Annotated in this window: 54 protein-coding genes, 1 rRNA gene and 4 riboswitches (1 of these 59 running past the window's edge); of the genes, 3 read left to right on the forward strand and 52 right to left on the reverse strand. The window is 38.4% G+C overall.

Annotated features, from left to right (window positions below; all coding sequences use genetic code 11):
• The 3 genes from AC4G3N_RS17360 to AC4G3N_RS17370 form a co-directional block, all read right to left on the reverse strand.
• A 16S ribosomal RNA gene (locus tag AC4G3N_RS17360) occupies nt 1–328 on the reverse strand; the annotation flags it as partial.
• 1,003 nt (nt 329–1,331) lie between these two features.
• Nucleotides 1,332–3,398 (reverse strand): glucose-specific PTS transporter subunit IIBC, encoded by a 2,067-nt coding sequence (gene ptsG / locus AC4G3N_RS17365; RefSeq protein ID WP_491090817.1) that lies wholly within the window; start codon nt 3,396–3,398, stop codon nt 1,332–1,334.
• A 223-nt stretch (nt 3,399–3,621) separates the two neighbouring features.
• Nucleotides 3,622–4,959, reverse strand: a complete 1,338-nt coding sequence (locus AC4G3N_RS17370; RefSeq protein WP_066109795.1) for an NCS2 family permease — start codon at nt 4,957–4,959, stop codon at nt 3,622–3,624.
• Between the two features lie 111 nt (nt 4,960–5,070).
• Nucleotides 5,071–5,172: riboswitch (purine riboswitch) on the reverse strand.
• Between the two features lie 476 nt (nt 5,173–5,648).
• Here AC4G3N_RS17370 and AC4G3N_RS17375 point away from each other — a divergent pair.
• Nucleotides 5,649–5,942 carry a hypothetical protein gene (locus AC4G3N_RS17375; protein WP_066109798.1) on the forward strand — a complete coding sequence of 98 codons (294 nt, stop codon included), beginning with the start codon at nt 5,649–5,651 and terminating at the stop codon, nt 5,940–5,942.
• A gap of 177 nt (nt 5,943–6,119) precedes the next feature.
• Here the strand turns inward: AC4G3N_RS17375 and AC4G3N_RS17380 are convergent, their stop codons facing one another.
• From AC4G3N_RS17380 to AC4G3N_RS17540, 33 genes are all read right to left on the reverse strand, one after another.
• The gene (locus AC4G3N_RS17380; RefSeq protein ID WP_077248197.1) at nt 6,120–6,692 is read right to left on the reverse strand and encodes a DUF2812 domain-containing protein; all 573 of its coding nucleotides are present in this window, start codon (nt 6,690–6,692) and stop codon (nt 6,120–6,122) included.
• A complete protein-coding gene (locus AC4G3N_RS17385; RefSeq protein WP_066109805.1) occupies nt 6,679–7,005 on the reverse strand; it encodes a PadR family transcriptional regulator in 327 nt (108 codons plus the stop codon). The genes AC4G3N_RS17380 and AC4G3N_RS17385 overlap by 14 nt, the downstream gene beginning before the upstream one ends.
• Nucleotides 7,006–7,330: 325 nt before the next feature.
• Nucleotides 7,331–8,215 (reverse strand): proline iminopeptidase, encoded by an 885-nt coding sequence (gene pepI / locus AC4G3N_RS17390; RefSeq protein WP_066109808.1) that lies wholly within the window; start codon nt 8,213–8,215, stop codon nt 7,331–7,333.
• Between the two features lie 64 nt (nt 8,216–8,279).
• Nucleotides 8,280–8,951 (reverse strand): methyltransferase family protein, encoded by a 672-nt coding sequence (locus tag AC4G3N_RS17395; RefSeq protein WP_140462281.1) that lies wholly within the window; start codon nt 8,949–8,951, stop codon nt 8,280–8,282.
• A 505-nt stretch (nt 8,952–9,456) separates the two neighbouring features.
• Nucleotides 9,457–11,010 (reverse strand): glutamine-hydrolyzing GMP synthase, encoded by a 1,554-nt coding sequence (gene guaA, locus AC4G3N_RS17400; RefSeq protein ID WP_066109814.1) that lies wholly within the window; start codon nt 11,008–11,010, stop codon nt 9,457–9,459.
• Nucleotides 11,011–11,219: 209 nt separating this feature from the next.
• Nucleotides 11,220–11,322: riboswitch (purine riboswitch) on the reverse strand.
• A 35-nt stretch (nt 11,323–11,357) separates the two neighbouring features.
• Nucleotides 11,358–13,589 carry a DUF4129 domain-containing transglutaminase family protein gene (locus AC4G3N_RS17405; protein ID WP_491090821.1) on the reverse strand — a complete coding sequence of 744 codons (2,232 nt, stop codon included), beginning with the start codon at nt 13,587–13,589 and terminating at the stop codon, nt 11,358–11,360.
• On the reverse strand, nt 13,586–14,824 hold the full coding sequence (locus tag AC4G3N_RS17410; RefSeq protein ID WP_066109816.1) for a DUF58 domain-containing protein: 1,239 nt from the start codon (nt 14,822–14,824) through the stop codon (nt 13,586–13,588). The genes AC4G3N_RS17405 and AC4G3N_RS17410 overlap by 4 nt, the downstream gene beginning before the upstream one ends.
• A gap of 2 nt (nt 14,825–14,826) precedes the next feature.
• A complete protein-coding gene (locus tag AC4G3N_RS17415; RefSeq protein ID WP_066110019.1) occupies nt 14,827–15,759 on the reverse strand; it encodes an AAA family ATPase in 933 nt (310 codons plus the stop codon).
• 302 nt (nt 15,760–16,061) lie between these two features.
• Complete coding sequence (locus tag AC4G3N_RS17420; RefSeq protein WP_175354328.1) at nt 16,062–16,232, reverse strand: hypothetical protein; 171 nt, start codon at nt 16,230–16,232, stop codon at nt 16,062–16,064.
• 184 nt (nt 16,233–16,416) lie between these two features.
• Nucleotides 16,417–17,493, reverse strand: a complete 1,077-nt coding sequence (locus tag AC4G3N_RS17425; RefSeq protein ID WP_066109820.1) for a hypothetical protein — start codon at nt 17,491–17,493, stop codon at nt 16,417–16,419.
• Nucleotides 17,494–17,628: 135 nt separating this feature from the next.
• Entirely contained in the window at nt 17,629–17,823 is a 195-nt protein-coding gene (locus tag AC4G3N_RS17430; RefSeq protein WP_066109823.1) for a hypothetical protein, read from the reverse strand.
• Nucleotides 17,824–17,900: 77 nt separating this feature from the next.
• Entirely contained in the window at nt 17,901–18,728 is an 828-nt protein-coding gene (locus AC4G3N_RS17435; protein WP_066109826.1) for a hypothetical protein, read from the reverse strand.
• Nucleotides 18,729–18,783: 55 nt separating this feature from the next.
• A complete protein-coding gene (locus tag AC4G3N_RS17440; protein WP_490553737.1) occupies nt 18,784–20,169 on the reverse strand; it encodes a hypothetical protein in 1,386 nt (461 codons plus the stop codon).
• A gap of 181 nt (nt 20,170–20,350) precedes the next feature.
• Nucleotides 20,351–21,088 carry a Tad domain-containing protein gene (locus AC4G3N_RS17445; RefSeq protein WP_491090825.1) on the reverse strand — a complete coding sequence of 246 codons (738 nt, stop codon included), beginning with the start codon at nt 21,086–21,088 and terminating at the stop codon, nt 20,351–20,353.
• Nucleotides 21,085–21,483 (reverse strand): TadE family protein, encoded by a 399-nt coding sequence (locus AC4G3N_RS17450; RefSeq protein ID WP_140462279.1) that lies wholly within the window; start codon nt 21,481–21,483, stop codon nt 21,085–21,087. The genes AC4G3N_RS17445 and AC4G3N_RS17450 overlap by 4 nt, the downstream gene beginning before the upstream one ends.
• Nucleotides 21,483–22,205, reverse strand: a complete 723-nt coding sequence (locus AC4G3N_RS17455) for a hypothetical protein (protein ID WP_066109834.1) — start codon at nt 22,203–22,205, stop codon at nt 21,483–21,485. Before AC4G3N_RS17455 ends, AC4G3N_RS17450 begins: the two co-directional genes overlap by 1 nt.
• A gap of 76 nt (nt 22,206–22,281) precedes the next feature.
• On the reverse strand, nt 22,282–23,106 hold the full coding sequence (locus AC4G3N_RS17460) for a hypothetical protein (RefSeq protein WP_066109837.1): 825 nt from the start codon (nt 23,104–23,106) through the stop codon (nt 22,282–22,284).
• Nucleotides 23,107–23,196: 90 nt separating this feature from the next.
• Nucleotides 23,197–24,642, reverse strand: coding sequence for a hypothetical protein (locus AC4G3N_RS17465; RefSeq protein WP_066109840.1), 1,446 nt, complete (start codon nt 24,640–24,642; stop codon nt 23,197–23,199).
• A 59-nt stretch (nt 24,643–24,701) separates the two neighbouring features.
• The gene (locus AC4G3N_RS17470) at nt 24,702–26,105 is read right to left on the reverse strand and encodes a VWA domain-containing protein (protein ID WP_066109843.1); all 1,404 of its coding nucleotides are present in this window, start codon (nt 26,103–26,105) and stop codon (nt 24,702–24,704) included.
• A 34-nt stretch (nt 26,106–26,139) separates the two neighbouring features.
• Entirely contained in the window at nt 26,140–26,355 is a 216-nt protein-coding gene (locus tag AC4G3N_RS17475; protein ID WP_066109846.1) for a hypothetical protein, read from the reverse strand.
• A 59-nt stretch (nt 26,356–26,414) separates the two neighbouring features.
• Nucleotides 26,415–27,350 (reverse strand): type II secretion system F family protein, encoded by a 936-nt coding sequence (locus AC4G3N_RS17480; RefSeq protein WP_066109849.1) that lies wholly within the window; start codon nt 27,348–27,350, stop codon nt 26,415–26,417.
• A gap of 3 nt (nt 27,351–27,353) precedes the next feature.
• Nucleotides 27,354–28,289 (reverse strand): type II secretion system F family protein, encoded by a 936-nt coding sequence (locus AC4G3N_RS17485; RefSeq protein WP_077248199.1) that lies wholly within the window; start codon nt 28,287–28,289, stop codon nt 27,354–27,356.
• The gene (locus tag AC4G3N_RS17490) at nt 28,282–29,634 is read right to left on the reverse strand and encodes a TadA family conjugal transfer-associated ATPase (protein WP_066109852.1); all 1,353 of its coding nucleotides are present in this window, start codon (nt 29,632–29,634) and stop codon (nt 28,282–28,284) included. Before AC4G3N_RS17490 ends, AC4G3N_RS17485 begins: the two co-directional genes overlap by 8 nt.
• A gap of 30 nt (nt 29,635–29,664) precedes the next feature.
• Complete coding sequence (locus AC4G3N_RS17495; RefSeq protein ID WP_066109856.1) at nt 29,665–30,822, reverse strand: CpaE/TadZ family protein; 1,158 nt, start codon at nt 30,820–30,822, stop codon at nt 29,665–29,667.
• Between the two features lie 50 nt (nt 30,823–30,872).
• The gene (gene cpaB / locus AC4G3N_RS17500) at nt 30,873–31,661 is read right to left on the reverse strand and encodes a Flp pilus assembly protein CpaB (RefSeq protein WP_066109859.1); all 789 of its coding nucleotides are present in this window, start codon (nt 31,659–31,661) and stop codon (nt 30,873–30,875) included.
• 523 nt (nt 31,662–32,184) lie between these two features.
• Entirely contained in the window at nt 32,185–33,063 is an 879-nt protein-coding gene (locus AC4G3N_RS17505) for an ROK family protein (RefSeq protein ID WP_140462275.1), read from the reverse strand.
• 17 nt (nt 33,064–33,080) lie between these two features.
• Nucleotides 33,081–33,791: a GntR family transcriptional regulator gene (locus tag AC4G3N_RS17510; protein ID WP_066109866.1), complete on the reverse strand. Its 711-nt coding sequence runs from the start codon at nt 33,789–33,791 to the stop codon at nt 33,081–33,083.
• Between the two features lie 100 nt (nt 33,792–33,891).
• The gene (locus AC4G3N_RS17515; protein ID WP_491090880.1) at nt 33,892–35,277 is read right to left on the reverse strand and encodes a glycoside hydrolase family 1 protein; all 1,386 of its coding nucleotides are present in this window, start codon (nt 35,275–35,277) and stop codon (nt 33,892–33,894) included.
• Between the two features lie 134 nt (nt 35,278–35,411).
• Nucleotides 35,412–36,722: a PTS cellobiose transporter subunit IIC gene (celB, locus tag AC4G3N_RS17520; RefSeq protein WP_066109871.1), complete on the reverse strand. Its 1,311-nt coding sequence runs from the start codon at nt 36,720–36,722 to the stop codon at nt 35,412–35,414.
• 47 nt (nt 36,723–36,769) lie between these two features.
• Complete coding sequence (locus AC4G3N_RS17525; RefSeq protein WP_066109874.1) at nt 36,770–37,099, reverse strand: PTS sugar transporter subunit IIA; 330 nt, start codon at nt 37,097–37,099, stop codon at nt 36,770–36,772.
• A complete protein-coding gene (locus AC4G3N_RS17530) occupies nt 37,099–37,410 on the reverse strand; it encodes a PTS sugar transporter subunit IIB (protein WP_066109877.1) in 312 nt (103 codons plus the stop codon). Before AC4G3N_RS17530 ends, AC4G3N_RS17525 begins: the two co-directional genes overlap by 1 nt.
• Before the next feature lie 333 nt (nt 37,411–37,743).
• The gene (locus AC4G3N_RS17535; RefSeq protein ID WP_140462274.1) at nt 37,744–38,235 is read right to left on the reverse strand and encodes a pyridoxamine 5'-phosphate oxidase family protein; all 492 of its coding nucleotides are present in this window, start codon (nt 38,233–38,235) and stop codon (nt 37,744–37,746) included.
• Between the two features lie 218 nt (nt 38,236–38,453).
• Complete coding sequence (locus tag AC4G3N_RS17540) at nt 38,454–39,287, reverse strand: MBL fold metallo-hydrolase (RefSeq protein WP_491090832.1); 834 nt, start codon at nt 39,285–39,287, stop codon at nt 38,454–38,456.
• A gap of 303 nt (nt 39,288–39,590) precedes the next feature.
• On the opposite strand from AC4G3N_RS17540, the gene AC4G3N_RS17545 reads away from it, so the two are divergent.
• A complete protein-coding gene (locus AC4G3N_RS17545; RefSeq protein ID WP_491090835.1) occupies nt 39,591–40,628 on the forward strand; it encodes an NAD(P)/FAD-dependent oxidoreductase in 1,038 nt (345 codons plus the stop codon).
• Between the two features lie 515 nt (nt 40,629–41,143).
• Here AC4G3N_RS17545 and AC4G3N_RS17550 read toward each other — a convergent pair.
• The 12 genes from AC4G3N_RS17550 to AC4G3N_RS17605 form a co-directional block, all read right to left on the reverse strand.
• Nucleotides 41,144–42,151: a FecCD family ABC transporter permease gene (locus AC4G3N_RS17550; RefSeq protein ID WP_490553684.1), complete on the reverse strand. Its 1,008-nt coding sequence runs from the start codon at nt 42,149–42,151 to the stop codon at nt 41,144–41,146.
• Nucleotides 42,148–43,158 carry a FecCD family ABC transporter permease gene (locus tag AC4G3N_RS17555; protein WP_140462271.1) on the reverse strand — a complete coding sequence of 337 codons (1,011 nt, stop codon included), beginning with the start codon at nt 43,156–43,158 and terminating at the stop codon, nt 42,148–42,150. Before AC4G3N_RS17555 ends, AC4G3N_RS17550 begins: the two co-directional genes overlap by 4 nt.
• Nucleotides 43,159–43,228: 70 nt before the next feature.
• On the reverse strand, nt 43,229–44,152 hold the full coding sequence (locus AC4G3N_RS17560; protein WP_491090838.1) for an iron-hydroxamate ABC transporter substrate-binding protein: 924 nt from the start codon (nt 44,150–44,152) through the stop codon (nt 43,229–43,231).
• The gene (locus tag AC4G3N_RS17565) at nt 44,103–44,948 is read right to left on the reverse strand and encodes an ABC transporter ATP-binding protein (RefSeq protein WP_066109900.1); all 846 of its coding nucleotides are present in this window, start codon (nt 44,946–44,948) and stop codon (nt 44,103–44,105) included. The genes AC4G3N_RS17560 and AC4G3N_RS17565 overlap by 50 nt, the downstream gene beginning before the upstream one ends.
• A gap of 418 nt (nt 44,949–45,366) precedes the next feature.
• Entirely contained in the window at nt 45,367–45,780 is a 414-nt protein-coding gene (locus AC4G3N_RS17570) for a CBS domain-containing protein (RefSeq protein ID WP_491090840.1), read from the reverse strand.
• Nucleotides 45,781–45,873: 93 nt separating this feature from the next.
• Nucleotides 45,874–48,210 carry a universal stress protein gene (locus tag AC4G3N_RS17575; protein ID WP_490553682.1) on the reverse strand — a complete coding sequence of 779 codons (2,337 nt, stop codon included), beginning with the start codon at nt 48,208–48,210 and terminating at the stop codon, nt 45,874–45,876.
• Between the two features lie 73 nt (nt 48,211–48,283).
• On the reverse strand, nt 48,284–48,841 hold the full coding sequence (gene kdpC, locus AC4G3N_RS17580; RefSeq protein ID WP_491090843.1) for a potassium-transporting ATPase subunit KdpC: 558 nt from the start codon (nt 48,839–48,841) through the stop codon (nt 48,284–48,286).
• A 31-nt stretch (nt 48,842–48,872) separates the two neighbouring features.
• On the reverse strand, nt 48,873–50,912 hold the full coding sequence (gene kdpB, locus AC4G3N_RS17585) for a potassium-transporting ATPase subunit KdpB (protein WP_491090845.1): 2,040 nt from the start codon (nt 50,910–50,912) through the stop codon (nt 48,873–48,875).
• A 31-nt stretch (nt 50,913–50,943) separates the two neighbouring features.
• Complete coding sequence (gene kdpA, locus AC4G3N_RS17590; RefSeq protein WP_491090847.1) at nt 50,944–52,617, reverse strand: potassium-transporting ATPase subunit KdpA; 1,674 nt, start codon at nt 52,615–52,617, stop codon at nt 50,944–50,946.
• 29 nt (nt 52,618–52,646) lie between these two features.
• On the reverse strand, nt 52,647–52,724 hold the full coding sequence (locus AC4G3N_RS17595) for a potassium-transporting ATPase subunit F (protein WP_491090882.1): 78 nt from the start codon (nt 52,722–52,724) through the stop codon (nt 52,647–52,649).
• Nucleotides 52,725–52,873: 149 nt separating this feature from the next.
• A complete protein-coding gene (locus tag AC4G3N_RS17600; protein ID WP_491090850.1) occupies nt 52,874–53,260 on the reverse strand; it encodes a hypothetical protein in 387 nt (128 codons plus the stop codon).
• A 100-nt stretch (nt 53,261–53,360) separates the two neighbouring features.
• Nucleotides 53,361–53,510 carry a hypothetical protein gene (locus AC4G3N_RS17605; protein ID WP_490996820.1) on the reverse strand — a complete coding sequence of 50 codons (150 nt, stop codon included), beginning with the start codon at nt 53,508–53,510 and terminating at the stop codon, nt 53,361–53,363.
• Nucleotides 53,511–53,604: 94 nt separating this feature from the next.
• Nucleotides 53,605–53,746, reverse strand: a riboswitch (cyclic di-AMP (ydaO/yuaA leader).
• An 85-nt stretch (nt 53,747–53,831) separates the two neighbouring features.
• Nucleotides 53,832–53,974: riboswitch (cyclic di-AMP (ydaO/yuaA leader) on the reverse strand.
• A 364-nt stretch (nt 53,975–54,338) separates the two neighbouring features.
• Between AC4G3N_RS17605 and AC4G3N_RS17610 the strand changes: the two genes are divergently transcribed.
• Nucleotides 54,339–54,779: a general stress protein gene (locus AC4G3N_RS17610; protein WP_491090852.1), complete on the forward strand. Its 441-nt coding sequence runs from the start codon at nt 54,339–54,341 to the stop codon at nt 54,777–54,779.
• 157 nt (nt 54,780–54,936) lie between these two features.
• On the opposite strand, the gene AC4G3N_RS17615 is transcribed toward AC4G3N_RS17610, so the two are convergent.
• The 4 genes from AC4G3N_RS17615 to AC4G3N_RS17630 all read right to left on the reverse strand — a co-directional run.
• Nucleotides 54,937–55,314 carry an SLAP domain-containing protein gene (locus tag AC4G3N_RS17615; RefSeq protein ID WP_491090854.1) on the reverse strand — a complete coding sequence of 126 codons (378 nt, stop codon included), beginning with the start codon at nt 55,312–55,314 and terminating at the stop codon, nt 54,937–54,939.
• A gap of 263 nt (nt 55,315–55,577) precedes the next feature.
• A complete protein-coding gene (locus tag AC4G3N_RS17620) occupies nt 55,578–56,879 on the reverse strand; it encodes an FtsW/RodA/SpoVE family cell cycle protein (RefSeq protein ID WP_140462265.1) in 1,302 nt (433 codons plus the stop codon).
• A gap of 5 nt (nt 56,880–56,884) precedes the next feature.
• Nucleotides 56,885–57,292 (reverse strand): PadR family transcriptional regulator, encoded by a 408-nt coding sequence (locus tag AC4G3N_RS17625; protein WP_140462264.1) that lies wholly within the window; start codon nt 57,290–57,292, stop codon nt 56,885–56,887.
• Nucleotides 57,277–57,671 carry the 3' portion of a sigma-70 family RNA polymerase sigma factor gene (locus AC4G3N_RS17630; protein ID WP_148631264.1) on the reverse strand. Its footprint extends 160 nt past the window's final position, so 395 of the gene's 555 nt are visible here — the last part of the coding sequence; its start codon lies beyond the right edge, outside the window — the gene reads right to left on this strand; its stop codon occupies nt 57,277–57,279. The genes AC4G3N_RS17625 and AC4G3N_RS17630 overlap by 16 nt, the downstream gene beginning before the upstream one ends.

A 57,671-nucleotide genomic window follows, 5' to 3' on the forward strand; every position in this document is an offset into this window, starting at 1 on the left:
GTCCCAGTGTGGCCGATCACCCTCTCAGGTCGGCTACGCATCGTTGCCTTGGTGAGCCGTTACCTCACCAACTAGCTAATGCGCCGCGGGCCCATCCCTAAGTGTTAGCCGAAGCCAACTTTCCTTCCAACATCATGAGGTGTTAGAAACTATTCGGTATTAGCACCGGTTTCCCGGAGTTATCCCAATCTTAGGGGCAGGTTGCCCACGTGTTACTCACCCGTCCGCCGCTAATCGTTGGGAGCAAGCTCCCTCAGATTCGCTCGACTTGCATGTATTAGGCACGCCGCCAGCGTTCGTCCTGAGCCAGGATCAAACTCTCCGAAAGATGTTTGATCTAGCTAAATTTTAAAGCAAATTGACGAGATTTTAAAAATCTCTTGTTTTTAGACTTGCTTGGCGTTTCGTTTTGTTTAGTTTTCAAAGAACAATCTGTCGTGTTAGCGACTCTTACATTATATCAAGATAACTTGTTGTTGTCAAGCGTTTCTTTTAATGTATTTAACTAACAATCTTTCATTTGGTTCGCGTTGCAAAAGCAACTTTATTATCATAGCACCTACATTTTCGAAAGTCAACATTTTTTTGATATTGTTTCGTTCCTGTCTGGTGCTTACTTATAGTAGCACGCTATTAAAGCATACGTCAACCATTAAATTAAAATAAAAATACTCAGACATTCAATTTCATTGTGCTAGATTAACAACAAGACGATTTTGTTATTAATTTTTATAGTATATTAATACTATTGTCGAATACCATCAGTTCTCATCTATATTCAAAGATGACTCCTTCATATACGCTTTTCCTTCTATATAATAACTTCTAACCTTGATCGCTAAGTTTCAACTTAACGCTCCCTACGTGAATCAAGATTTATCCCATTGTCTAACAGCATACAATCGGGAATACCTTAATTATTTGCCATTCAACAGCGAAGCAAATACTTAATCTATAGAAGCTATTGCAAAAATAGGCTCCCGTTGTTCTTCCAGAGAAAGCTTGATCTGGTACGCAATAATTGAAACAAGTCACCCATATCGTCGTTTAACAATACCCCTTAATTCCTAAGGACTAATTCTCCAATTTGCTGCTGATTCTTTGCACCAATAACTACCGTCTTCGCCAAACCTAGAATATATTCATTTCAGGTTGAACGTTCTCATAATAAGCGTCGGAGATTGTTGAATTTCGTTACCAACTCCAAGATACTATGAGAAAATATTAAGAGTCCTCAAAAGAACATCTCTTATTAAACATTCTTTTCTTTCATATATATTAATGAAAAGCTCGCAACCCTTTCCAGTATAGATAGAGTTGCGAGTTATTATTTACATGATATCAACTATGTGTACTTCTCCTAATTTTACTTTGCCTTGTTTAACCAACTTAATTCCTTCTCCTGCCAGCAGGTTTGTAAAAACAATCGGTGTAATAATGGATGTCGCATTTGACTTAATGAAATTTAAATCAAATTCCATTAATATCTGGCCCTGCGTAATCTTATCGCCATCTTTAACCTTTGTTTCAAATCCTTTACCATTCAACTTTACCGTATCAATGCCAACATGAATTAATAGTTCATGACCACTGTCAGATTTTATAGCAAGAGCATGTTTAGTCGGGAAAATACTTATAATCTCTCCATCAACCGGAGAAGCAACGATTCCTTCACTTGGGATCATCGCAAATCCATCACCCATCATTTTCTCAGCGAACACTTGGTCAGGAACCTCCGAAATCGGAATCAGCTGACCCTCAAGTGGTGCAGCGAATTCTCCCTTTGAGAAATCTGTTTTTAACGCATCCGGATTTACCTCTTCTATTTGTTGTTGTATCTCAGCTTCAACATTATCCGAGGCTGCTTTGGTAGGACGCGGCTTATTCCCTGCCATTATATCCTTCATCTGAGATTTAATCGTTTCGGAACGCGGGCCAAAGATTGCCTGAATATTGTTCCCCACCTCTAGCACACCAGCAGCTCCGAGTGCTTTCAGTTTATCTTTATCAACTTTCGCAATATCGTTAACCTCAACACGCAAACGGGTAATACAAGCATCTAAATGTGCTATATTTTCTTTTTTCCCCATTGCCTCAAGAATATCATACGGAAGCTCATCGACTGAACCACCCTTACCCTGAGCACTTTCATCATCTTCATCTTCCCTTCCCGGCGTTCGAAGATTCCAAGTACGGATTGCAAATCTGAAACCGAAATAATAAATGACTGCGATTACCAAGCCGACCGGAATAACAAGCCACCAGGCTGTTCGATTTGGTACTATCCCAAATAAAATAAAATCTATAACTCCACCGGAAAAGGTCATCCCTATTTTGACGTTCAACAGTTGCATAGTCATAAAGGAGAGACCTGCAAAAATAGCATGGATTCCAAAAAGAACAGGCGCAACGAACAAAAACGAAAATTCCATTGGTTCTGTAATACCTGTTAAGAAGGAAGTTAGGGCTGCTGATCCCATGATCCCGGCTACCAATGTTTTTTTCTCAGGCTTCGCTTCTTGATAAATGGCCAAAGCAGCTGCAGGTAATCCAAACATCATAAACGGATATTTCCCTGTCATAAAAGTACCTGCTGTCAATTTAACCCCATCTTTAATCTGCGCAAAAAAGATTGCCTGATCACCACGAACAATTTCTCCAGCTTTATTTGTGTACTGTCCAAATTCATACCAAAATGGTGAATAGAATATGTGATGAAGACCAAATGGAATAAGCGATCGTTCAATCACCCCAAATATAAATGCCGCTAATGTTAAGTTTGTATCTATCATATTTTGAGATAATGTATTTAATCCGTGTTGAATTGGCGGCCATATCAGTGTCATTAATAGACCTAGAATCAATGCGGAAGCAGCTGTAATAATAGGGACAAATCGCTTACCCGCGAAAAAGCCTAAATAGGAGGGTAACTCAATTCGGAAAAACCGATTATACATATAAGCTGCCAGCAGTCCAACAATAATCCCCCCAAATACTCCGGTTTGCAAAGTGTTAATGCCTAAAACATTAGCATAGGATGGATCATTGGCAGCCATGTCAGCCGTCACATTCAAAACAACCCCCATGGTCACATTCATAATTAGATAACCAATGATAGCAGCCAGGCCGGCGACCCCTTCCCCTCCAGCAAGTCCAACTGCTACACCTACCGCAAATAATAATGAAAGATTGCTAAAGACAATTTGACCAGAATCCTCCATCACAGTTGCAACCTTTTGAATCCACCCAGCATCTAAAAATGGCATTAGGTCCAACAGATTCGGATTATGAATGGCATTTCCAAGAGCTAAAAGAATCCCAGCCGCAGGTAATATAGCGACGGGAAGCATTAAAGCTTTCCCAATTTTCTGCAGGACACCGAATACTTTCTTGAACATAGTACGTCCTCCTTAGACTTATTAACAAAATAAAAGCGACTGATTATTTTCTGCTATCCATAACCAATCTGAATAATTACTTGTTAATATGCCCAAAAGGCACTCAAATACCAAGAAAACATGAATATTATGGAGGCCCTATCCAAAGATGGGATTGCAAACATGTTTCCTATCCATAAAAAAATAGCTGCCGAACTCAGCCGGCAGCCTTTAGAGAACATATTTATGAAAGGAAAATAAAGTAACAAACAAATATAACAAACATTCCATACATGATTGGGTGGATCTCTTTAATACGTCCAGCCACAATCATCGTAATTGGATAGAAGATAAATCCACAGGCAATCCCAGCCGCAATGCTTCCGGATAATGGCATCATGATGATTGTAAGAAATGCAGGCACTGCAATTTCTAATTTTGACCAATTGATATCACCGAGTGAGGAGCACATTAACACCCCGACAATAATCAAGGCCGGTGCTGTAACCGGTGATGTAATAACAGATAAAAGCGGATATAAGAATAGTGATAATAGGAACAACAGTCCAGTTACAACTGCTGCGAATCCAGTTCTAGCCCCTGCTGCGACACCTGCTGTTGATTCAATGTATGATGTCGTTGTAGATGTCCCAAACAATGCCCCTGTCATCGTTGCCAGGGAGTCTGCAAATAAAGCCTTGCCTGCTCTTGGCAATTTATTATCTTTGGTTAATCCTGCCTGGTTGGCAACCGCCATTAGTGTACCGGCTGTATCGAAAAAATCGATAAATAAGAATGTCAGTACAACAACCAGAAATTGGATAGTGAATAAATCTGATTGAATTGGATTGAAATACGGTTCAATCGCAACACCAAAAGTAGGAGCCACACTTGGAATTGCACCGAATATACTGTCAGGAATCTCAATAAGGTTTGCTAACATCCCAATGATGGCAGTAATAATCATTCCATAGAAAATGCCACCTTTAACGCCTTTAACTAAAAAGATAACTGTAATTAATAAGCCTACGATTGCCAATAATGTATTTCCATCCGTGAAATCACCGATTCCAATAAGAGTAGCATCATTATTGACGATAATTCCTGCATTTTTCATACCAACAAAGGTAATAAACAACCCAATACCTGCACCAACAGCATATTTTAATTCTGCAGGAATCGCATTAATAATGGTCTCTCTTAATCCAGTCAACGTTAATATAGCAAAAATAAAACCGGAAGCTAAAACGCCTGCTAAAGCTGTTTGCCAAGGAATACCAAACGTTAGAATTACTGTATAAGCGAAGAAAGCATTCAGCCCCATACCCGGAGCAAGCGCAATCGGATACTTTGCAATTAGCCCCATAAAAATTGAACCAACTGCAGCAGCAAGTGCAGTAGCAACGAATACAGCACCATGATCCATTCTCATTGAATCCGGAAGGTCTGGTACATCTGCCAAAGATAATTGCAATGGATTAACAACTAAAATATACGCCATTGCCAGAAAAGTTGTAATCCCGCCAATAATCTCTCGTTTGTAATTGGTGCCAAGTTCGTCAAACTGAAAGTACTTTTTCAACCTACTTCCTCTCCTTCTTTTCATACGCTTTCGTATAAGTTCCGGATAACCAAAAAACCTCGAACGAATCCGTTCGAGGCTGACTCAAATACAAAGAATAACCTATAAATAGGCAGTATCATTCATATCCGTAGTCAAGCTATTAACGGTAGCTCGGTAGAAACTTATGGGCCATATTCCCATGATTATACGAATTTATATATTTATTAAATTATTAGGTCTTTTGTATTGTATCAAGAGAATGATACTTGGTCAATAATAAAGCGAACATTATCTAGAGGTTGAGAAGGATTTGTTCGTATTTTCTCCTGATGCTAGATTGGTGTAGTCAGTCCTAGAAACATTACCATACCTTTCAGGATTTATACTCATTTCCATTCATGATCTACACAAATAACATCCTTTCCATTTTATAGATTATGTTGTAAGTAACCATTAAAGCCTACACATTTGGTATATATTACAACCAGAAGCCTAAATATTGTTGTTGAATTCAGCAGATATTAAAGTATAATCATAATGGTATTTGAATATTCAGATTAGCATATTCACCAAGCTAGCCTTTCAACTCTATGATATTAATGCAGAAATACTGGTTTTATACTTTACTAAATGTGAATTAAGAAATGGACGCACTTTGAATACACTGACATATTCACCAAAGATTTTGATAAACTGAGGAAATAACTATGGATACCCAAAATTTTATAAATGTGAAAATAGATAAAGAACAATTAGAGTATGCAAAGAATCTACAAAATTTATTATGTAAAAGATTAGATACCAAACAGCCTGTAGAATATGAAATCCCTGATATTATTGCTGAACAGGCGTTGTTTCTGTATATAGATACAATGGAACGATATTATCGTTTAGAGGGTAAAGATTGGGAGGATTTTTACAACAACTTTAGCGGTGTCACAAACGTACCAAGAAAAATAGAAGATTTCAGAGAACAAAATATCAAACCATACAAAAAATAAGGGGATAACCAGTTGGCTATCCTCTTATTTTGGATTTATAACCTACTTCATAATGGAATAAGGACTTTTCGACCTTGGAAGAATTAACAAAAAGCCCTATATGCTCGGTCAATCAAAACAAGGACTTATACAAAATAGGAAAAATAAAGATAGGTCGCCTTCCACCTATACTACAGGCTACTCTACCCTATGTGAGTAATTCTTTCTCAGTTTATAAAATCCTCTTCCGCAATACACAAAAATCACCAAATATATTAAAAACAAAATAGACCAAAATATAATAAATCCCCTATTCCATGAACTCTCAATCCCGCCTAAAGCGATACTCATGGCCGAACAAACTATAAATAATAGAAAAATCCCCAGAAGAGGTACTAATTTTTTCATAAAAATCCGCTTTAGCATGTCCAGTTTTGATTGATCATCACTGAAAATATTTGTATCTCCTTCATCTGTGTTACCTGCTGATTTTCTAAAATAGCTGTATTCATTTATATCCTGCATATATTCCCAGCCATAATCTGCATACATCTGCAAATAACTTTGCTTGTCTTCTGATGTCTGCGGATTGAAATCCAATTTGTAGACTACATCTTCTGGCTCACATAATTCAAAATAATAAAACCCTGGCAGTTTAACTTTCACCAATTTATACCCTTTATTATGCATCTCACGCAAAAATGTCTCTTCTTTCTCGTAATCTGTTAACATAAACCAGCGAAATTCTCTTTTCATATCATTTTCCATCATATAACCCTCCTCTACTATTTTGATATAGTCTCTCAATACGCCTTATTTCAATATTAAGAATTTGCTTGCCTAGTTCAGTGATCATATAGAACTTCCTTTTATTTTCTTCACGAACAAACATAATTAACCCGTCTTTCTCCATTTTTGACAGGCTCCCATACATAGTTCCCGGACTGATTATTATCTCGCCGCCTGTCATTTCCTTCACCTTTTTAGCAATGTTGTAACCATGCATTTCTTCCTGCATGCAAAATAGTATATAAAACCCTGTTTCTGTCATAGGTATGTAAATTCTTTTAATCCGCTCTTCCATACTTCCTCCAATTTATAGCTCTATTTCACATCTACTATATCGTGGTTCGATACATAAAGTATATCGCACTACAATATATTCATCAACCATCTCTTACCAAAAGTGGTTGGTTTTAATTATCCCTTTAGACTTATTTTTGACATAAAAAAAGATCCCCTTTCCCACCCAAATCTCAGGTAAAAAAGAGAGTCACATTTTATTTTTATTCTTATATGCGGGCAAGCTGATGAAAATACAAATCAACTCTGCTCCATCCAACGTTGTGGCTATAACTACAGAACTAAAAATGAAAAATAGAATCTATCTCACTTATAACCTGAAAGTTTTATTCGTTTGCATTGAGCCATTCCTTTAAAAGAGCGATGTATTTTTCTGTGTCTTCTACGAAACATGAATGTCTGCAGTCGCGGAAGAGTTCCCAACGAGAGTTTGGAATATGGTCATACATATATTTTGCGATGTAAGGAGTGCAAAGATCACTACCTCCATTAATTACAAGTGCTGGCTCTTGAATGTCTTTTAGTTGCGCTGTAACATCATAATCTTTTAATGTGCCGAGTGGAGTAAATTCATTTGGTCCCCAACCGACTACATATGCTTCATTTCCTATTTTTCTAGGACGCTTCATACATTCTGGTGAATCTTCTGTGACAGGTCCTCCAGCGTGGCGAATCATGTATTCTTCTTCTGCCGCCAAATAGGCTGGGGCATCGTAGTTACCAGTGCTTGTTGCAATGGCAATGGCTTCTTGCATATCTTTTGGCATGAATTTAATCATACGTTGCTGTTCTTCTCCCCACATCCAAGAAGCTGGAAGAGTGCTAGAAAGGATGATGCTTTTGATTCCGTTTGGTTTGTAATTGCAAACATAATTCAAAAGAAGCATGCCTCCCCATGATTGACCCAGAAGATGGCATTCTTCTAAGCCAAGGTGCTTGCGAAGTGCAATGAGTTCTTCTGTCCAAACTTCTGCGTTCCAGAGGTTAGGGCGATTTTCTACATAAGATTCCCCACAACCGATTTGATCGTACATAATTAATTGGCGTCCATCTTCCTCAACAAATTGATCGAGTACTTCAAAATAGTTGTGAGTGGAGCCTGGTCCGCCATGAAGTAAAATGAGTGGTTTTTTATTACCGGTATTTTCTCCAACGATGCGGTAATACGTTTTAAAATCTAAATATGGCATAAATCCTTCAGTAATTTTCATAGATATCCTCCTAGTGTTATATATCCAATAATTGATCCTTCACAAAATGGAATTTGCTTTACTATTACCAAATAAACGGTATCAAGCGATATTTGACTTTTTGCTTATACTCACGATAACCATCGAGTTCTTTTTCAAGAAGTTTTTCTTCATTTTTAATCCTTTTGGCAATTATAAAGGGATATACAAGAAAAATAAAAAACGAATATATTGAACCTAACACAATCGGCATCGACAAAAACAAAAGTAATGTCACACTATACATTGGATGTCTGACAATACCGTATAGCCCCGTATCGATAACTTTCTGATTTTCCTGTACCTCAATAGTACGACTAAGATATGTATTCTCCCTGAGTACCTCTGCATAAAGAATATATGCTACAAGAAATACCACCGCAGCACAAATTACAACACTCTTTGGTAAGGTGTACCAATCAAAACGAAAACCTAATCCCGCAACAATAAAACCTGCTAAAAACATAAGTCCGCTAAGCTTTACCACAAGACATTGTTCATCTTGCTTCTCTTTTACATTGAGTCGCTTTTTTAACAGTTCTGGGTTTTTGAACATCATCACAATTCCTGCAAGGAACATTGGCACAAATAAAATCCCCATAAATAACCAACCATACGCAAATAATAAAGTACCCGCAGGTAAGAATATCAATAGACCAACTAAAACAACCCCCAATAAAAATTTAGTTAGTGCTTGAATGAATAATTTTGTTGTCATAATAACTCTCCCACAATTCTAATTTACCTCTTCAGTGGAAACTATTGCATACATTGTAACGACTATTCAAAGTTATTTTAATATAATCCCCACAATCTACCAACTCATTTCACTTTCCTGCTTTCTCTCAAAATCGCTCATAGCTTCATTATCTTTTTCTCGAACACTTATAATTGCTTTTTCTACCTGGAAACAGATGTGCAAATCGATAGGTAATTTTTTCTGCTTCGTGGTTCTACACGGGCTCCGGTTGCAAGAGCTAAAAGCTCATGTTTACGAGGAGCTCTGATAAGATCTCGTAATGGAAAGTGTATTCGGGCAACCTATTTTCATTGTTTTTGAATATCTTTTTAGAAACCACGAAAAAAAGGTCTACCTGAAATGATTTATTCAGATAGACCTTTTCGTCTCGTTTATATATCTGCTATCAATTTTCTATCAATCAGCCCAGCCTAAAACCACTTCAAAAACTCAGTGTTTTCAATGGTTCTATCGATTTCCAATTCTATTCCCACTCAATCGTCGCAGGTGGCTTGGACGTGATGTCATACACAACACGGTTAATATGATTTACTTCATTGACAATTCGCACAGATATTTTTTCAAGTACATCCCATGGGATTCTTGCCCAGTCAGATGTCATTCCATCAATAGATGTTACCGCACGGATTCCTATTGTGTAATCATATGTGCGGGCATCCCCCATCACACCTACACTGCGGATATCAGGAAGGACAGTGAAGTATTGCCAAATATCACGATCAAGACCGGCATTTTTAATTTCTTCACGAAGAATCGCGTCTGATTCCCTTACGATTTCCAGTTTGTCTTCCGTTATTTCTCCCAATACACGGATTCCTAAACCAGGTCCTGGGAAAGGCTGTCTCCAAACGATTTCATCCGGAATACCCAGCTCTGAACCAAGTGCACGCACTTCATCCTTGAAGAGTGTATTTAAAGGCTCGATAAGTTGGAATTGCATATCTTCCGGTAATCCACCTACATTATGGTGAGATTTAATGGTTTGCGCAGTAGCCGTTCCACTTTCAATGATATCAGTATAAAGCGTACCTTGAGCGAGATAATCAATTCCTTCAAGCTTGGTCGCTTCATCATCAAATACGTAAATAAATTCATTTCCAATGATCTTACGTTTTTGCTCTGGGTCACTAACTCCAGCTAACTTCTTCATGAATCGCTCTTTAGCATCGACTTTAATTACATTCATATTGAAGCCTTCACGGAATGTTTTCATGACACCTTCCGCTTCGCCTTTTCTAAGTAAACCGTGATCCACGAAGATACATGTCAATTGATCACCGATGGCTTTATGAATCAATACCGCTACAACAGAGGAGTCTACTCCGCCGCTCAATGCACATAGTACTTGTTTGTCTCCAACGGTTTTGCGGATTTTATCCATTTCCATTTCAATGAAATTAGCCATGGACCAATCGCCTTTACATTTACATGCTCCAAATACGAAGTTTTTCAACAGGTCGTTACCATATACAGAATGCCTTACTTCTGGATGGAATTGTACAGCATATAATTGACGGCTGTGATCACTCATTGCCGCGATTGGGCATGATGGATTCGTCGCATCAACTTGGAAGCCCTCAGGAGCTGTAACAACATGGTCACCATGACTCATCCATACCGTTTGTTCAGTAGGGAGCCCATTAAATAATAAACTTTCATGATTCAGCTTAATTTCGGCTTTTCCATATTCGCGTTTGCTTGCACGTTCCACTTTTCCGCCAAAATGCTGAGTCATTAGCTGCATACCATAGCAAATTCCCATAACTGGAATGCCCATATCAAAAATCCGCTCATCACATGTAAAAGCTGTAGCATCATACACGCTGTTTGGTCCGCCGGAGAAAATAATTCCCTTTGGATTTAGCTTCTGAATTTCTTCCACCGTAATTGTATGGGGATGAAGTTCACTATAAACTCCAAATTCACGAATTCTCCTTGTGATTAATTGATTATATTGACTTCCAAAATCAAGAACGACAATCATTTCTTGAATCGGGAGATCAGTTGTTTCTATCATCACTTTCACCTCGTCTGATATTTTCGGTTAATTGAGCAACTTCATCCAAAGAGATATTTATCTCTCTTCCCCATATGCTTATAAAGAAATACCAGGTATCAACCTATTAGAATCCTTATCCTTTATGTACTAGCTATTCCACAATTTAGGATTATTCATTCGAATAAAGAAAAACTAGAATCCCTATTTACCATTCAGAGTTCTAGTTAACATTTATATAATTCCTCCATAGTCAAATCATTTTTCGGTGATTTGGTAGGAACTTCCGAACCTTATTTTCGAAATTATATGAAGGGTAGATTGCTTTTTATTAACCGCCATAATTGTAACTTGAGAGAAAAGTGTGGTCAAGCAATAGTTCTTAAAATCATCTTCTCCCATTGTTCTTGAAAATTTCGCCAATCCATTTCAGTTTTTTCTCCAGAATAAATGTGTTTTTCATATGCATGCGTTAGCCTATTCATATCTGATGATCCGAAGAAACGATCCACGTAAATCGCATACTCTCTCAGGGTCTGTCCAGGCTTTCTTTTTATTCCATACCGATTTAATTCTCGAAGCAATTGCATATAGGCATTTGAATAATTCGGCTTTTTCATAAGCCTCTTATAATAAAACACCCAAATGTGCGGCATCCATTTTCCTCTGATTCTATATAATAAAGCAACAGCTCCACCTAATACCAAAATCACCACTAGAGCTTTCTTCCAATGTTCCGCTATTTTACCTTTGATTGTTCCGAACGTAAACTGGGAAGCTGTATCCTTTGTTTCGACCGGCTTTTCTGGCTCCTTATTTTCTGGTTGATTCGTTTCTGGCGTAACCTGCGTTTCCTCCTGGTCATTGCTGACCTCCTGAGAAGCTGTAAACCGTACTTCAGAACTAAAGCCCTTCGTTGGTTCAAAAGGAACCCATCCTACGCTGGGAAAATAAACTTCAGGCCATGAGTGCGCATTGTTATTTGTAATCACATACCGAGACTCACCCAGCTCCTGGTCATACACTAAATCACCTGCTGTATATCCCTTTACCCAACGCGCCGGGATTCCAAGAGAGCGGACCATTACAACCATGGCACTTGAAAAGTTATCACAATAGCCTATTTGTGTTTCAAATAAAAACTGGTCTACATAATCCTGGCTTTCCTCAGGGTATGGAACATCTTCTTTACTATAAGTAAATTTTTCACCTTTCAAATAATCCTCAATTGCTTTGACTTGGTCATACATACTGTTGGATCCCGTCTTTTCTGCAAGCTCTATTGCTAAGCTTGAGACACGCTCCGGAACATAATCAGGTATACCCATCGATTGTCTTAGTAGTAAATCCATTTCCATTTCATACAAATCATTTATTTCATCCTGTTGGAGTACATCCAGATAATAGGTGGGGCTTCTAAATTGCACGCCCACCTTTTTTAATTCGTTTTTATTCGTATCGTCCTCATATATCGGGGTAATCTCAGAGGAGTCACCTGAATACAATAAACTAGAAAAAACTGATTCATCCTCAGGATTCAGATTATAAATTTGCTCAATAGCCATAGGGCTTGGATAAGGAATATGGCCATGGTCTATCTCAAATTCCAGTTCAGCCGTTGACAATGTATTCGTAGTTTCCCCCCTGTAATCGTATAGCATAGCTGGTTCTGATTCTAATATCGTTTGACCCATGCCATAATCTGCACCAGTTTCCCATCCTTTACCCGTATAAACGTTTTTATTTTCAATTTTCCAATACGTACGGACAGATGAGGAAGCCCGAAACACTACCCCATCATCGCCAATAAAATCTCCGCCTAATTTGCTGTCATCCTTGTCATACCCTATCCTTTTTTGAGTAGATCCAAATTTCTCTGAGGTTGATTTAATGAAGGAAATAGGATCAGGCCATATCGCCTGTGGCTTTGGAGCAAAAAAACCAATGACTACCGCAAATGCAATCATGCTAGATAAAGGAATAAGCCAACGGATAGCAGTTCGATTCGTATAGTGGATGTTCTCCCCGATTAGCAAACGTACTAATGCGAGCATGCCAAGGATAGCAAATCCAATAACGACTACTCGTACAATTGCTTGATCACTATCATAGGTTGTAAAGGTATCTAGAACTGTTACATAGATAAATGTCATAAACAAAAACAGGAACAATCGCTGTTTCACTTGTACCCAATAATGAATTAAATAGGTAAACATCCATATTAAAATGAAGAAAAGAAACGTTCTGAATTCAGGACTTAACCCTTGCCAATCTGTTGAAAATACAGAGAACAATCCCTCTTTTATATCGATGAAGAAAGCGCGTATCCAACTGTCTTCTGTCAAATAGAATTCAGGACGATAAAAAATCAGATAAAGACTCATACCTATATAAACGGATAAAGCAGGAGTCATGATTTTCCAGGACACTCTGAATGCATACATCACCAATGAAACGGCTGCAAAAATAATAAAATACTTAATTTGGCTTGTGTTTGTCACTTCTCCAACTGGTCTCATCCACTCTATTAGCATAATAAAAGCAAACAGGAATAACAGAAGACGTATACCGGGATGCAGGTTATTCGTTTTCATTTTCATCTGCCGCCCCTCTCTTCAAAAACTCCCCAATCCTCTCGATTTCGAATAATAGACATTTTCGCTCCATGATTTATTCCAAAGGTATAGGCCTCTTGTTCAGCCTTATTGAGTACATGGGAAGATTCACAGAAAAATAGAATATACAAGGAATGGATTCCTCCAGCAAGGTTGGTATATGCTTTTACGAATGGTAAATGTAAAACAGAAGTAACAACAATAAGAGATGCATTTGGCGGTATAAATCTTGTCTGAGGTGTATAAAATCTTGGGGAACTTACATCAATTTTTGGCGAAGCTTTTATTTTAGCCATAAAATTCAAGGCTTTATGAACATATCCTTTTCCTTCCTTTACTTCTAATAGGTTATCCAGTCCACCTCCACCAGCCCAGAGACCCAATTTCATCCCCTTAGTCAAACCAATTTCAGCGATTGATGCACTAAAGGTCACCATTTCTTCAAAAACAGAGTGGTCACTCTCACAATTTATTAAAAGAAAGAAGTCACTGCTGTGTTTTTCTTCAAAGTTTTTAGTTTTGAGCCCGACGCCCCTTGCACTTGATTTCCAGTCAATGACGGTCATACGATCACCCGGAGCATAATCTCGAATACCAGAAACCATCGCTGTTTCATTTCTGATTTTATAGGAATTTGTGCGCTTGCCTTGTTCATAATCACCGAGAACCTGTCTTAATGGCAAAGGAACCGTTGCAGGAAGTACAAGGATTTTTTTATCGGAATCTATCATTCTACTCTTCTCAATTAACCCGAGAATATCTCCTGTTCTTATTTCAAGCTTATTAAAGGTATGCTCTCCTCTTGGCATACTCTTAATGTTATAGGACAATTCTATTCTTTTTCTGAATCCCGGAAAAACGATAGAACTGATTTTTTCCCTTCCGAGTAGGATTTCCAGCCTTTCCGGTAATAGTTCATGAATGAGCAGGTAGGCAATCGGCACCGGCATATTCCTTTTAATAATAATTTTCATAACTACTGGGTCACCGGCCGTTAATTCCTGATCACCTAAGACCCGCTCTACTGTAAAATCACTTAATGGATAGACAAAAATCATTAGAGCATACAAGGCGAACGGAAGAAAACTATAAAAAAGGAACCAGCTGACAAACCCTCCCTGGAACATGGCATATGTGAACGTCATAATTAGTAAAAGCAGGAGAATGACAAATTTCCACCACTTTTCCCATTTATTTAACGTCATTCTTATAAATTTCATTTTTAATTCACTTGCCTTTGTACCGGTACAGGCGTCCTTGCTAAAATTTCATCGAGAATAACTTGAGCATTGAATCCATCATAAACCGATTCAGCCTTCACGATCATACGATGATTAAATACATATGGAAGTAGAAATTGTACATCATCTGGTATACAGTAATCACGATTATGCATAAAAGCCCAAGCCTGCGAAGCCTTCATAAGAGCAACCGTTCCACGTGGGCTTACGCCTAAATAAACTCGATTATCGTTCCTCGTTTTCACAGCCAGTTCTACAATATACCGCGCAATCATATCATCCACATATACAGATTGGATTTCCTCCTGCAGCTTCACCATTTCATCAACAGTAATTACAGGATTTAAATCTTCAACAGAAGCAAGCATTTTTGCATTTGTCAAAATCGCCAATTCATCAGCCATCTCCGGATAACCCATTTTCATTTTAAGTAAAAATCGGTCCAGCTGCGCTTCTGGTAAAGAATAGGTACCTTCATATTCAATTGGGTTTTGGGTGGCCATAACAAAGAATGGATTGGCCAATTTGTGTGTCACGCCATCAACGGTAACTCTATGTTCCTCCATTGCTTCCAGCAAGGATGACTGTGTTTTGGGAGATGTTCGATTGATTTCATCAGCCAATATGATATTCCCCATAATAGGCCCGGGACGAAAGATAAATTCATGCTCTTTCGGATTATAGATGGAAATACCGGTTACATCAGATGGCAATAAATCCGGTGTAAACTGAATACGCTTATAATCAGCCTGAATTGATTTGGCAATAGACTTAACTAACATAGTCTTCCCAACACCGGGTACATCCTCAAGCAATACATGTCCTTTTGCCAAAAGGGCTGTAATGCTTAACTTAGCAACCTCTCTTTTACCGATAATCACTTTCTCTATATTTTGGATAATCTTATCTATCATAGGATTTAGTTTTTCATTCACGCCATATTCCCCCTCTACTTATAACCTTATTGTTATAATATTCTGTATTAACAGTCAATAACTTTATTGTAAATATTTTGTAGAAAAGGGGTTTAATCATTCAAGAAAGAGCGAAATAAGACCCAAAATAAAAAAAGGAGAGATTTTCCCCCCCTTTTAATAAAGATAAGCTTTAGTTTTACTACTGATGAGTTTCTACTCAAGTTATGTTTTATGAAGTCTCTTGAATGTAAACCTACCAAATAACATCTTGATTTTTAAACATAAAAACGATTAACAGACTAATTCCGCAACATTTCTTTAGCTTGCAGAACCAGTTCCCTATCCCGCTCATAGTAGAGCTCCAACAAATCTTGATATAGTTCTCTATTATGAACGCTGTTCAAATCTGCTTTAATTGAATCCCACTGGTCTCCGAATGTCGATTTTGAAGCGATCAAGTTTTGGTACATATTCTCCTTCGTATATATGGAGAGGATCTTTTTTATTTTCCTATATTTAAAGAACGATAGCTTATTACGAGATTTCTTCAATTTGTCTAATAGAACCTTATTATTATTAAATTCATCCAATTGGTTTTTGATTTGAAGAAATAGGAGTAAATCCATCATAGCTCCAATAGAGTACATACTTTCTTTATCGTCGATTCTGTCCCCCCGGTATGGCGGAGGCAAACAGTCCAGCATTAAAAACCGTTTCACCAATTTTGGAAAAGGTATCAGCTCCTGCTGAAACTTTCACACTTGTCTCTGCATTACTATTAAATGTATCAGCTGTCTCAATTAGAGAATCTACTGCATTAACCGCTGAAAAAGCTGTACTTATCCCGGCTGTCGCGATATTCAACTTTGATAATATCCCCAATGTTGATGCACCAGTACTGCCCGTATTAAGAACGGTTGGAATAATATCGGTAGCTGCATCAGCAGCTGAGGTTGCTCTGGTAGCTAATGTGTATGCCTCAGCAGTATCATAAATCCCAAATCCCATATCAACAGCAGTATTCATATCTTCAACATAATCAAACCAAGTGCCATCTCCAACTCCTAATTTAATTCCATTTACCAGGATGTTTGTTAGATAGTTTGGTCTCCCAAATACACTGCTTGGTTTAAATTGATCACCTTGCTGCAGTACATCTACTGTAAAACTGACTTGCCCATTTATTATAGTATTCCCTACAAAGTCAATGGTTTTCCACGTATCTGGTTCATTACCCTCTATTCCTTCACTCCCACCACTAGGAGCATTGCTGTTTATTGGACCAGGAGAAAGCGAAGAGCCTGGTAATAGTCCGCCCGGATGAGTTGAATTGGAGTCACCACCTATCTTACTGCCAGGTAATATTACGCCTGGATAGGTAGGATTGCCATTTCCATCTGTTCTATTATGATTATGGCCAGGTAAATAATCCGGTACTTTATAAGGCGGTTGGACAGGGCCTATTCCTGGCAGGCCGTTTTCCATATCTGGGATATTTCCCGATTGGCCATTAGGAGAGCCGGACTGCGGCTCTCCACCCGTTCCTATATCTCCCTGCCAACTATCTCCATGCCAAGATTTATTCTCCCAAGATTCCCCCTCCCATGGTTCCCCTTTCCATGGTGTTCCGGACCATGCTGCTGAACTGAATGGGATAATGAAAGATTGAAAGAGTATAAAAGCAATCGCCATCAATATGAATACCTTTTGAATAAATAATGACTTATTCAATGATAAACCTCCTAGTTATGAGGAAGCTGATAAGTCCTTGATGTATACACATTCCCATTATTTCAGTTATAAATAAAACCTCCACTTGATGCAAAAGCGGAGGTTACAAGTCTAGTTGAATATTTGATGTAAGGATTATCCACCCTTTGCTCTAATAATATTTAGGTGATTTGTCCTCATCGCTGGAAGAGCAAGTCCAACAATTAGGATCTCATAAGGGAAACCTCCACCAGCAAAGAAGTCAAAAATCGCAATAGGTACAAGAAGGACATAAAAGAAAATCATAAAATATTTATAAAATTTACTCCATCGTTTTTCCTTCTTACTCACCTATAATCATCTCCCATACTTTTATTTGATAAATCAGTAGTTCCCTAAGATATAGATAAAGATGGAATAGAAATTCATTAGCTCCTGATTAAAACTTTACGTTCCTCTAACTCTTTCATTTCATGGTTTTTGTACCTTTGAATGGAGGAATCAAGAAGATTGTAAAATGTTTCTTTAGTTGCTGGATATTGACTCCAATTTAATTCACCTTCATCAAAGATTGATTGAAAGTCTTTTTCAGCATCAGGCCCACAATATTTATAAAGTTTTTCTTTTATATATAAATAATCCTTTGATTTAAATCTTGATTTTGTTTGTTTAACCGTTTTTAATAAATGTCTGTTGGCTTCTAATTGTTCATACTGACGTTTTACTTGCAGATACATAATCAAATCCATTTTAGGCAACAGGTCTAATAGCTGAACTCGATCCTCTACTGTAAATGAACGTTCCTTATCAACTCTCTTACCAAGATCAGTAAATGTCTCATAAAAGTTGTTCTTCATCTCCTGGCACCACAGAATGTATTCAGAAAACCCCTTAAAACTGGTTAATAGTTTCTTTTCCTCTTCATTTTCTGCCCAAATTTCCAATACATTGTTCATTTGTTCCAATGTATTATGAATGGCGTCTGTCGCATTAATCCTCGGCCTAACAATATCTTGGATTTTTAAAACTCCTCCAATAAAGGACAGGTAATGATCAAGCACAAACACTTTCTCATCATAGGAACTTTCCACGCTTGATATAATGACGTAGCCACTTCTTTTTTTACCCGGGAATTTTTTGTATTCTGCAAGCCACCAATTTTTAGATTGATAATTAAAACAATAATTAATAACGGTACATTTCTCTAATAACTTTTTATGTTTTTTTGCGATCTCTTCAGCTTCTGATTTAATCATTTGGATCCCCCTAATTTGTATACAAAAAGCGATGAGTATATAGAGCAAATTCTATCTAAGAAAATGCACCTTTAATGGAATTAAACATTGATCCTATTTTTTCCCCGACCTTCTTAACTCCTTTTTTAATTGAGCCATCTGCTATACCTTTAACCAGCTTCGATGCTCCCCATAATACTGCACCACCTGCAACCATATATGCTCCTACTAACTGCCCCCCGGGGATAGCACCTGCCACGACGCCAGAGTTCATTAATACTTCTCCAATTGATGCCGTAGTATCTGCTCCAGCAGCCACCGTTTTAGCAGAACGCCAACCATTTTCCTTTACTGAATCATAGGTACTAATACCATTTTTAACGGTGTCTATCGTGGAAAAGACTGTACTTATTCCTGCAGCACCAACATTAAGTTTAGACAACATTCCAAAAGACGCGGATGGTGGTGGGTTAGTAGAAGAACCAAATATAGAATCAAATGTAGACAAATCTTGCCCGCTTTGAATTAAGTTCCTATATTTCCTTGCATCTGTAATACCATCTATGCCCGTATACACTTTATCAGCGATCTCATATCCACCATGTAAATAATTGTAACCCGATGAATCTCCAACCCCTAATTTTATGCCATTGAGCAAAATGCCAGCAAAACTATTGGGTTTCAATAAACTAAACTTACCGCTTTCTATTTCATATGCTCCTTTTACTTGACCACCAATAACATCATTCATTATAAATTTTGTCGCTTCATAGGGGTCTATGTCAATTTTATCCTGTCCATTCCCTTCAATCGCAGGTGAACTCCCTTGAATTCCTTCATTCGACCAAGGCTTGCCCGTTTCTGGGTTAATTCCATTGGTTTCACCATTAGTCCATGGCTTGCCTGTCGCCGGATTGATTCCACTAATATCATCACCAGTCCATGGCTTGCCCGTCGCTGGATTAATTCCACTAATATCGTCACCAGTCCATGGCTTACCTGTCGCAGGGTTGATTCCACTAATATCATCACCGGTCCATGGCTTTCCCGTTGCCGGATTAATTCCACTGATGTCGTCACCAGTCCACGGTTTGCCTGTGGCTGGATTTATTCCGTTTATCTTATCACCGGTCCACGGCTTGCCCGTCGCCGGGTCTATCGGACTGACACCATCACCTGTCCATCCATCCTGGTTCCAATTATCCTGATCCCAGCCCTCTTGAGTCCATCCATCACGCTCCCAGCCATCCTGCACCCAGCCTTTTTGCTTCCATGAATCTCCTTTCCAAGTTTCTCCTTCCCATTGCAAATCGTTGCCATTCCATGCGTCGCCTTTCCAAGCATCACCCTTCCATGCATCACCTGTCCAACTGGCTGCTGCTAACGGAATAGAAATTGATTGGAGCAGGACAAAAAATATAGCAAATACAACAAAGAGCTTTTTTACTAACTTATTCCGCATCACCTTATCCCCCTCATTCAATCAGGAAGTGTTGTTTGTTTACGCAAGGTGACTGTTCTTTTCCTATTACTGTGTATTTTGATTGTATTTTTCTAGTCTCTACTTCTTAAAAACCTCAAAAGTTTCCTTATTGCAAGCTGTTTCCCCCATCTGAAGGGAGTTAAGAACTGTACAACCACTGTCACTGACCCCATATCACTCCATTATCGACTTCATTCGATAGCTGGATCGTTTCATCATTTATCCCATCAAGGTAGGATAAAAAACCGATTTCCGGACCTGCTCCGGTTTGAAATAGCTTTTCTTTAAAGCCATCAAACAACTTCCCTTGTCCTTCAAATTCATTTGCCGCTCTGACATAAATACGATTATCTTTAAAAAGCCGTATTTGTGCCTTTTCCAATTTCCCATCATTAGCGAGAATAACTTCCTTAGCCTTTGCTACTGTACCGGCCTTTATGGAGTGTTCATAGTTATCAATTAGTATCTCTTTCAGCCTTTTTTTGCCCAAGCCACTACTAAGCTCTTCGCTCAGAACTTCATCAATCGCCATTATATGAACTTCATTTGTGCTTTTTTCTGGATAGCTGTTAGCCAGTTCAGCTTTTTTTCGTTCAACCATCTCTTTGATCTTTAGTTTAGTAATCGGATTTACCTCAAGAGCATCTTCCGAATCCGGGTCAGGCTGCGGAAGATTTTCTTCATCAGTTCCATCAAACTCTGCCACAAGATTCCACACTCTATCGTAAAACTCTGCTGTTGCCGCCAAACTTGCCTGTTGTGAACTTGTAAACGCTTGTTCTTTGACAGCATAAACTTTGGCATAGTTATACAGAACAATGAACATAATCATCATTACGCTTAACATACCGAGAATAAAAAGTGTCGTACTTCCATCCTCATTCAATCGTTTCCTCATTCAATCACCTTACCGCTCGCTTCACTGGAGAATGCCAGGGAAGGAGCGCCATTTGGAAATAATTTATCCGGGAAGAAGATTAGTTCTATATTTACTGAAACTTTAGCTGTAAATGTATCTGAACTTGTCACTGATGTTTGCGCACTATTAAAGGTAAGATATTTAGCCCCCGTCTGGACTGTTTTCTCCGCTGCAGCTCTTGCCTGATCCCATTCACCTGTTATGGAGTATACCTTAGCAGCCTCATTGACAGCTGACTGTGTGACAATGACTCCATGGACTCCGACAACGAATTGCCAAATAATCAGCATTAGCATAAAAACAAGAGGTACCATACCCAAAAATTCGAGAGTAGCAGAACCATTCTCACGCTGGATTAGAGCCTTCCATTTCATTAAGCCCACTCCTCCTTAGCTGATCGATTTGCCTCCAATGTATAGATTTCTTCTCTCCATTTGATAATAAAACCTGTGATGATAAGTGTGATGATTGGGAAGAAGACCAAATTTAATAGAATATGAGAAAGAATTTGTGCAGCAAAAGAAGTAGTTAATGAGAGAATTAATAGTGTAATTCCTCCAGAAATCATCAATTCAATTAAAGACATCCCTAGAATTAAGAGAAAAAGTTTAAAGAAATGCTTTTTACCTAGCCTAATTCCTGATTTCCAACTCTTCCATATACTTTTATTATCCATTGCAGCTACAAAAGGAATCGGATATAAAAGAGTTAAAATAATCAACCCCGGTAAAAGAAATAGAATAATTCCAACGGTCGTTAAAAAACTAGCAAGAATAGCAAAAACAAAAAATTGAAATCCATTAGCAAAAAAAACAAAATAAGCATTTTTCAAGCTTCCTTCATGTCCCTGGTATTCATTAAACATATATCTTATTAACGGAACTTGAGCGAAGAGCATTAAGAGAACAGTTAGAAATGTGTAGTAAATATCAGATATTATTGTCGTTCCCAACACAGTCGGTGTAACCGCATATATATAGTTTGATAACAAAGCGTGGCCTAGTAGCAGGGGAAGTATAATTGTTACTCCCAACAAGAGTATATGTTCAAATCTGCTGGTGAAAAGAGCAAATGCTTCACGAAAAGGCTTGTCCATTAATCTCCATCCCATCATATTCATTATTTATAATTCCATAATAGAAATTCTTATCTATTAAAATTTTCAATCATAACTAATTCCTTAATAAACGCACCATTTCTTGCAACTTACGCTTATCAATATTTTTATATTTTTGATGTGATGATTCCTTCAATCTTTCAAAACTGTCTATGGTAGCTATTACATCTTTCCAAATCAGCTCATCTTCATTAAACAAGGACTTTTCAAAGTCTTTTTGTGCATTTGAATCACAATATTTTTTTAAATTGGTAACAATATAATAGTAATCTTTTTTATCAAGATTATTTCTATGATTTTTCAAATGGCTCAACAATTCCCGATTCTTATGCAGTTGATCATATTGAGACTTAACTTGCAGATAAATAATTAAGTCCAGCTTACTTCCTATTAGAACTAATTGCTCCCTTTGTTCAACTGTAAACAGATGATTTTCATCAATTTTTTTTGCTATTTTGGAAAATTCATTGTTATATTCATTGGTCTTTTCTTGGCACCATAATATAAAATCAGTAAACTCATTAAACTGATCTTTCAACTTAATTTCTTCTTCACTCTTCACCCACAAATTTAAGATATCGTTCATTTTATTAAGCGTATTATTTATCTCCTCTGTCACTGCAATTCGAGGATGAACGATGGATTGTATTCCTATACAAGTACGGATAAAAGAACCGATATGATCAAGGGCAATTTCCTTTTCGTTGACACTTGAATCGCCTTCTGTAAACACTGCATATCCTTTAGGGGTATTATTAAAGCTATACTCCGCTAACCACCACTTTCTTTTATTATAAGAAAGAACAAAATGAATAATGGTAACTTTCTCAAGAAGCTTTTTATACTTTTTGGCGTATTTCTCCACTGTGGTTCTTTCCATACTTGGAACCTCTCTCTTAGCTATTTTCATATTATGTCTAAAAAAGAATGGGAGGAGGGGTAAAAGTTTTCCTCCCATTTTGAAGATGGTTTATGAAAACGCACCCCTTAATGATTTAAACCAACCTCCGACTTTCTTCTTAGCATTATTAACCCCGCTTTTTATAGAATTCCAATGCTTTGCAGCATATTTAACACCTTTTGAAACTCCCCAAATGCCTGCCCCAACAAGGACCATTGTTGCTCCAACTGCTTGTACACCTGGAAGAGCACTCGCCACAGCACCACTAGACATTAACAAAGAACCAAAGCTTTCTGTTGCACTGGCTACTGCAGTTGTTTTCTCTGTTCCTGATGCTGAACTTTTTAATACATTGATTGCTTTCGAAGTATTTTTAGCAGTATCAATCGTTGAAAAAACTGTTCCTACTACTCCTGCCGCTGCATTAAATTTTGCCAATGTACCAAATTTTGCAGCTGAATTCGCAAGAGAGGCATTCCTGTAGGCTGAGGTAAGTCCCCCCAACCCGGAATTAGCAGCATTCTGAATGGGAGAATAGGTTCTCAGCGTAGTAATTGCATCGTTAACGCTGTTTATATTATCAGCCCATAAATATGATTCATATGCCATATTAAAGGATGAGTTCGATTCACCAAGCCCCAGCCTGAATCCATTCATCATAAGTCCATATATACTATTTGGCTTAGTCAAACTAAACTTCCCATTTTCAATTACATTTACAAATTTGACTTGCCCCGCAATTACATCTTTAGCAATATATTTAGTAAGACCATAAAGGTCAATGTTACCTTCTGAATCTGTACCATTTACCTCATCAACTGAAATACGTCCTGGAGCGTATAAATAAGGAAATCCGGTCTGTGGATTTATAAAACCATTATTTCCACCTGTGATTGAGTTAGCGCCATTGGAAGCATCCGATGACCAAGGCTTTCCTGTTGCCGGATTGATTCCACTGATATCATCGCTACTCCATGGCTTTCCGGTAGCCGGATTAATTCCGTTAATCTCATCACCAGTCCATGGTTTTCCCGTAGCCGGAATAATTCCGTTAATCTCCTCGCCGGTCCACGGCTTTCCGGTAGCTGGATTAATTCCGTTGATCTCATCGCCAATCCACGGCTTTCCGGTAGCTGGATTGATTCCGTTGATCTCATCACCGGTCCATGGTTTTCCGGTGGCCGGATTAATTTCGCTGATTTTATCCCCCGTCCATGGTTCTCCTGTCGCAGGGTCTATCGGGCTGACGCCATCACCAGCCCAACCATCTTGACTCCACTTATCCTGATTCCATCCCTCTTGGGTCCAACCATCTCGCTCCCAGCCATCCTGCACCCAGCCTTTTTGCTTCCAAGAATCCCCTTTCCACTTCAAATCGGAGCCATTCCAAGCATCACCCTTCCAGGCATCCCCGGTCCAGCTGGCCGCCGCAAGAGGAATAGAGATGGAATGGAACAGGACAAATAATATGGCAAACATGACAAGGAGCTTTCTTACCAACCTATTTCGCTTCACCTTAACCTCCTTACTCATATCAGGAAGTAGTGTTTAATCAAGGTGTATGACTTTTCCTATTATTGCGTATTTTGATTGTATTTCTCTTCGATTTGTTTTTTGGTATCTTCGAGAGTTTTCGCATTTAAATTCTCGAGATCTTCTCTTATTGTCTTTCTGGCTTCATCCATTTCTTTTGCTAATTCGGATTTTCTTGAAGTTAAGTATTCTTTCTGTTCAGATGTTATAAGGTCTTTGTTTCTCAATCCATTAATAATAAAAACCATATTATTCTGTTGCTTTTGGATATTATTAGAATACTCATTATTCAAACTGTTAGTATCCAAATATCTTTTATTACGGTCTACCTTGGCATCATAATTAGCATTTTCCTTCCATTGTTTCCATTTCTCTAAAGCATTTTTAGCCTTATCAAATTCCGACTTTAGTTGATTACTGTTATGAACATTTGTATAAGTTCCATTCGATGCAGTTGCCATTTCTTTCAATTGTTTCTGTCCTTCTGAATCGACACCAAAACCAATAATATTAATGACAGGTTGCAAATCAGACTCTCCAAGTTTTTTAGCAGCTTCTACAGGGTTCCCATCACAGGTTTCAATTCCATCACTAACCACGTATATCATGTTCGTATTTTTATCACTCTTAAACTCTTTTAAATCATTCTGAGCATCCATCAACGACTGAGCCAAAGGAGTCCAACCAGCAGGTTCAAAGGAACTCAATGCTTGGTTAAACTCTTTTTCCTTGTAGGATCCAAACTTATAAACTAACTCACTGCTATCACAAGATAATTTTTTATCACTGTCCTTACTTGTTCCTTTATGACCATATACTCGAAGGGCAACATTGGCTTTTTCAGGCGCACTCATTAAGAATTGCTGAATCGCTTCCTTCGCTACAACCATTCTTGTTTTACCATTAGTTATATTAGCCATACTCCCACTAGAATCTAAGATAACCTCAATATTGTAATTTTCCTTAAATTGATATCGACTATCTTCTATTTCAGGATCACCAAAGGAACTCACCTTCCAACTATCTATAACCGTTTGTGGGTCTGTAACATCTACAGAAACCTGACTTACTATATAGTTAAACACTTTGTCTAATTCCTCTTCCGTAGCATTCTCTGGAATACCTTCCATCACCTTCAAAAATTCTTGATAGGATTCTGGATTCGAATCGTAGCTGATATCTGCATAAGGTCCTTGAGGTTGGTTAGCTAAATATTCCGGACTCATCTTTACTTCTGGAGCAGCTTCAAATTTTTCAATCCATGAAGTTTCTTCAACTGAGACATTTTCTTTTGGTATAGCATTCTCCGGATCTGTTTCTTCTACACTGTTCACTTCTTCAGTACTATTTTCTTTAGGCTTCTCATTTACTTCTGTTTCTTTTTCTTGATCAGTGCATCCTGATATAAACAAAGCAGCAACTGCTATTAGCACCCATTTTTTCAAGACCCCATACCTCCTAGTTTTTGTTGTATAATTATCAATCAGCAACCATTTTATCTAGAAGGCTAGTAAACTTAGTTTTAACAGTTTCACCAAGGTCTCCCCCAGCAAACGCTGTCGAAATAACCCCAACCAAAATAACAATAACCGCTGCAATCCCAATCCATTCCAAAGTCTGAGATCCTCTTTCGTTTTTCACCAATCCACCTAGCTTAGTTGTTGCCTTTACGTACATTCCTGTTAAATAATTCATTTCCATTCCTCCTATTATTCTTATAATTTTTATTATTTTAAACTCCCTTTGGGAGGGGGTTACTTAAATAAACTTCCAATGCTGTTTTCACCATAAATCATATTTAAGACCATTAATCCTGCAATGATCATAAGTGATACAGGTGCTACTACAAAGGTGGTTACCATTGTTACTTTTGGAGAAGCCTTGGCTGCGAGTTCTTTAATTTTCTCTTCGCGGAATTGCCTCATGTCCTCGGCTTGTACTTTAAATGTCGTTGCGATTGGCACTCCCAGCTTTAATCCTTGTATCAGAGATTTTATTAATCCCTGGAATTCCTTATTATCATTTCTCTCCAACAGACCTCTGTATGCCATCTCACGAGGAACACCTAAATCAATCTCATGGTTAAAACGGGAGAATTCCTCGTGTAGCGGTCCTTCAAAATAACGGATAACCTCACGTAAGGTTTGATCCAGACTGACACCAGCCTGCAAACTGGTACTCACTGTATCTAGGAAGTCAGGTAAATCATGTCTTAATGCTTCCTGACGTTTTCTAGCTGCCTGCTTCAACAGAATAATAGGAGCCATATACCCAATTAGCGGCATAAAGATCGGACCAAATTGAGCCAACGGAAATCCTAGAATTAAAAAGATCAAAGAACCAAAGAAAAGCGTAACAGCCAACCAAATTTTCAGACCCTGGAATCTGTCCAGTGTTAAATTATAGGGACGTCCTGATTTTCTGAGCAAGTCTTCAATATCTTTATTTTCACTAAAGAAGTTTATCCGTTTCCCTAGTTCAGCAAAATCATCCGAATAACTGAGAAGTTTATCAGTAAGTTTTGAGTTCTTTTTCTTCTTTTTAGGAACACCCAAATACCCTTCATGGACCGTTTCTGCAATATGGCCAATGAGTCCCCTTTTCTCATTTAAATAGCGGGAATAATGACGGATCGTTAATGTAAAAAACAACCAAAATAACAGCACACATAAAATAATTAGAGCATCCATAATTTACACCTTTATATTCGTGATTTTTCGAATCAAGAAAAACGAAAGTACAACACCCGCTGCAAACAAAACAAGTAATACAATTCCCGGTCCAGTCCATAGCGGATCTACAAAGCCATCCACTGAAGCGTTCATAATCAAGACGAGAAACACAGGCATTGCCGGAACAATAAATGAAATATATTTTTGCTCGGCTGTCATGGTTTTAATAGATTGATTAAGGATTTTGCGATCCTCAAGTGTGTTGGACATGGATTCTAGGATCGCTGCCAAGTTACCACCAGTTTTCTTCTGAATGAGCAACGTCGCTATAAACAGTTGGAAATCCCGTGATTTATTTTGTTTTTGAATAGAACGCAGGGCGTATTCCAATGGGACCCCCAATTTCAACTCCTGCGAAATTCTTTTAAATTCTTTTCCTGCCGGTGCGGGTGTTTCTTTCGCCACCAAATCGATTCCCTGAGTTAGTGTCATACCCGATCTGGCCGCATTTCCGAGCAAACGACAGATATCTGCCAGTTGGTCATTAAAGCGTTCTTCATATTTATTTTTCCGGACCATGAATAAACCGGAATGGGCACCTAGTAAAATCAATATAGGTATGATTACACTAAGAGGGAAGGGGATTTTAAACATATTTGTAAAGACCAAAACTAGTCCCAGGAATCCAAGCAGATGAAAGCCAAGATATTCAGATGGGGTTAATATAAGATTTGCATTATGTAATTTCTCTGCTAAAACTTTAGCCCGATCTGTTTTGTCGTATTTATCACCCAAACCGACAATAAAGCTTTTACGTTTTTCTTCTGGATACCAGGTTGCCAGCTTCTGTTTCCATTCACGTTTTTGGGCACGGTAGCCAAGATAAAAATAAATGCCAACTATAAAAGCCAACATAGCCACACCAGCAGTGAGAGGGATGTAAAGCATTTCATTCATACACCAATTCCTCCTCCTTTGGCCTAAAGATTACTTCATCCAAGTGAATACCGAATATACGAAGTCTCTCGAGTGCTTTAGGAACTAAGCCTGTTGCAGTATGGTATCCCAATACCTCTCCATTCGCTCCCATACCTGTACGTTTAAAATGAAAGATATCTCTGATTTGAACTTTATTTTGTTCATCAACGCTTACTTCAGATATATGGGTGATTTTCCTTTTCCCATCTGATAAACGCTCAGCTTGAATGATATAATCCAAAGCCCCTACAATATACTCCCTTACAATATGTGACGGTAAATCCATTCCCGCCATAATTACCATTCCTTCAACCCTGCTCAGTGCATCTGATGGGGAATTGGCATGCACAGTCGTCAACGATCCTTCATGACCGGTATTCATAGCCTGCAGCATATCAAATGCTTCCGATCCCCGTACCTCTCCGACAATAATCCTGTCAGGACGCATCCGTAGGGCATTTTTTACTAATTGTCGGATCGTAATTTCCCCACGTCCCTCAACATTTGCAGGTCTTGCCTCCAGTCCGACTACAGATCCCCGATTTAATCGTAGTTCAGCTGAATCTTCTATTGTAATAACTCGTTCATGAATCGGTATGGACTTTGCAACAGCATTCAGAAAAGTAGTTTTCCCACTTCCTGTTCCTCCAGAAATCAGCACATTCATTTTTGCTTCAACTATGGCCTGAAGGAAGGTCGCCATAGTTTCATCTAGAGAATCAAAATTCAATAAATCCTGCATCTCAAATGGTGTTTTACGAAATTTACGGATAGAAACCAATGTCCCGTTTAAACTGATTGGCGGGATAACAGCGTTTACACGGCTGCCATCCGGAAGACGAGCATCGACCATTGGAGAACTTTCATCTATCCTTCTCCCAAGAGGAGCAACCACTCGGTCAATAATATGTCTAACATGGGCTTCGTCTCTAAAATTGACATCTGATCGTTGCAATCTTCCCTGTTTTTCAATAAAAACTTCAGCGGGGCCATTAATGAGTATTTCTGTAATTGAATCATCATTGAGCAACGGCTCTAATGGACCAAAACCCACTGATTCGTCGATAAGCCTAGCTAACATCGTCTCTTTATCGTACCGCGGGATCACAACTTTTTCTTCAGACATAAATGCGCTGATTAAGCGTTCGATTGTGAGCCGCTTTTCGCCTTCAGATAATGCTGTTAGCGTATCTAAATTGGTTTCAGTTAGAAGTCTGGTTTTGTAATGTTCAACCAATTCATCGATATAGGGATTTGATTGCAAGGAATTATACGTAACCTCTTTTTCAATTGTTACGTCCCTTTTTTTATTAAAAAGTGCCATAATCTGCTCTCCTTCCAAATCGCCATTCGATTATTTCAATAAGCCGGCAACCCATTTTTGAACATCCTTCGCTACTGCAGGGAGCCGCTTTTCCTTAGCTTCTTTTCGAATAGGTTCACCTTTATTAATGGAATGAAGAACACCCTTTATATCCTTTTTAATTTCTGCGGCAATCGGATATTGAATGAATCTACTTAAATCTTTGCCATTTAATTCGCTATCTTTTCCTGTTTTATTGATAATGATTTCCATACGTTCATCTAAATGAATTCCCAGGCGTTTGAAGAGTTCCTCTACACTTTTAAACACACGTATGGAAGGAGTATCAGGTGTAATAACATAGAAGATTTTATCTGCTTCTTCAATTGCAGCAAATGAGGCAATATCAATGTAGCTAGGTATGTCAATAATGACAAAATCAAAACTTCTCTTGCAAGCTCTGATTAGACGTTGAACATAGTCTTCATCTATGGACTCTGCAACTTCTGTGTCTCTTGGACTCAATAAGACTTCAAGTCTCGAAAACTTCTCTTTCTCCGTCACGTTTCGAATATGGCTGTCATTAATCTCTTGTATGACAGGTTTCAAATCGGCAAGTGAACGGTTCGTTTCAATCCCAAGATAAGTTTCAATTCCTCCGTACTGCAAATTTAAATCCAGTAAGATTACTTCCGCAGTTGAATCGAGCTTCAAGGTTTGAGCGAAGGCGGAACTAATGAAGGTCGTACCGCTTCCCCCTTTTCCACTATAAAAAGCCAAAACTTCTCCTCGTCCCCTTGAAAAGATAGACGAATTTACAGCCCCGCTCGCTTTGTTAGTTTTGGTCATTTCTTTTAACGTTTGAAGCCTTTCTGATAATAAATTAATTTCATCGGGGATAACTAAATAATCCAATGCGCCCGCACGCAAAACTTCTCTCACTAATTGAAAATCCTGAATGGAATTCAAAAACATAACCAGCGTTTCAGGACTTGTCCTTTTAATCTTTTGTATGACCTCTATTACTGGCGCTTCCTGTCGATTGAGAACTAAAGCAATATCTATGTGCTCGCCATCTTCTAACTGCTGGATAACACGGCTGGTTGATACCAGTGTAAATTTGGGATACTCAGACAAAATATCCTTTATAGCTGTATAAATACTATTATCTTCATCTCCTATTACCAGCAATGATAATTCTTCATTCATAAAACCTTCCCCCGCCATCTCTAGAAAATAGGTACAAACTAATTTGTTTTTTATTCTTTCTCTTTATCCTTAGATGTATCTTTTCCAGGATCTGCTTCCTTATTTTTTTCATCTTCTTCAGTCTTTTTTACCTCTGGCTCCTTCTTTTCTACCGGTTTTTGCTCAACTACTGCCTCTTCTGTTACCACCGGTTCATTTTTCTTTGCGGCTTCAGGAGTCTCCGTAGCCTGACCTACATTTGATTTAATAATCCGGACACTGTCTGCGTAATTCTGCATATGTATTAATTCCGGAGCCTTGTCCAATGGAATCTCCAGTTGAACACCCTGAAACTTATTATCTTTTTTGGCTATACGGGCTACTTTTACGTCTTTCATAAATATTTTAGTTTGAGCCTTATTCCCTTCCAATTTATCTGAAACGATAATATCTACACGATCCAATGCTTCCAATGCCTCATCGAATAGGACTCTTTCATCCGACATCATCGAAATCAATCGATTATTTTCTTCTAATACTACAGAGGCTTGTTTAAGAATATTCTTAGAGATGACGTCCCCTTTACTTAGCGGAACGACTAATACCTTATTTTCTAAATCACTGACATTTGTAATATGGTATTCCTCCAAATACTTCTTTGGAATATCTTTTGTCGTAATCATAGTAGGCTTTAATTCCTGTCTTGAAGAAATATCTTCATTAGCTGCATAAACGGATACAACTGTCCCTAAATCATTGTTTAAAGCCTTTACCTTCTGCAATACAAAGAATCCGGCCAAAATAGCTAAAAATAAAGATAATAGCATGAATATAATAGCTTTCCTTTTTGACTCTAACATCGGTTCCCCTCAACCCCTCTTTCCTTTACATAAAATCACAAAATATTCACTTTAATAGAAATTATTATAACTTTTTACATAAATAGCAAATAATTTAATAGAATAAGATGTTAATTGGTAAAAAAGTAATATATGACCCCCTCTTTCATATTTTTAAACCTAAATTTGATAATTTTGTGACATTTTTCGTTAAGATATTTTTAAATACCCTTACATTAATTGGATAAACTAGTGCATTTTTACTATTTATTAAAAATAGCATTTGTTTTTTATAGTTATTAAAGTCTAAAAAATTAGGGATTGAATTGTAAATATATTGGGGATTTAATAGCAATCACTTGAAGAGGAGAGCAGAGATATAAAGGTCGTTTACTAATAAAAATAAACAATTTTACCCTTTAATTTTTATATTCGAAAAATAAAACTAGATATGTTGACTCAATAATTTTAACTCAAACTTATTTTCAGCCAGGACTATAGAAGAATCAAAAAAAAGACGTGTCCAACCTGGACACATCTTCCTTTATTTACCTTGAATAGCTTGATCAGCAAGAAGGAGTGAGCCAACTACGCCTGCATTGTCACCCAATCCGGGAGAAACGATATAAGAATCGATGGCTGTATCCAGTTCAGGTAATACAACATATTGATTAAGTAATTTTTTTAAATGGTTATAGATAATCGGGAATACATGCTTTTGCTTCATAACCCCGCCGCCTAAAATAATCTTCTTTGGAGATAGGATTAAAATATATTGCATAAGGGCTTGAGCGATATAAAACCCTTCCATCTCCCAAACTTCTTCCCGCCCTTCCAGGTTAACCGCTTTTTGGCCCCAGCGTGCTTCAATCGCGGGTCCCGCTGCTAATCCTTCAAGGCAGTCTTGATGGTATGGACATTTCCCTTCGTAGGTGTCCATTTCATGGCGTCGAACTAGGATATGCCCCATCTCCGGATGAGATAACCCCTGTAGTAACTTTCCGTGCACAACTGCTCCTGCACCAATTCCGGTACCCACCGTAATATACAAACAGCTGTCCAGTCCTTTGGCAGCACCTAAGGTGGCCTCCGCCAGTGCAGCAGCATTTACATCCGTATTAAAACCAATTGGAACAGATAACCGCTGCCTTAATTCCTTAACAATCGGATAATCTCTCCAGGCAAGTTTCGGTGTTGCGGTAATGGAGCCGTATGTAGGACTATCGATATTTACATCAATTGGACCAAAAGAACCTACACCAATTGCATTTAGCTCATACTTTTCAAAAAAAGCGAATACCCGAGGCATTGTTTCCTCAGGTGTAGTGGTAGGAATCGTTATACGTTCCAGAATAGTTCCTGCCGAGTCTCCTACAGCACAAACAAATTTTGTACCACCCGCTTCAATCCCACCTAATAACATGTGAGCACCTCCCATAATTATCTTACTGCTACTGATATGAATGTAAAACGGTCATAGCGATGCCTGGAAAACGAATACTCGAATGGAATACCAATATCTAGATGACCAATTTGTTCTACTTCTAGTATTGGATCATGTTCACCACAATGGAGATATTTTTGATCCAACTCATTAGATTTAGAGGCTCTTATCTTCCTGTGAGCTCCACCTATCTTTAAATTCAACTTATTTTCAATGTGATGATAAATAGAATCATGCAGTACTTCTTCATTGATATCAGGAATCAAGTTGGAGGGCATATACGTTTCTTCAAGCACATACGGCTCATCCTCCACTATTCGTAAACGGATAATATGATAAACAGGTGTATTCATGCTGACTGAAAGGTTTTTGGCGATTTCTTCAGAGGGGAACTGGATATTAAACTCAATTACTTTGCTGACTATTTTTCGATCCTTCATTAAATTGGATAACCCAACAGTCTCATCACTGAGGACATTTACATTGTGATTCTGCATAGAAGATTGGATGATAAATGTACCGTGGCCACGTTTCCGATAAATCATCCCTCCCTGTGCCAAGATATCTAATGCTCTTTTCATTGTCATTCTGCTGCAATTAAATTCGCGGCATAAACTATGCTCATCCGGCATCATTTTATCAACCGGATAATATCCACTTTTAATTCGCTCTCTAATTTCATCTGATATAGTAATATACTTGGACATGCTACACCCTTCTTTTTCTAAACTTGTCTTTTTATAACATTCTCTCTTTCATTATAAAAAGAAGAAGATAGCCAAACAAGACTATCTTCAACTATCTTACTTAAAAACCATTATTTTCAGCTACCTCTTTATACCAATATCCACTTTTCTTAATGGTTCTTTCACCATCTTTATCTAAGTTTACGGAAACAAAACCATAACGATTTTTATAGGCATTTGACCAGGACCAGTTATCCATGAACGTCCATAAATGATATCCTTTTACATTGGAGCCTTCCTGGATTGCAGCATGAACCCATTGAAGATGGCCCTTGATAAAATCAATTCGGTAATCATCCTCAATCATTCCGTCAGCATTACGGAATTTTTCTTCTCCCTCTACACCCATTCCATTTTCAGAAATGAAGCATTCGATATTACCGTAGTTATCTTTCAAATTAATTAGAATATCGTATATTCCTTTTTCATAGATTTCCCATCCACGATGAGGATTCATTTTACGTCCAGGCATAACATAATTATCAAAATAGTGATCCGGCATAAATGGACCATCAGGATTCGGCATATGTTCTTTTGCCTTCACACGGCGCGGCTGATAGTAATTGACTCCAAGCAAGGATACTGTATTATTCTTAATTAACTCCAAATCCCCTTCTTCAATGACTGGCATGAAATCTTTTTCCTTCAGAATTTCAACCAACTCTGCAGGGAATTCACCTTTAACTGTTGGATCAAGGAATGACCGGTTAAAGAATGCGTCACAAATAACAGAAGCTTTTACATCTGCTGGATGCTGACTTCTCGGATAGGATGGGGTCAAATTCAAAACGATCCCAACTTTTCCATCCAGACCAAGCTTCTTATAGGCTGCAATTGCTTTGGCATTTGAAAGAATGGTATGATATGCGACTTGTACAGCATTTCGAAAATTCACTTCATTAGGATAGTGGAAATCATACAGGTATCCGCCTTCTACAGGTACGATCGGCTCGTTATGCGTAAACCATTTCTTAACGCGATCACCAAATGTTTCGAAACAAGTAATTGCATATTGTTCATAAGCATCAACTACTTTCCGATTTGTCCATCCGCCAATCTCCTGCATAGCCATTGGCATATCAAAATGGAATAGCCCAACAAATGGCTCAATATCATTTGCAATCAGTTCATTAATAACATTGTTATAAAATTCTACTGCTTTTTCATTTACTTGGCCTGTCCCATTCGGAAACATTCGTGACCAGGAAATAGACATCCGGAAGGAGTTGTGCCCAATTTCTTTCATTAATGCGATATCTTCCTTATATTTATAATAAAATTGGGATGTCTTTTCAGGTCCAACTCCATTAAAGAAGCGATTTGGCTCAACTTCATACCAATGGTCCCAAATATTTTTACCTTTTCCATCTACATCAGCCGCACCTTCAGTTTGAGTAGCAGAAGCAGCTGACCCCCACCAGAATCCTTCAGGAAATTGATAGTCTATTTGATCGTTAGTAGTTTTCAAAAAAATCCATCCTCTCGTCTCAAAGTTGATTCGTCTGTGTAGCTTAATGAGTAAGGAGACTAGCAGTAAAAGATATCTCCCTTCACTACTAGTCTTCTATTCAATGATATTTTTTATTTTTGTGCAGATGCTGCCGCTTCCGCTTCTGCCTCTTGTTCTTTTTTCACGTTAACGCGGTCAATGACTTTCAGGAATGGAAGCCATATCGCAAATACAATAGCGAAGTTTACTAGCTGTAAAATAGAACCCGCAATCGAGTTAGTTGCTAAATATCCGCTGAATCCAATTGGTACAGTCCATGGAACCGTTACGCCTGTCGGCGGTGGTACAAGACCAGTACTCATGGCAAAATAGGTAACAGCTGTCACAATCATTGGTGCAAGAACCCAAGGGATTAAGATCAATGGATTCATAACAATTGGAAGACCGAAGATAATTGGTTCATTGACATTGAATACACCAGGCAAACCGCCTAATTTAGCTACCTGTTTCATTTGTTTGGATTTAACAAAGACGAGAATGGCCAATACTACTGCCAAGGTCATACCTGTTCCGCCCATCCCTACTGTAAACGTATCCATAAATGGCTTCGAAATAATATGTGGTAACTCTTTACCTGCATTAAATGCAGCTACATTCTCTAAAGCCAATGTATTCCAGATAGGATCCATGACGGAGTTCATGATAATTTGACCGTGGAGCCCAAAGAACCAAAGGATTTGAATAAAGAATACAACAACTAGGGTTGGAATAATGCCACTGCCTAAGCCAGTAAGTGGTTCTTGAATAATCTTATAAATAACATCATGAAGATTTGTATTAAATGCTAAAGTTACGATTCCTTGTATCGCTAGGAAGAAAGTTAATGTAATAAGTGCTGGAATCAATGCCGCAAAAGATTTGGCTACTGCCGGTGGTACACCTGCTGGCATTTTAATCGTAATATCTTTTTGAACAGCTTTTCGGTAAATTTCACCTGCTACAAAAGCAGAAATCATACCAAGGAACATTCCTTTTGCTCCAAGACGATCTAGTGAGAGAACGCCTGTAATTGTTTCTCCCCCTTGTGTTTCAACCACAAACGGAGTCAGGAATAAAAAGGATGCAAGAGCAACTACTCCTCCAAATACAGCCTCAACATCATAGCTTTTTGATAGATAATATCCGATACCGAATACAACAAACACAGACATAATATTCATGGTTGCACTGCTTGCCACACCAAAAGTATCGCGGAGTGTTGTAATCGTGCCGTCACTTAAAAATGAATCCAAGAATGGTAGGTTTAATAGAACGACTACGATGGAACCGAACACGGTCAGTGGAAACGCTAACATAAAAGCGTCACGTAGGACACCTAAGTACCGGTTGTTATTCAGTTTACCTGCGATTGGCATAAGAAATTGACTAATTTTTTCAAACACGGGTCTTCCCCCTCAATTTAGGAATAATAGTAATAACCTAAAACTTTTTAGCCTTTAGCCTTAAAAATTTCCAGTATTTCTTTTACTAACTCTTTCATCGTTAAAGTAGACATCAAATGATCTTCCGCATGCATTAACAGCATAGAGAATTTCGTTTTTTCTCCTGATGCTTCCTTTTGGACCATTTGGAAATGAATATCATGAGAGATACTAAGATCTGCCTCAGCCTGCTTTAATAAGTCATCCGCTTCTTCAACATTACCTTCCCGGTAAACCCTTAACGACTGAATAATCTTACTCCTTGCATTACCGCTGTGTAAGATAAGCTGAAAGCTAACCTGTTCTTCTGTTAGTTGTTCAATTTGCAATTTTTCCATTACTTATCACCTATAAGGGAAATCGCTTGTTCATATGCTTTTTTACCATCTGCCATTCCATACGCCATCATATCGATTACATCCACTCTAATGCCATGTTTGTCTGCTTCTTTTTGCAGGTCAGCTTTAAGGAAACTCATTTGAGGGCCAATTAATACGACGTCTGCATCTGCCATTTCAGCTTTTGCCTTATCCTGACCTACTGCCCAAATTTTTGCATCCTCACCAATTGATTTGGCATGCTGCTCCATTTTAGTAACCAGTAAACTAGTTGACATACCTGAACTGCAAGCTAATAAAATTTTTCTCATATTTAAAACTCCCTTTATAGTAATATGGTAAAACCGCTTACATTTACTATTATAGACAGTTAGATTTAAATGTCTAGTCATTTGATAAAAAATGAATAAATTTTATGAAATTTCTATACTACTAAATTCACAGAATGTTCACTCTGAATGATATAAGATGAGCTATTAATGAGTGAAAGTACCTGAATTAAAGTGCATATTGTTGAACAGCAATCTAATAAAATAACGAACATCGCCTTTAAGATTCCTTTACAATTATCCAAGAAAAAAGGTATAGAAAAAGGGCATACCTACTTTAGGCATGCCCTTTTTCTATGCAATATTTAGTATTTTCTATTTTAATTCAATTGTTTCATTTATATTCTCTGTATCTGATTCATTCTTTGTTAGCTTCTTATATAAATTAACAATGTTTTTAGTGAGATTTCCTGTTTCCCAATATTCTGCTGCTTCTGCTTCTACCTTAATTAAAATGATATTTGGGTCATCCACACTTGTTTCCAGTAGCTTTTCATAGGCTGCATTCCAGAGTTCTTTTTTCTTGTTAATGTCATTTACAATTTCAGCTTTACCTCGAATAGAAACATAGGATCTACCGGCATACGCTACATTGACTTCCGGACGTTCCAGCACCTCTTTATATTTATCTGTTTCTTTCTTTGTAAAAAACCATAGATCCCCATCAAATTCGACTTCCTGAGTTTTCATTGGACGAGAAATCAATCCTTCACTAGTCTGTGTGGTGAGCATTGCAGTATCTACATCTTTAATTAACTCTCTTAATTTCTCCAACTCTTGTTTGTTCTCATTTTGAACATTTGACATGAAATCACCTCTTTGGATTTTATAGGTATTTTACCCTTCCACTAACCTTTTAATCGTGATATTGGTATTTAACCTGTAATTTACCACCTATTAATGACTCTGGGTTTCAAATAGTTGATGGCAGGGCAATACATCATATCCTATAGAGGACTTACATTAAAAAATCCGAATCTGTGGAACTATGCTCAAGACCCAAGATTTATCTATGTTAAATTACTTTATTTTAAAGCGATATTTTCTTCATCATACTTTAAAAGAACCGAATTTATAATATGAATGGAATCCCATTCTCCTTGTGAAAATTTCGTAATAGGATAGTTTCTTGGGAACAGGGATTCTTTGATTTGATATGGTGTTTTCCCCTCTTTATACTGTGTAATCACTTTTTCCTGAATCTCCAACAAATAATCCAGTTTTCTTTGTAATGCGATACGCCCTTTCTCTAAAAAGCCTGAGTGACAGCAATACACCTCTTCAAAATCATAGGTTAAGACATGCTTTAATGAATGAATGATAGCCGGTACACTTTCCTCCCGTAACACAACCTTTGTCCGAGGCTGACAATATAAATCCCCTGTAAACAACTGTCCGGTTTGCCGATTTAAAAAAGATAGGTGATCCTTTGAATGGCCTGGAGTCTCAATCACGTCCCATATAGCATGACGAGAGGCAAATGTTTTACCGATTTCCGTACCCTCAAATGGTTTTCGTCTACCCCAAAAAAGTTTGCGATACAATGGATAATCTGCTTTTTTGCGGCAATAATCAATCATCATCTTATTCATAAGAATGGGTACTTGATACTTCTGCTGTAAAAAAGCTGCACAACCTGTATGGTCTTCATGATAATGTGTTACAACAACCTGATCTATCTCCAAATCATTAAAAAATGGCCAAAATTCCTTTTCAATTGATTGAGCACCCGTATCAATTAAAACTCCATCCACACAAAAAACATACACATTCATATGTACATTAAGTAACGAAATGGTTCCATTCCCCGTCTGCACTCCATTTACCATCTCTGTTGTAAAGCTCTTTTTAGCTATCATCCCACTCCTCCTTACCGCGATTATTCGTTAAATATTATCACATAATGAATCATTATTCATTATGTGATTTACATGTGAGGAAAAATGTTTATTAATTTTATCAGCTCAACTTATGCTTTTGGCTTCTATCTTCTGGCATAGGTGTAGGATAGCCATTGAATAGCTGCTTTCCTACTCCTCTAACTTCCCTGTCGTACATCTATGGCTTGATCAAATTATAAATTCTCATTGATAATGAGAATTATTATCAATATAATGTACTTAACTACTAGTTCCATCTTTTGTAATAAAGGAGGGTTTTTAATGCCGGATATTTATGATGTAACGATTGTTGGCGGAGGACCAGCGGGTTTGTACAGTGCGTTTTACAGCGGTTTACGAACCATGAAAACAAAGATTATTGAATCTCAGACAATGTTGGGAGGAAAAGTTAATATCTATCCTGAAAAGATGATTTGGGATGTCGGGGGATTGCGTCCAATGCGTGGGGAGGAATTCGTTAAGGATTTGATTTCGCAAGGATTAACCTTTGAACCTACCGTATGTTTGAATACTAAAGTTGAATATATTACTAAAGAAAATGGATTATTTACTCTTATAACAGATAATGGTGAGAAGCATATATCAAAAACCGTTATTATGGCAAATGGCGGAGGAATTATCTCTCCACAAAAGCTGGATATAGAAGGTGCAACAAAGTACGAGCTTACTAATTTACACTACACCGTTCAGCGAATAGAGCGTTTTAAGGATAAGCATGTCTTAATTTCCGGGGGAGGAAATGCTGCTATTGATTGGGCTGCAGAATTACTGCATGTCGCAGAGAGTGTGACGGTTATTTACCGTAAAGATGAACTGACTGCACACGAGGCACAAATCAAAAATTTGCAGGAGAACCATGTAGAAATTATCCTCAATGCTACCATTAATTCTTTAGTTGCAAATAAGGAAAACCATACGATTGATCAAGTGATTGTAGAGATTAATGGTGATAATAGAGCGATTGCTGTTGATGAAGTTTTAATTAATCATGGCTATAATCGTGAAGCTTCCCTCGAATTTGAAGATGGCTTGCAGCCGGAGATGAAGGATGATTACTATTATATCGGTACACCCAAAGGCGTTCTTTCTACAGAAGGAATCTTTGCAGCTGGGGATATTATATCTTACGAAGGAAAAGTAAATTTATTGGTCGGTGCCTTCCAGGATGCTCTCAATGCTGTCAACAGTGCCAAAGTTTTTATTGAACCTTCAGCATACGATACTGCAATGGTCTCATCACATAATGAAGTATTCAAAGAACGGAACGAATTATTATTAAAAGAAGAGCTTGGAATTTAATACAGAATCTATTCTGGAATTTAACATTTAACCATACATAAAGCTGGTAAATACGTAATTTTATCGGCTTTATTTAGACTTTTATCAATATCCCCACCTAAAATGAGGATGACAATAGCCATCCCTTTTTTGAAACTAAATCATTGTATCAATTTTACATATATTCACTAAAGGCACAACAACACATCTATTTTTAGACATCATACTGATTGTTTCTGAATCAACTTCCGTAATCAAAACAGTAATCAGAGTAAATGTTCATTTGCTTTACATCCTACCAGTTCTTCTGACGAGTTAAACATCCAGTTAGTAGAGGAAAAGGGCATTTGGAATAACCAAATAAAAAGAAGCAAGAATGCCGTTAATTAGCATTCTTGATTCTTTTTGCTACAGGGAACAGTAGCTTTATTTTCTGAATTAATATTTACACACAGTTAATGAACGCTATCATTTCCATCCCGATAACAAAACAGTAGAAACCTTTGATAATAAGCAGATTCCCAAGGGATATTCGCTTATTTTTTCAATAATAAATACATAAAATAAGGGGCACCGATAAGGGCAACCATAATACCTGCCGGGAGTCCGTTAGGCTCAATTAGATTTCGGCCGATTGTATCAGCGAATAATAATAACCATCCCCCAATCAAAATGGCAAGTGGGATAAATAATTGGTTTCGTGGTCCTACTAGAGTTTTGGCTATATGCGGTGCCATTAAACCGATGAAGGAGATCCCCCCTGTAACCGAGACAGCGGAGGCAGCCAGGGCAACAGCTGTGATCAGTAAAATGATTCTTTCCTTCTCAATCGACACACCTACACTAATAGCTGCAGGTTCACTAATCCCGAGAAGGTTTAAACGATTGGCTTTGAATAAAGTAAACGGAATAAGGATGACTAACCAAGGGAGCAACGCCCAAATAAAAGGCCAATCTGTTCCCCATATATTCCCTGCTAACCATTGAGCAATAAAATCTACTTTTTCTCGTTCTGCCGATGAAATAAGGACAATCATGGCACCGGAGAGGGCCATCGAAAAACCTATGCCTACTAACACGAGCCTTACCGGCTCCAACCCTGAGTTTTTCGTATATGAAAATAAATAGATGAAACATACGGTGAGGATCGCACCGAAAAACGCGACAAGAGGCAGCATATAAACAAATGAACCTGGTTCAATCGGAAAAAATAGAAAGAAGATAGCTACAGCCACACCCGCTCCAGAATTAATCCCAATAATGCCAGGATCCGCTAAATCATTCCGTGTAATACCTTGTAAAATAGCACCCGATAATGCAAGCGCCATTCCAGCCAACACTGTAATCAGTATTCTTGGTAAACGAATCGAAAATAAAACAAACTCTTCTTTAAACGTGCCCTCTCCAAGTAGTGTTGGAATGAGCCGGTCATAAGATAAAGCAGCTGCTCCCATCCCCATGCTGACAACCGCTGTAGCAATAATGAGAGTCAATAAAACAACAAGAAATAGTCGTTGTTTTTTTAGTAAAGAAGGATGAATCATGAGAATGCTTTCCCTCCTTTACGAACAATTATCAAGAAAAATGGCAACCCTATTGTAGCTACAATAGCTGCTACCGGAGTTTCAAATGGTGCATTTATGGTCCGTCCAAGCGTATCCGCAAAAAGCATAAAAACAGCTCCTGCAATGGCAGACATTGGGATAATAAATCGGTAATCCGTTCCGACGATGGCCCGTACAATATGCGGGATCATTAAGCCAATAAAGGTCATATTCCCGACAAGGGCAACAGATGCACCCGCCAGAAGGATAATGACAACATAAAGGATGAATTTTACTTGTGCCGTGTTTTGCCCCAAGCCAACAGCAACTTCTTCATTTAAACTAAGAATCGTCAGCTGTCTTGCTAAAATGAGCGCCACTAGAATGCCAACTATAATAAAAGGAACAATGATCTGGAGCTGGTCCCAACTAGTTCCAACTAACCCTCCTGAAGTCCATGCTGAAACATTTTTAGATACCTTAAAGTAAATACTTACCCCATCCGCAACCGCATAAAGGAAAGCAGATACAGCAGCACCTGCTAATACGATTCGAAGCGGAGAAAACCCTCCTTTTTTCATAAACCCCATACTAAATACCATGATTGTACCAACAGCTGCTCCAATAAAACAGCCAATCATCAACCCAAAATAATTAATAGATGGGAAAACAACCAGCGTAATTGCCAGCGCCGCATTTGCGCCGGCAGTCAATCCTAGTAAACCTGGATCAGCAAGCGGATTTCTCGTCAACCCTTGCATAATAGCGCCGGCAACAGCTAAAGCTGCTCCTACAAAAATGGCTGCAACTTCTCTTGGAAAACGAATCTCTCGCAGAACAAGAGTTTCATCCGTTTTCACGTTAGAGGTAAGAGCGAGCCATACATCTTTGACAGTCGTATCTGCAGCACCAAAAACCATGGCCGCCACAAACATCCCAGCAAGAACAAGCAAACTGGCAATCATTTTATAGACAAAGGGGACAGAACGTTTCATTTCTTTTGTCATCAGTTACTCATCTTCTCTTTCGTCAGAATAGGGGAAAAGGGATTCCAATTAGAATCCCTCCACCCGAAAATTATTCACCAAGAAATGATTTCTTGAAAAAAGCTAAATGCTTCTCTAATGTAACTGGGTCACTAAAGGAAGCACCGTCTCCTTCCATTTCATATACATGTCCATTTTTAACGGCAGGTATATTTTTATAGGTTTCAGTTTCCTGGAATGATACATCAGCAGCTGCGTATTTACTTAAAATCACATAATCTCCTGCGTATTCAGAGAGTACTTCCGTAGAAAGAGTATAGTATCCATCCTTAGATGTCATCTCTTTTACTTTATCAGGCATTTTCAATTTCATAGCTTGGTAAAGGATTTCTGTTCCGCGTGCCCAATTATCACCGTATACATATAAATTTTTATCAAAAGCTTCTATTACAGATACTGTAGCATCCTCACCGATTTTGGCGCGAATCTCTTCTCCGGCTTCCGCAGCACGTGTTTGGAAGTCATCAACCCAGTCCTCTGCTTCTTTCTCTTTACCTAATAGTTTTCCAATTTCCACATGCTGAGCTAAGTAATCCAATTTGCCCCAAGTATAGGTTACAGTAGGAGCAATCTCCTTTAATTTATCAACGTTTTTAACAGTAGATAACGCAATAATGAGATCAGGATTCAAATCAATGATTTTTTCTAGATTATCCTCTGAAACTTCGGCAACATCCTTTAATTCCTTTTCAAAGGTAGGGTTTGTTTTAGACCAAACGTCAACACCAACTAAATTCACATCCAGTTCAATCACGTTCCCAGTGAATCCTGATAGCATGACAACACGCTGCGGATCTGTTGGTACTTCGACTGGCCCTGTTTCTGATTCATATGTAAATGTTTTTGGCGCTTCTTCTTTTTTTGTATCATTTTCCTTCTCTGTAGATGAACTATTGCTGCATGCACTAATAATTAACACTGAGAGCAGCATAAACGGGAATATCCATTTTTTCATGTTTGGGTTCTCCTTTTAATAAGTTATAAGTAAGGCACATTGGTTTATTTGTTCGTGGATCTCTCCCTATTTGGGCATCAATATGGAATACTTTTCTGAGTACAGCGGGAGTAATCACTTCCTCGCAGGACCCGGCTTTTACAACTCGGCCATCTTTTAAGGCAATCATATAATCAGCAAAACGTGCTGCCTGGTTTAAATCATGCAAGACCATCACAATGGTACGTGCTTGTTCTTGATTCAGTTTTTGTAAAAGCTCTAAGACCTCTAACTGATGAGCCATGTCTAAATAGGTGGTTGGCTCGTCGAGAAAGATGATTTCTGTCTCCTGGGCTAGTGCCATGGCAATCCAAACACGTTGGCGCTGACCGCCTGATAGGGCATCTACCGGACGAAACTTGTAATCTATCGTTCCAGTAACCTCAAGTGCCCAGTCAATTACCTCATAATCTTTTTTAGTTAAACGACCAAATCCCTTTTGATAAGGAAACCTTCCATAGGAAACTAGTTCACCTACTGTAAGTCCGCTTGCACTTTCTGGTGACTGAGGAAGGATGGCCATTTTTTGTGCAAGAATCTTTGTATTATTACTTAAGATACTTTTCCCATCCAAAACGACGTCGCCTGATTGATGAGATATAATGCGTGTAATGGCTTTCAATAAAGTTGATTTCCCACACCCATTAGAGCCAATGATTGTCGTTATTTTCCGGTCAGGTATTTCTACACTGAGATCCTTTACAATTAATTCTTCCCCGTACCCAATGTTCAAACGATCTGTATAGAGGCGATTCATAGTAAACCTCCTTAAAAGGATATATAGCCCAATTTAATTGATAATGATTATCAATACGTAGTTAAATATAATTTCTTTTCCTACTTTTGTCAATCTATTTTTTCAGAAATTACCGAATTATTATTTACCTCGAGAAACACCGACTACATCTTATTGATAAAAAAAGACTGCTCCCTTTTTTACAGGAAACAATCTTTTAAATTCACCTTTTTATGTATGTATGAACTTTTTATAGAATATAGGGCTGTTAAACCGTCAATTCTAAAAGATTACCTTATAATCAAGGCAGTCGTGTTAGAAAGCTTATGTGACTGCTGATTATACTGAACATTAACTTTGGACTCTCTTATTGTATGGTAATAAAATAATTCCTTGCGAAAGGTAATAAAAGTTAAACAGTACACTATTACTATTAATTTTATGCTTTTTTCTCGAAAATCCCCTTAGCACAGTATTCTATGATTTCTCTTCTTCTAATAATTCCAATAAAAATGCCCGCGTCATCAATAACAGGGACAAAATTCTGCTCCATTGCCCTTAAAAGAATACTTTCCATATCAGCATCAATATGAATCGGTTCATTATAACGCTTTGGTTTTATGTCTTTCAGTTTCGTTTTATGGGTGTTTTCGAATGATAAGTCAGGGGTGTTTTTCATTTTCCAGAGTAAGTCCCCCTCTGTTAAGGTACCAACATATCTCCCTTGGTTATCGATAATGGGAACTGCAGAGTATTTGTGAAACTCCATTTTTTCCAACGCTTGTCTCATCGTGGACTCATATTTAACGAAGGCTACTTCTCTTTTTGGGATTAGAAAAAAGGCTATATTCACCGCTTACCCCCTCATCAGTTATTCATCATATACTTCCTGCTCTGCTTTAGAATGCCCGACTGATTAGTTTATATGCTGTTCTAAATTTAGCGGTTAACTTAGTCCCTTCTTTTTATCAGGTTTTTGATCTGCAATAATTAATACATCTAAATGACGGACTAAACGCAATAGCTTTTGGACAACCGAACCTCTTATGATCTCTTCCAATCGTGTCCGTGTCGATTGTCCGATAAACACTTGGGTTGCCTCTTTGTCATTTAATCGTTCTCCCAATTCTTCAACAACTTTTCTTCGGTGGGATGTTTCGTATATTTCAAAAATCCCACCCAGTCTTTCGGTTAAAAACTGCAAGTTCTTCATTTTGGACTGTTCTTCGTCTGTTAGAACAGAATGCTCCCTTACATAACCCACATACCAGTTAGCCTTCAACCGATAAGCAGTTCGAAAACCACGTCGAATTAAACGCTCACTGTTCCCGCGTAAATTTACACAAACAAAGATGACCTCTTGTTTTCGCCACGGTCCTCTTAAAGTACGGTTACGTTCCAATAATTCTAGTCTCTCATCAACATCATCAGCGACTTCACGAAGGGCGAGTTCTCTTAATGCGATTAAATTATACGTTTTAAAAAAATGATTCAGTGCCTGTTCTACTTTTTCCTTTGCGTATATATTCCCCTCCAGCATACGTTGCTGCAACTCCTTTGGAGAAATATCAATAAGCTCAATCTCATCTGCCATTCGGAGAACTTGATCGGGTACTGTTTCCCGTACCCGCACTCCTGTAATTTGTTCAATACTGTCATTTAAACTTTCTAAATGCTGAATGTTCATGGTTGAGATGACCGAAATCCCTGATTTTATAATCTCTTCAACATCTTCATAACGTTTTTTATGATTGCTGCCTGGTACGTTGGTATGAGCCAATTCATCAACTAGTACCACCTCGGGATTTCTCTTTATAATGGCATCTACATCCATTTCTTCAATCACAACATTTTTATAGTTAATTTTCATTCGTGGCATCATTTCCAAGCTTCCGACTTGATCAAGTGTTTCTTTCCTACCATGTGTTTCAAGCAAACCAATTACGACATCTATTCCGTTTTTCTTCAACTCGTTAGCCTCACGCAGCATCGTATACGTCTTCCCGACACCTGGAGCTGCCCCAATATAAACCTTTAATTGTCCACGCTTCATTTTTCCAATCCGCTCTTCCACTTCTCGATTTGATAAGCGACGGTATGGATTGATTTTATTGTCGTCTCCCAACTTAGCAGGTATTACTCTTTTCCCACTTTTATCTGTTCGGTCAGCTACAACCAAGATATCTATGTTTTGCGTACTTCGCAGAATTTTATTAATGACCGAGCCGTTTATGATTTCTTCCAGGCGGCTTCTTTTAGAATGGCCTATTACAATTTTGGTGATTTTCTTGTCAGTTGCATAGGTGACGATTTCCTCGGCTGCATCCGTTCGAGTAATAGAAAATTCTTCAAATTTACCTCCAACTTTATGAACTAACTTTTTAATGGACCTTCTAAAAGTTTGCTCTTCCTTTGAAAGCTTTCTATCCGGTGAAAGGAAACATACGACTAATAGCTCACCACCCAAACGTTTTGCAACTTGTTGTCCTCTACGTACTAAAATTGAGCCATTCCAGTGATATTGAACGGTAACAAGAATTCTCTCCGATGCTCCGGATGGTCCTATCAGCCCTTGCTGTTCTCGATATTCATCCAGTTCGTCATTTACTTCACCTGCTAAATGGCGTAAGGCAAGCTCGCGTAATACTGCCAAATTTGCTCGTTTAAACAATTTCTCTTCTAATACCCGGTCTATGTTGCCATCCTGTAAACGATTAAGAATTTGGTCAGGTGTTACATCCAAAAGCTTAACCTCATCTGCCATCGCAAGGGTGTCATTCGGTACACAATGATCCACCTGTACTTTAATGCCTAACAGTTTTTCAACAATCTCTCTAACTCCATTTAATTCGTAAATGTTCATCGTTGTAATTACACTAATATTGTGGTTCATTAGCTCTATTACATCTTCAAGTCTTGTCTTATGCGGTGCATCTAAGCGATTGCGATGTGACAAGATATCAACAAGAACAACTTCTGGATTCCTTTCTTTAATGGCTTCAATATCTAAATCCTGTTTAACTATTCCGTTCTCCACCCATTCAATTGGTCGAATCGTCTCCAAATCCCCGATTTGTTCATTTGTTTTAGGACGATTGGATGGACTGATTATTCCAATCACAACATCAATCGATCTCTTCTTCAATACATTCCCATCCAATAACATATGATAGGTCTTTCCCGATCCAGAAACCGCCCCGAGAATAATTTTCAGCCTTCCTCGTTTCACTTCATAAATCGATTGTAAAAATTCTTCGGGAGTTTTTCTGCGAAATTCGACCATGCTTTCACCCCTATCTTTCTACAGACAAGAAAAGGAGAGCTGGTATACGATACTCTCCCTTTCTCCTTCTTCCTTATTTCAATCTATCAAGCTCCATATTTAGCTGTAATACATTTACCCGCGGTTCTCCTAATATCCCATATTGCCTTCCATCCGTATTTTTTATAATAAGGGACACTAATTGCTCTTCATCTATGTCCCTGACATCAGCAATTCTCGGCACTTGAATCTTTGCTGCCATCGGTGAAATATGCGGATCCAAACCTGAACCTGAATTTGTTAAAAGATCTGCCGGAATATCTTCTTTTTGCACATCAGGGTTATTTTCTAAAAATGCCTTTATATCGTTTTTAGTCCGCTCAATCATATCCTCATTAGATGGTGCATAATTTCCTGATCCAGATCCAGAGGCATTATATTCAATAGAAGATACGCGACTCATGAAGTATTTCGAATCCTTAAAACTCTGCCCAATCAATTCAGAACCTACCACATCCCCATCTTTAGCTTCGATCACACTGCCATCGGCTTTAGCCGGGAAAATCAACTGTGATATCCCTGTTATCGCCAAAGGATACATGAACCCGCATATAAGAAGTAGTACCAGACTTACCCGCAAATTTTTCAACATGTATACGTCACCTTTACTTTATTAGTTATTTTTAAACAAGATTCATGACCATAAGCAAAGAATCGATTACCTTAATACCGATAAACGGAACAATGACTCCCCCGAACCCAAAAATCGTGAGGTTACGATTTAATAGTTTTGTAGAACTCATCGGTACATATTTAACACCCTTCATTGCCAGGGGTATAAGCAATGGAATGATAATTGCGTTAAAGATGAGTGCGGATAGAATCGCGCTTTGTGGTGTATTCAGATTCATAATATTTAGTGCCCCTATTTGCGGAATCGCCACCATAAACATAGCTGGGATAATCGCAAAGTATTTCGCAACATCATTAGCAATACTGAACGTAGTCAAAGCACCCCGTGTCATCAACAACTGCTTCCCAATGGCTACTACTTCAATGATCTTCGTTGGATCAGAATCTAAGTCAACCATGTTCGCCGCCTCTTTTGCTGCAATCGTTCCGCTATTCATCGCAAGACCAACGTCAGCCTGTGCGAGTGCCGGAGCATCATTCGTACCGTCCCCTGTCATCGCTACTAGCTTTCCTTCAGCTTGTTCCTTTTTAATAACGGAAATCTTATCTTCAGGCTTTGCCTCAGAGATGAAATCATCTACACCTGCTTCACGAGCGATCGTTGCGGCGGTCAGTGGGTTATCCCCTGTACACATGACGGTTTTTATCCCCATTTTTCGTAATTCGTCAAACCGTTCTTTCATTCCGGGTTTAACGGTATCTTTTAAATATATTAAGCCTAGAATTTTGTTTCCTTCTGCCACAGCAAGCGGTGTGCCACCTTCCATTGCGATTGTTTTTGTTTTACTATCAAGATCCTTTGGCACAGTCCCTCCCTGAGCGGTCACGTACTCTTTAATAGCATCCACGGCACCTTTTCTAATTTTCCGTCCATCCGCAAAGTCCGTTCCGCTCATTCGAGTTTCCGCTTTAAATTCAACACCTTCTGAATCAATTTCATGTCCCTCAGCTTCTAAAACACCTGATTTTTTTGCCAACTCAATGACCGACCGCCCCTCAGGAGTCTCATCATGAAGAGAGCTAGCTAGTGCGGCTTTATTCAGCTCCATTTGATCTAATTTTCCAACGGCCACAAATGCTGTAGCCATCCGATTCCCATGAGTTATCGTGCCTGTTTTATCGAGAATGATCGTATTAATATCCCCAGCTGCTTCCACCGCTTTACCTGACATAGCAATTACATTAAATTGAGTAACTCGGTCCATCCCGGCGACTCCGATCGCTGAAAGTAGTCCCCCGATCGTCGTAGGAATCAAACAAACAAGTAAGGCTACCAAAGTTGCGATTGGTATAGTAACTCCAACATAGGCAGCGATTGGAACCAGGGTCGTACAAACAATTAAGAATATCAACGTTAAGCTGACGAGCAATGTATTTAATGCAATTTCATTCGGTGTTTTTTGGCGCTTCGCTCCTTCAACCAAATGAATCATACGATCAAGGAAGGATTCACCCGGATCCGTCGTCACTCGAATCTTTAGCCTGTCACTAATTACTCGTGTACCACCGGTGACTGAGCTGAAATCTCCACCAGATTCTTTTATAACCGATGCAGATTCACCCGTTATTGCAGACTCATCAACAGAGGCTACACCTTCCACAATTTCTCCATCGGCAGGAATCAATTCAGTTGCTTTGACAACAACTATATCCCCTTTTCTCAATTCTGTTGATTGGACCATTTTGGTTGATCCATCTTTCAAAAGCAATCTGGCACTTGTATCTTGTTTTGTCTTTTTCAGACTGTCAGCTTGAGCCTTTCCTCTTCCCTCTGCTAAGGATTCCGCAAAGTTAGCGAATAGGATGGTTAGAAGTAAGATTGCACTTACACTCCCGTTGTAAATTGAACTCGCTCCCCCTCCAAACAGGGTGGGGAAAATAGTCAGGATTAGGGTGATAACAAACCCAACCTCTACTACAAACATGACTGGATTTTTAGCCATCAGACGCGGGTCCAGCTTTTTAAAAGCATCTATTAAAGCACGCTTGACTATAGCGTTATTAATCGCCGCTTTACGCTTTGTGTTCATTAGAATACTCCTTTACCTTCTTTTTTCTTTATTAGCGAATCGATAAATACTCCGCAATTGGTCCGAGCGTGATAACTGGGAAGAATGTTAATGCCCCTACGATTAAAACCGTAGTCACCAGAAGAACGATGAATGTGATGTTATCTGATTTAAACGTACCAATCGTTTCCGGAACAGGCTTTTTATTTAGTAACGATCCAGCTACTGCAAGCATGGCGATCATGGAGAAATAGCGGCCAAATAACATCACTAACCCTGTAGATATATTCCAAAATGGTGTATTATCTCCTAAGCCTTCAAATCCTGATCCATTATTCGCTGCAGATGAAGTGAATTCATAGACGACTTGAGTGATTCCATGGAACCCTGAATTTGAAATCGCTGATGACCCCATTTCTGTTGCCAGTGCAATGGCCGATGGAGCCAGAATGATTAATGGATGTATTAAAATGGTAATCGCGATTAATTTCATTTCTTTCGCTTCGATTTTACGCCCTAAAAATTCTGGTGTTCGCCCAACCATTAATCCTGCTAAGAAAACAGCAAGAATGGCATACATTAAAATATTTACGGTTCCAACACCGTCCCCGCCAAATACACAATTCAACATCATTTCTCCTAATGGAACCAACCCTCCAAGCGGGGTTAACGTATCATGCATATTGTTTACTGTGCCTGTCGTTGCAGCTGTTGTAACTGTTGTAAATAGAGCACTTTGGGCAATTCCAAACCGCACTTCCTTCCCTTCCATACTTCCATCTGATTGGGAAAGGCCGATTTCTCGAAGCGCGGGATTTCCATTTGCTTCACTGAAGTAGGCTAATGATAAGAATGCAAGAAACATAATTCCCATCGCGCTGAATAAAATCCAACCTTGCTTACGACTTCTGGCCATATGTCCAAAAGCGATTGGCAGTGAAGCTGGCAGTAAAAACATGGATAAGATTTCAATAACGTTCGTGAGTGGTGTTGGATTCTCAAATGGATGTGCAGAGTTTACACCGAAAAATCCACCGCCATTAGTCCCTAAATGCTTAATCGATTCCAAAGCTGCAACAGGTCCACGCGCAATCTGCTGTTCGGCACCCTCCAGGGTCGTAGCTGTGATCGTCGGCTCTAATGTTTGCGGAACTCCTTGACCTACAAGCACGATTCCAACCAGGATGGAAAGCGGAATCAGAATACGTGTATGGGCACGAATTAAATCCACATAAAAGTTACCAATGCTTTTTTGCCCTGTCAGACCTCTCATAAAAGCGATACATAAAGCAATTCCTGTCGCTGGTGTGGTGAACATTAGAAAGATAATAACCATCATTTGTGATAAATAAGATAAACCTGATTCTCCGCTATAGTGTTGTAAATTAGTATTGGTTAAAAAACTCGCTACTGTATTAAAAGATAAGAACGGATCCATTGATGCAATCCCACTTGGATTTCCCGGTAAAACACCTTGTAGACGCACGATTATATAACAAATAGCAAACATTGCTATGTTACTAACCAATAGAGCCTTTGCGTATTGCTTCCATTTCATATTCCCTTGCGAAATTCCTGACAGCTTATAAATTAAGTTCTCTATTCCGCCAAATGCTCGATCAAGCTTAGTCTCTTCCAAAGAGAAAACACGGGCTATATAGCGCCCCATAGGTATAGCAAGCAATAAAAGAACTGCTAATACCAATGCTATTTGTATAAAATCCATTATTCTTTCCCCCATAGTGTTTTAATAAATTAATATCTCTCTGGATGGATTAAGGCATCAACTAAGTAAATCGCAAGTCCACTAACAACGATTCCTATAAAAATCATTTTTCTACCCCTCGTTCCTCAATCACATTGTCACAAAACTTAATTAATCCCCAAAATATTAGAAAAGATCCTACTGCTAATCCAATTGAAATAAGATCCACATGAACCTTCCTTTCATAAAATTGTTTTTTTAATCCACAGCTAAAAGGTTAAAGGTGATTGGTTAACCAACTATAAGAGCAGCTTCCAGGTTTACTTATATAAACAAGTTTGGCGCCGAGCTTCTTGTAAAGCTGATAATCCCTGCTGCTTTGTGTCGCAACAATGATTTTTCTCGTACCCAATTTAGAAAAGAACGCAGTCAATTCAAACCCTTCATTGATGGAATCTGAAATAATATAAACCTTGTTATATACCAAAAGTTCCTTTTCCATTTCAATTTGGTTATCCATTCTCCTGTTTCCATTTTCCGTGTTGTAAAGAGATTTAAAATATTGCTTATAAGGCAATACATCAAATACGCTTGTTCTGAAGCTATTACTAGAAATCACTGATATATAAAGATTGCCTTTGCCGATAATCAGCACGTTTCCCACTTTTAAATCCCCCTTAAATCTCTTCGAAGGATAAAGCTGTCCTTTCTATATCCCATATATGTTAATCGAATGATAGAAAGGACAACCCTTATTGCCCCTTTTATCTAACTTTAGAGAAACCATTCGGATAAAATGAACTATTCATCTGGTTATTCTGGTAAACGATTGAACTAGCTCTTCTTGCATTCTCATCCTCAATTTTTGCTTTTTCCTCGAGCAGCTTAATATCCAGATAACTCATACGTAACATTTGGTTGGTTCCTCCTTGTTTTTGTTAAATTTTACCATTCAAAAAGCACAAAAAAGCCCTCTGTATTACACAGTGGACTTTAACCAAAGGTAATACCTTCTCTCTTAACGCTTACGAGGTTAGCTGTCGGATTCGGGCCAAAAGATTAGCCCTACCTTGTTAAGGATTCACCCCAAGTGACAAGAGTCACAAAAGTGGTTCCCCCGCTCTTTAAAAAGACTCAGCGATTTAAGATATTAACGTATTAAATTATTAAAGTTCAAAAAAGACCACAGAGGTCTACCCTGTGGTCGAAATAACTTCTTCGACTCCCCAGTTACACCATCCTCTCCCTTAACGCTTACGAGGTTAGCTGTCGGATTCGGGCCAAAAGAGTAGCCCTACCTTGATTAAGGATTCACCCCAAGTGACAAGAGTCACAAAAGTGGTTCCCCCGCTCTTTAAAGATTCAGCGATTAAGAATGATTTAATTATGAGAGTAATACTACTCCGGTATTTTCCAGTTGTAAAGAGTGTTGAAACCTCAAATTCTTCTGAAAAAAGCAAAAAATAGTTAAAAATAACCATTTTGGTTGATAAATAATATGAAACCTTTAAATTACTCGATTATTCATTGTTTTATTGAGAATTAAATAATTTAATTTTACATAATGAACGAGCTAAAAAGCTTTGTTTATGAATAGTTGTCTGGTTCGAATCCTTTTATTTAACAAATAGACCTCTCTAATTTAATCAAAATCTACGATCTATCCAGCACACCCAGGAAAAAGTGTCTAAAGATATTAAAACGGGTAAATAACCCATATTAATGAAATTGGGAGGTATAGAATGGGAGATTATGTGATTCACGTATATGAGAACGAACAACAAGCAGCAGATGCTATTGAGGAGTTTAAAAAGGAAGGCTATACTACTGTTGAAATATCTGTGATTGCTAACCAGGCAAATGATTTATCCAAGATGTCGCAGGAAGTAAAAACGTCTACTATGGATGGAGCTATTGCGGGAGCTGCTACCGGAGGGGCACTCGGCATTGCCGGCGCACTCGCAGGATTACCTGCTGTATTGGTCCCAGGTTTGGGAGCAATTTTAGCTGCAGGTCCTGTTTTAACTATGCTCGGCGGTGCACTAGTTGGAGCTCGATCCAGTGAAGGCGGATTATTGAACTCTCTTATGAATATCGGACTTTCTGAAGAGAACGCTCAACGTTACTCTAATGAAGTCCAGGATGGAAAATTCCTCGTCATTCTTCATGCTAAATCTTCCTGATAATAAAAACGGCTTGATGATTCCTACTTGAATCAAGCCGTTTTATATTACCATTCTATGTTTGGATTTTACAGAAACTTTATTTATATTAAAAAACCTTTTACTATTTTTGATATAATTTTATTCAACTGATTTTGGAATTTTTCTCTGTTGAAAATCACACTGTCTCTAATCGTCCATTCTTAATAGGTATCTGTGTTGTGTAGCTTTCTTTTGGAAATATAAATGTCCATGGCATACTCACTTCATTTGGAATCACAAGATTAGGTAAGGTAAATTCATTTTCCGCAATAATCTCTCCCTGAATTTTGTATCGTAATCTTGTGTGATTAAATGTAAGCGGGTGGTCTGTAAAGTTATGAACCAATACGGTCACAAGCAGTGCATCTTTATGGTTGATGGCTTCTCGGATAGGAGAGAAAATTACACCTTTGCCGTTTAAATGCTTTGTCTCTACAAATACTTTTTCTATATAGCTTCGGTCTTGGGCAGATAACGCTTTATCCCACGATTTTTCGAACTGCAAATGTTGCATGATTAAACACTCCTATTAGCTCATTGCTCCAAAATCCCACTATAATGAGGGATAAGTTAACCTTAACATAAAAATCCCACCTGTGTTTAACAGATGGGATCATATCATTATCCTCTAAGCATATTGCGTCCGCCATTAACCGCGATGATTTGTCCGTTAATATAGCCTGAAATCCTTTTCGTGATTTCCCACTCTTATTTTCTGCCTATGGAAGATGATGTTAATTGGTTTGGTCCGAACCTCGCTTAAAAAGGATGCTAGGCCTAATTGACCTCGCACTCTCTTTCTGTCATTACACCATAATGCTTACGCCTGTAAACACTAAGTACAATTCCTATTAAAAACGCATTCAAAATCGTCGACATCCAGCCATAGCTGATAAACGGTAAGTAGATTGTCATAATCGGGACAAACCCGAATATCATCGCAATATTATAGAAAAATTGTAAAGAAAACAGGGCCAGAGCTCCGATAACAAGTAACTTTCCATATCTATTGCGTGCTCCTATCGCAATATACCCCATTCGAATCACAAATAATAGGAGAATAATCAGAACTGCCACGGTGACAACATACCCGAAATGAGAGGTCAGACCCGCCAATGCATAATCGGAATATGTTCCTGGAAGAACATTACCCTGGCCAGCAGAGCTTCCATACCATTTTGCTTCGGTCATCAGCTCCCTTAGTTGCACATACATATACCCTGAACCATCTGCATACTTCTCGGGATTTATATAGGCTGCTATCCGCTCATTCTGATAACCTTTTAAAGAAGGCAAAACGGCTACCAACCCAATTATGAATGCTGTAATCGTACTTGCGGTTATAAATAATGCAGTTTTCTTACTTAAATGGCTCCACCATAACATAATCAAAACTGTCATTCCATAGATAAATGAGATTGCTAGGTCTGGAACCATTAAGAAAAGATAAAAGGAGTAGATAAACAAAAGAAAAAGCTGCCAAACTTTCAATTTCTTATTCTGAAAAAATTGAGCCCAAGCCAGGAAAAAGAACGGCAATGCAATCCAACAATTGAATGAACCAAGCATTGGTATACCAAAATAAGGTTCCCCATTGATTGTATAAGACGGAATTAGCCGTAACCCATAGAGTATAGCTACACCAACCAGATAAAAGGCCCAACCCCATCTTTGCAGCTTCCGATAGTCAAAGTACATAATCCCAATTGCCAGCGCTATGCCTAGCAGACCAAAAATCACTCTATTCCGCATAAATGAATCCTGTATTTCCACTTGTGACGAATCCATTGATAAAATCGGGAGAAATCCAAGCATCATCACTGCTGCTAACAGGGAAAGAAGCAGCCAATCCACTTTCGGTCGGTATAGCTTGTTCATCTTCTCACCAAGCTTATACGGATCTCCCATTTGCTTAATCGCCTTCTCCTGTGCCTCCGTAGCCGACAGCCCTTTCCCCAGCCAATATTCCTTTGCTTCCTTAAGATGATAATTCAATTCTTTTTCAACACTTACCTTCGCTTCCTTTGAGCGAATTTGCCCGATAACTTCTCCCAAAAAGCGTTCTCTATCATTGACCATTCTGATCACCTCTCCGCCTGTCCTCTCAAGGTAAGACTAGCTAGCCATACTCGTTCATCAGACTTTTCAAGCGCACGTCTCCCCTTGTCGGTCAGCTGATACTTTTTTTCTCCTGATGATCCCCATGAAGCCGTAATGATTCCCGCTAGCTCCTGTTCATGCAAAAACGCATATATAGAACCTTCCTGGTCCTCATACTTTCTTATGCCTCTTACTGCAAGAAGCCTTGTTAATTCAAAGCCTGTCCTTTCCTTTAAAAGAAGCTGGAGGAGGTTAATGAACATATCCTGCTCGCTGAATGATTCTTTTGCGATGGACTTATGAATGCGCTTTTTCATAGTTTCTGAGAAATCTAGCTCCCGCATGCAAGTTTCCTTCATAGCCTTTTTAAGACCCTTCAACCGTTCTTCCATTCGCTATATCCCTCCCAACTATCCTTTAAAAGTGTCTTCGCCCTGCGGAGTCTCGTTTTCACTGTATTGTTATTAATATATAGTACCTGCGCCATTTCACGAATGGGCATCTCCTCAAAATAATGAAGATAGATGACTTCCCGATATTTAATCGGCAGATGCATAACAGAATGCACCAGACGTTCTTCTTCATCTTGCCGAATAACCGCTTGTTCAGTGCTATGCCCACTTTCACCAGAATAAATGTATTCATCACTTGAGAGGAAGACATGGTTTTTGTACCAGCTTTTCAAATAATCCTTGCAATGATTAATAGCTATTCTCCACAACCATGTCCTAATTTTTGATTTCCCCTTATATGTATGAAGGGATTGATAGC

This window comes from Bacillus sp. z50, assembly GCF_058313585.1.

Bases quoted from the DNA above. Each gene is read 5' to 3' on its own strand.
- ptsG (WP_491090817.1), bottom strand. From the start codon at position 3,398: ATGTTCAAGAAAGTATTCGGTGTCCTGCAGAAAATTGGGAAAGCTTTA.
- AC4G3N_RS17375 (WP_066109798.1), top strand. From the start codon at position 5,649: ATGGATACCCAAAATTTTATAAATGTGAAAATAGATAAAGAACAATTA.
- AC4G3N_RS17380 (WP_077248197.1), bottom strand. From the start codon at position 6,692: ATGATGGAAAATGATATGAAAAGAGAATTTCGCTGGTTTATGTTAACA.
- AC4G3N_RS17385 (WP_066109805.1), bottom strand. From the start codon at position 7,005: ATGGAAGAGCGGATTAAAAGAATTTACATACCTATGACAGAAACAGGG.
- pepI (WP_066109808.1), bottom strand. From the start codon at position 8,215: ATGAAAATTACTGAAGGATTTATGCCATATTTAGATTTTAAAACGTAT.
- AC4G3N_RS17395 (WP_140462281.1), bottom strand. From the start codon at position 8,951: ATGACAACAAAATTATTCATTCAAGCACTAACTAAATTTTTATTGGGG.
- guaA (WP_066109814.1), bottom strand. From the start codon at position 11,010: ATGATAGAAACAACTGATCTCCCGATTCAAGAAATGATTGTCGTTCTT.
- AC4G3N_RS17405 (WP_491090821.1), bottom strand. From the start codon at position 13,589: ATGAAAATGAAAACGAATAACCTGCATCCCGGTATACGTCTTCTGTTA.
- AC4G3N_RS17410 (WP_066109816.1), bottom strand. From the start codon at position 14,824: ATGAAATTTATAAGAATGACGTTAAATAAATGGGAAAAGTGGTGGAAA.
- AC4G3N_RS17415 (WP_066110019.1), bottom strand. From the start codon at position 15,759: ATGATAGATAAGATTATCCAAAATATAGAGAAAGTGATTATCGGTAAA.
- AC4G3N_RS17420 (WP_175354328.1), bottom strand. From the start codon at position 16,232: ATGTACCAAAACTTGATCGCTTCAAAATCGACATTCGGAGACCAGTGG.
- AC4G3N_RS17435 (WP_066109826.1), bottom strand. From the start codon at position 18,728: ATGATTAAATCAGAAGCTGAAGAGATCGCAAAAAAACATAAAAAGTTA.
- AC4G3N_RS17440 (WP_490553737.1), bottom strand. From the start codon at position 20,169: ATGCGGAATAAGTTAGTAAAAAAGCTCTTTGTTGTATTTGCTATATTT.
- AC4G3N_RS17445 (WP_491090825.1), bottom strand. From the start codon at position 21,088: ATGAGGAAACGATTGAATGAGGATGGAAGTACGACACTTTTTATTCTC.
- AC4G3N_RS17450 (WP_140462279.1), bottom strand. From the start codon at position 21,483: ATGAAATGGAAGGCTCTAATCCAGCGTGAGAATGGTTCTGCTACTCTC.
- AC4G3N_RS17455 (WP_066109834.1), bottom strand. From the start codon at position 22,205: ATGGACAAGCCTTTTCGTGAAGCATTTGCTCTTTTCACCAGCAGATTT.
- AC4G3N_RS17460 (WP_066109837.1), bottom strand. From the start codon at position 23,106: ATGGAAAGAACCACAGTGGAGAAATACGCCAAAAAGTATAAAAAGCTT.
- AC4G3N_RS17475 (WP_066109846.1), bottom strand. From the start codon at position 26,355: ATGAATTATTTAACAGGAATGTACGTAAAGGCAACAACTAAGCTAGGT.
- AC4G3N_RS17480 (WP_066109849.1), bottom strand. From the start codon at position 27,350: ATGGATGCTCTAATTATTTTATGTGTGCTGTTATTTTGGTTGTTTTTT.
- AC4G3N_RS17485 (WP_077248199.1), bottom strand. From the start codon at position 28,289: ATGAATGAAATGCTTTACATCCCTCTCACTGCTGGTGTGGCTATGTTG.
- AC4G3N_RS17490 (WP_066109852.1), bottom strand. From the start codon at position 29,634: ATGGCACTTTTTAATAAAAAAAGGGACGTAACAATTGAAAAAGAGGTT.
- AC4G3N_RS17495 (WP_066109856.1), bottom strand. From the start codon at position 30,822: ATGAATGAAGAATTATCATTGCTGGTAATAGGAGATGAAGATAATAGT.
- cpaB (WP_066109859.1), bottom strand. From the start codon at position 31,661: ATGTTAGAGTCAAAAAGGAAAGCTATTATATTCATGCTATTATCTTTA.
- AC4G3N_RS17505 (WP_140462275.1), bottom strand. From the start codon at position 33,063: ATGTTATTAGGTGGGATTGAAGCGGGTGGTACAAAATTTGTTTGTGCT.
- AC4G3N_RS17510 (WP_066109866.1), bottom strand. From the start codon at position 33,791: ATGTCCAAGTATATTACTATATCAGATGAAATTAGAGAGCGAATTAAA.
- AC4G3N_RS17525 (WP_066109874.1), bottom strand. From the start codon at position 37,099: ATGGAAAAATTGCAAATTGAACAACTAACAGAAGAACAGGTTAGCTTT.
- AC4G3N_RS17530 (WP_066109877.1), bottom strand. From the start codon at position 37,410: ATGAGAAAAATTTTATTAGCTTGCAGTTCAGGTATGTCAACTAGTTTA.
- AC4G3N_RS17535 (WP_140462274.1), bottom strand. From the start codon at position 38,235: ATGTCAAATGTTCAAAATGAGAACAAACAAGAGTTGGAGAAATTAAGA.
- AC4G3N_RS17540 (WP_491090832.1), bottom strand. From the start codon at position 39,287: ATGATAGCTAAAAAGAGCTTTACAACAGAGATGGTAAATGGAGTGCAG.
- AC4G3N_RS17545 (WP_491090835.1), top strand. From the start codon at position 39,591: ATGCCGGATATTTATGATGTAACGATTGTTGGCGGAGGACCAGCGGGT.
- AC4G3N_RS17550 (WP_490553684.1), bottom strand. From the start codon at position 42,151: ATGATTCATCCTTCTTTACTAAAAAAACAACGACTATTTCTTGTTGTT.
- AC4G3N_RS17555 (WP_140462271.1), bottom strand. From the start codon at position 43,158: ATGACAAAAGAAATGAAACGTTCTGTCCCCTTTGTCTATAAAATGATT.
- AC4G3N_RS17560 (WP_491090838.1), bottom strand. From the start codon at position 44,152: ATGAAAAAATGGATATTCCCGTTTATGCTGCTCTCAGTGTTAATTATT.
- AC4G3N_RS17565 (WP_066109900.1), bottom strand. From the start codon at position 44,948: ATGAATCGCCTCTATACAGATCGTTTGAACATTGGGTACGGGGAAGAA.
- AC4G3N_RS17575 (WP_490553682.1), bottom strand. From the start codon at position 48,210: ATGGTCGAATTTCGCAGAAAAACTCCCGAAGAATTTTTACAATCGATT.
- kdpC (WP_491090843.1), bottom strand. From the start codon at position 48,841: ATGTTGAAAAATTTGCGGGTAAGTCTGGTACTACTTCTTATATGCGGG.
- kdpB (WP_491090845.1), bottom strand. From the start codon at position 50,912: ATGAACACAAAGCGTAAAGCGGCGATTAATAACGCTATAGTCAAGCGT.
- kdpA (WP_491090847.1), bottom strand. From the start codon at position 52,617: ATGGATTTTATACAAATAGCATTGGTATTAGCAGTTCTTTTATTGCTT.
- AC4G3N_RS17595 (WP_491090882.1), bottom strand. From the start codon at position 52,724: ATGATTTTTATAGGAATCGTTGTTAGTGGACTTGCGATTTACTTAGTT.
- AC4G3N_RS17605 (WP_490996820.1), bottom strand. From the start codon at position 53,510: ATGTTACGTATGAGTTATCTGGATATTAAGCTGCTCGAGGAAAAAGCA.
- AC4G3N_RS17610 (WP_491090852.1), top strand. From the start codon at position 54,339: ATGGGAGATTATGTGATTCACGTATATGAGAACGAACAACAAGCAGCA.
- AC4G3N_RS17615 (WP_491090854.1), bottom strand. From the start codon at position 55,314: ATGCAACATTTGCAGTTCGAAAAATCGTGGGATAAAGCGTTATCTGCC.
- AC4G3N_RS17620 (WP_140462265.1), bottom strand. From the start codon at position 56,879: ATGGTCAATGATAGAGAACGCTTTTTGGGAGAAGTTATCGGGCAAATT.
- AC4G3N_RS17625 (WP_140462264.1), bottom strand. From the start codon at position 57,292: ATGGAAGAACGGTTGAAGGGTCTTAAAAAGGCTATGAAGGAAACTTGC.